Genomic DNA, 57,671 nt, shown 5'->3' with positions numbered 1-57,671 from the left:
CTATCAAATAAAACTCAAGCACTTCAGGACTTAATTGCCCCAGCTGTGCAAGCATGTAATGTGGATCTTTGGGGGATTGATTTTCAGCCTCAAGGTAAACGTTCTCTATTACGTATTTACATCGACCGCGAAGATGCTGAAACCACTGAGCCTGTCTTAAATGAAGACGGTGAAGTGGAGCAGGGTCGTGGTATTGGTGTGCAAGACTGTGTACGTGTAACTCAGCAAGTGGGTGCAATGCTTGATGTGCATGACCCAATTTCGGGTGAATATGCACTTGAAGTGTCTTCACCTGGCTGGGATCGTCAATTTTTCAAATTGGAACAAATGACAGCGTATATTGGTCAACAAGTTGCGCTTCGTCTGATTAGTGCAGTGGAAAATCGTCGTAAATTCCAAGCAAAACTTGTATCTGTCGATCTTGAAAATGAAATGATTCAAGTGGAAGTAGAAAAAGAGCAAGTATTGGAAATCGACAGTCACAACATCGATAAAGCAAATTTGATCTACCAAGATTAATTCAATAAAAAAGAATCTGAACGAATAGGTGACTTATGGCTCGTGAAATTCTTACCGTAGTAGAAACGGTTAGTAACGAAAAAGGTGTAAGTCGTGATGCAATTTTTGAAGCACTTGAACAAGCTTTAGTTGCAGCGACTAAGAAGAAATTCTACGAGGGTACTCACTCGGAAGAAGCTCGTCTACGTGTAGAAATCGATCGTAAAACTGGTGATTACAGTACTTTCCGTCAATGGGAAGTGGTTGCCGATGAAGATCACGAAATGCCAGCATGCCAAGATGCGATCTCTGATGTAGATCCTGCAAAATGGGCAATTGGTGATATTCGTGAACTTGAAGTTGAGTCAATTGACTTCGGTCGTATTGCTGCACAAATTGCAAAACAAGTAATCGTTCAAAAAATTCGTGAAGCAGAACGTGCGTTAATTGCTGATGCTTACGAATCTAAAGTGGGCGAATTAATTTACGGTGAAGTGAAAAAGCAAACTAAAGACGGTTTCATTATCGACTTAGGTGACAATGCTGAAGCTTATCTTGCGCGTGAAGAAATGATCGCAAAAGAAATTTTACGCCCTAAACAACGTGTAAATGCGATTTTGTTTAACGTAAACCGTGAAGGCCGTGGCGCTCAGCTATTACTTTCTCGTTCTAAACCAGAAATGCTAATTGCATTGATGAAGAAAGAAATTCCTGAAATTGCTGAAGAAATCATTGAGATTAAGGCTGCTGCACGCCAACCTGGCGTTCGTGCTAAAATCGCTGTGAAAACAAACGATCACCGTATTGATCCTGTAGGTGCATGTATTGGTATGCGTGGTACACGTATCCAAGCTGTTCAATCAGAGTTAAATGGTGAGCGTATTGATGTTGTTGTATGGTCTGATGATCCAGCTCAATATATCGCAAGTGCTTTAGAGCCAGCAGATGTATCAGGCATTGTGATCGATGAAGAAGAGCGTACAGCTGATATTATCTTCGCAACGAGTGATCAGCTTGCTCGTGCGATTGGCTCACAAGGTCAAAACGTACGTTTAGCGTCTGAGTTGACTGGTTATAAGCTCAATATGATGCTTGAAGATGAGTATCACGCACGTCAACAAAACGAAGCACAACAATATTTAGATATGTTTGTGTCTCGTCTTGATATTGCGGAAGACTTGGCGATTGCATTGGTTGAAATGGGCTTCACATCACTTGAAGAAATTGCTTATGTTCCTGCGGAAACATTCGACGAAATCGAGTTAGATGCTGAAACTGTTGAAATGCTTCAAGGTCGTGCGAAAGAAATTGCATTGGCTGATGCACTACAACAACAGGAAAACATCCAAGAGCCAAGCGCTGAGCTTGCTGCGATGGAAGGTGTGACAAAAGAAATCGCATATGCGCTAGCCGCTCGTGGTGTGATAACTGTAGATGATCTTGCAGATCAGGCAACTGACGATATCTCTGATATTGAAGGTTTGGGTGCTGAGAAAGCAGGTCAACTCATTATGAAAGCGCGCGAATCATGGTTTAACTAGGAGGTAATATATGACGGACAAGTCGATAAATGAGTTAGCTCTTAGCGTGGGTCGTCCAGTTGAGAAGCTACTGGAACAGGTTCGTGATGCAGGTTTACCGCAAAGTAAACCTGACGATATTATCTCCACTGAACAACAAAATGCCCTCGTTAACCATTTGAAAAAAGTTCATGGTCAGGATGCGGGCAATGCAGGACAAATCACGTTGAAACGTAAAACTACCAGTACTGCTAAAGTTGCGAGTACATCGGGTAAGGCAAAAACGATTAATGTAGAAGTGCGTAAAAAGCATACATTCGTTAAGCCAGATCCTGAACAGATCAAAGCTGAAGCATTAGCGAAAGCACAAGCTGAACAAACTGCCCGTGCACAAGTTGAGCAAAAACCTGCTGCGAAAGCTGAAGAAGTGAAACAACCTGTATCTAAAGCTAAACAAGCTTTAGAAGCAATGCGTGCTGCTGCGAAGCAAGAACACGCGAAACAGGAAACGCCTAAAGCTGCAGTTGTTGTTAAACGTAAGTCAAACAACAAACCAATTACCAAGCCTGTTGAAACTTTAGAGCAGAAAAAAGCACGTGAAGCGCAAGCTGCTCAGTTAAAAGCTGTAGAAGAAGCTGCACGTCGTAAATCTGCTGAAGAAGCACAGCAACGTACGCTTGAGCAAATGCGTCAAATGGCATCTAAGTATTCTTCTGAAGATTCAACTGCAACCATTCGTGTTGTAGATGATTCTCCGCTTGCTGCAGGCCTTGTAGGTCAGGCATATGAAGATTCATTTGCGAAAGAAGACCGTGAAATTAAACGTGGTACAAACACTAACAATTCACGCTCACCGAAAAAAGGCAGTCGTCGTGGTGAAGAGCAATCTTTCCGTGATAACTCACATAAACGTGGTTTGAAAACAAGTCAAGCGAACAAGCATGGCTTTGAAAAACCAGTTAAAAAACAAGTTTATGATGTTGAAATTGGTGAAACAATTGTTGTTGCTGACTTAGCTGCGAAAATGGCGGTTAAAGTTCGTGAAGTTATCAAATCACTGATGAAAATGGGTGAATTGGTTACTCAGAACCAAGCGATTGACCAAGAAATTGCTGCATTAATCGTAGAAGAAATGGGTCATAACCCAGTTCTTGTATCTGATACACAAGCAGAAGATAACTTACTTGAAGCTGCTGAAGAAGCGCGTGGTGCTCAATCTACACGTGCGCCAGTGGTTACAATCATGGGTCACGTTGACCATGGTAAGACATCGCTTCTTGACCGTATTCGTCGTGCTAAAGTGGCACAAGGCGAAGCAGGTGGTATTACACAGCATATCGGTGCTTACCACGTTACAACGGACAAAGGTATCATTACTTTCCTAGATACTCCGGGACACGCAGCATTTACTGCAATGCGTTCACGTGGTGCGAAAGCAACTGATATCGTTGTTCTAGTTGTTGCAGCGGATGATGGTGTAATGCCACAGACTGCTGAAGCAATTGATCATGCGCGTGCAGCGGGTACACCTATCATTGTTGCTATCAACAAGATGGATAAAGAATCTGCTGATCCAGATCGCGTATTGAACGAATTGACTGCTAAGCAAATCGTACCTGAAGAATGGGGTGGTGACGTTCCTGTAGCGAAAGTTTCTGCTCACTCTGGTCAAGGTATTGATGAACTTCTTGATTTGATTTCAATCCAAGCTGAAATGCTTGAGTTGAAAGCATCTGAAGAAGGTGCAGCACAAGGTGTTGTTATTGAAGCACGTGTTGATAACAGTCGTGGTGCGGTTACATCAATCCTTGTACAAAACGGTACATTGAAAGTGGGTGATTTAGTCCTTGCTGGTGCATCTTATGGTCGCGTTCGTGCGATGACAGATGAAAACGGTCAACGTATTAAATCTGCAGGTCCTTCGATTCCAGTAGAAATCTTAGGTCTTCCAGAAGCACCTATGGCTGGTGACGAAGTTCTTGTTGTAAGCGACGAGAAAAAAGCACGTGAAGTTGCCGATGCGCGTATGGATCGTGAACGTCAAAAACGTCTTGAGCGTCAATCTGCAATGCGTCTTGAAAATATCATGGCGTCTATGGGCAAGAAAGATGTGCCTATTGTGAACGTGGTTCTGAAGACTGACGTACGCGGTACATTAGAAGCACTACACGTGGCACTTGCTGAACTTGCGACTGACGAAGTTAAAGTACGTATTATTGGTTCAGGCGTAGGTGCAATCACTGAGTCTGATGTAACACTTGCTGAATCTTCTGAAGCAGTTCTGCTTGGTTTTAACGTTCGTGCGGACAACGCTGCGCGTCAAAAAGCAGATGCAGATAGCATTGACATTCGTTACTACTCAATCATCTATCAATTGATTGATGACGTGAAAGCCGCGATGAGTGGTAAATTAGCACCAGAACATCGTGAAACGATTCTGGGTGTTGCTGAAGTACGTGAAGTGTTCCACTCAAGTAAATTCGGCGCTGCTGCTGGTTGTATGGTACTTGAAGGTACATTACACCGTAATAAACCGATTCGCGTATTACGTGATGACGTGGTTGTATTCCAAGGTGAGCTTGAATCTCTTCGTCGCTATAAAGAAGTGGTTGAAGAAGTTCGTGCCGGTATGGAATGTGGTCTTGCGGTGAAAGGTTATAAAGACATCAAAGCACAAGATAAGATCGAAGTGTACGATGTTCAATTAATTAAACGGAGTCTTTAATGGCGGGTAGTCAACGTCTGAAGCGTATGGCGGATACAGTACAACGTGAGTTGTCAGAACTGATCCGTCAGGAGCTGAAAGATCCACGCTTAGGTGGTCTTGTGACCATCTCTGCTGTGAAGGTGAGCCCAGACTTAGGATATGCCGAAGTTTATGTAACCGTGATGGGTCGTGAATTAGGTGATGAACAAAGTGAAACGGCAAACAAAGAAACTTTAGATGTTTTGAATAAAGCATCTGGTTTCTTACGCCATGAACTTGGTCATCGCATTAAGACACGTATTACGCCGCGTTTGCGTTTCCATTACGACAAAACAAATGCTTATGGCAACTACATGTTTGGTCTAATTGCTGAAGCTGTGAAGGATCTACCTCCAGCTGAAGACGCAAAAAAAGATGATGAATAATTCAGATTTCTGAATGTTAAAAAAGCCACCTTCGGGTGGCTTTTTTGTTGCTGTATTCGTTTTAAAATGTATAAGCTAGGACATTGATGTTGAAGATCATCATTTAAAATAGGTGACTGAATTATTCAATTTATCAAGAAACTTAGAGCGCATGTAAAAGAATAAGCTGTTCAAATCTTCATCACGAAGATTAATGAATTTATTTATCAAAAAAAATATGATCTGGTCTTATGCTAGATCATCAGGTTTTGAGTTGGCTTTTTGATGGAAAGCGCGTCGTCGTGTACGTTGCCATGGTAAAGGACGATTTAAGGCTTCAGGTGCATCACCACTTAAAGAACGTAAACGTAAATGCAACGCTGCTTGTGCTATAAGATTTGCAGATACTGGTGCAGTGATAAATGCAAAAAGAGTAATCAACAGTTCAGCAAAGCCGAAACGTCCTTGAAACGCAGCATAAATAATTGCAGCAATTAAGAAGCTACCTAGTCCAAGCGTACTCGACTTAGTGGGTGCATGTAGACGCATGAATAAGTCGGGCAAACGAACCATACCAATACCGCCGACTAACATAAAGAACGCACCAATAATCAAAAAGATAGATACGATAATTTCCATAATCAATTGCATATTCGCGTGCTCCTAGTCGATGACATGGCCAGTGGTAAAGTAACGAGCCAACGCAGCAGTTGAAACGAAACCAAGCATAGCTACAAGTAATGCACCTTCAAACATAGATGTGCTGGCCCAGTAAATACCGAGGATGACAATTAAACAGGTTGCATTTAAAAAGAGAGTATCCAATGCCAAAAGACGGTCGACGATAGAGGGACCCATCACCAGTCGAATTAAGCACAGCAACATAGAGATCGTTATTGCAACCATACAGATGCCGAGAGCATAAGGTAAAAAGGTCATGCGGATTCTCCGGTGTCGACACCAAAAATTTGGATCAAAGGTTGCTCATAACGGGCTTTAATGGTTTGAATTTCAGCATCAGGATCATCGGTACTCAAAGCGTGGACAAGGATGTCACCACGGTCTTGGTCAATCCCCGCAGAAACAGTGCCAGGTGTAGTGGTAATAATCATCGCTAGTAAAGAGTTGACTTCTTCGTGTTGGGTATCTAAAGGAACGCGAAACCATTTTGGATGAAGTTTATTTGTCGGCCCAAGCACCAATTTCGCTACATGAATATTGCTGACAATAATATCCCACAACACCACAAAAAATAATTTGCTGGCAGCCAACCAATTAATATTTGGTGTGTGATCAATGAAAGGGCGCACTAAACGTGGAATAACCACAGCTAAGAGTAAAGCCATACATATTGTAGCGGCATCTAAGCTATGCGCTAACATGACCCAGCTCGCACCAACCATCACTGAAACCAAGGGATGGGGGAACCATCGATTCAGCACAGAAATTTTAGCCATATTAAGGTGCCTCCATTGGTTTTAGTTGAGTATCGTCAGGTTGTTGTTCTTCCGCATCTTGTTCCAAAATCTGACGTTGTTTGTACTCAGAAAGATGTTCACCTTTTAATGTTTCTGGTGAGATTAACACAGGGATTAAGTGCGCATTTGGATCCGCTGATTCACCGCCATACTTGGTTTCAGGTAAATTTTCAGGATCATAAGGTTGAACACTAATGACTTCGCCTTGTTCATCTTTTTTCAATAACAAATCTTCATACAATGCATTGTTTTGAATTTGCTGTGCGGTCTTTTGGGTGTAGTCATAAATCGGTGTAGCAAAGACCATATAGGCAATCAGACCAGCTAAGAGTAAATAAATGGTCTTATCATTACGTAACGGTGCTCGATTTGGTAAAGCTTGGTAGCGTTGATATTCCTCAGTATTTTCATCTTCTTCGGGGCGGGTTGCGCGCCAAAATAAAACGAAACCAACACGTGTGAAAGCCATAATGCTTAATAGGCTTACCAATAAAATACACAGAATAATGATGATTTGGTACGGTGAATTTGCTGTTGCTTGCAAGATAAATACTTTGCCTAGGAAGCCACTAAATGGCGGTAGGCCCGCCATCATCAGAGCAATAATGAAATAGCACATTGCAACAGCATTATGTTGTTTCATTCGTGGTGCAATTTTAAAGTGATCTTTAAATTCACCGCGTTGCGAGGTAATCCAGCCGGATAAAATATAAAATGCCGCAGCAATCACGGTACTGTGAATTAAATAATATAGACCGGCAGCCCATGCATCCGTATTGAATAGTGATACCGCCACTAAAATAGTACCGACTGAAGACAAAATCATAAAGCCGACAAAGCGACGTAAACGATCTGTACCGATGGCGCCATAAGCACCATACAGTGATGTAATTAAACCAATTGGTAATAACCATCGCTGTAAAATTTCACGACTTAAAGCATCATCGAACACAGTACCGTTAACACGAATAATGGCGTAAATGCCGACTTTGGTCATGATGGTAAACAGTGCGGCTACAGGGGTTGTAGCAACAGCATAAGTTTTTGGTAACCACAGACCGACAGGAAGCATGGCTGCTTTAATACCGAATACGATAAATAGCAGCAGTGCGCCTGCTACGGCCAATCGATGTTGATCTGATTCAAGCAGCGGCATTAATCGTGCAACATCGGCCATATTCAAACTGCCAACACTGCCATAAATCATGCCGAGGCCAATCAAGAACAGGGCAGAAGCAAATAAGTTAATGGTGACGTAATGAATGCCTAACTGAAAGCGTGCTTTGCCTTGTCCATGCAGCAAAAGGACATAGGAAGCCATCAGTAAAATTTCAAAAAATACAAACAGGTTAAATAAATCGCCTGTTAAGAATGCACCGCAGAGACCCATCAAAAGAAAATGGCACATGGCATGGAAATAACGTCCACGTTCATCCCATTCTTTGCTGGCAAACCACATCACTGGTACAGCCAGTGTGTAGGTTAGTACCAACATAAATGCCGATAATCGATCTAGTACCAGCACGATGCCAAATGGTGCAGCCCATTCACTCAGGTTATAAACCAAGACTTGATCAGACTCAGCAATGACGAGGTAACTAATAGCCGTGATCAGACCGAGTAATCCAGAAACATAGCTAATACCACGACGCCAAGGTTGACGCCAATCGTGTGCCAAAGAGCCGGAACCTGGATTGCCCAATAACACCAAAATAAATGCAGTGAATGCAGGAATTAGAATACTAAAAATGGGGCTATGTGTAGTCCAAAATTGGATGAGATTAGTCATTAAGGCTCATCCTCCCGTGGGTCGATCTGCGGTATTTCTTCTTTTGAATCAACGTGGTCTGTTCCAGTTTCATAACGACTGCGTAACGCAAGCTGTACAATAAAGGCGGTAGTGGCAAAACCAATTACGATTGCGGTTAATACCAATGCTTGTGGTAAAGGGTCGGTTGCTTTGGTTGTTTCGGTCAAAACGGCTGGCGCATTCACGGTGATTCGTCCCATCACAAATAAGAACAAATTTACAGCATAGCCAATCATGGCAAGTCCGAGCACCACGGGAAATGTACGCGCACGAAGAATAAGATATACGCCTGTTGCAGTTAAAAGCCCAATGGCAGAGGCAAGTAAAAATTCTAAACTAATCATTTTATTCGCCTCTTGGTACTGGACCAGACATGCTCGAGTGACGCGAGTCGCCTAGTACTGAAATCATTAACATGGTTGCACCGACCACTGTAATGTAAACACCTGTATCGAATAGTGCGGCAGATGCTAAATGCATTTCACCCAAAATAGGTGGTGAGACGTAGATATGAGCACTGGTCAGGAATGGACGTCCCCATAACCATGCAGCGATCCCTGTCAGTCCTGCAACCGTTAGGCCAATACCAATCCAAACTTCATATAAGCGACCTGACTTGGCACCAATCAGCTGCTCGGCACGGTCTTGACCGAGTGCTATATATTGAATGACCAATGCCAATGAGGTGATTAAGCCAGCAATAAAACCCCCGCCGGGTAAGTTATGGCCGCGTAGGAAAATATATAAACTTACCACCAAAGCCAGAGGCAAAATCCATGATGAGGTGATACGAAACATCAGTGGCGAAGGATTAAATCGGAAAGTTAAACCTTGAGTAATCGTTGTGCCATGGGCACGCATCCCATCCATCATGCACAATGTTCCAATTGCAGCGATGCCAAGTACGGTAATTTCTCCGAAGGTATCGAAGCCACGGAAATCGACCAAAATAACGTTAACTACGTTGGTACCACCACCCAGTGGAATCGATTGTTGCATGAAGAACCACGAAATTGAATTGTGGTCACGGGTCATAATTAACCATGAAATCCATGCAATCCCTAAACCAGCAATGATTGCAATGATGGCATCTCGCCAACGACGAGAGACACTCGACTCATACGGGGTGAGTTGTGGTAATAAAGACAAACTCATCAACAACAACACAGTGGTGACCACATCAACGGTAATTTGTGTCAAAGCCAAATCAGGCGCAGAGAAACAAATAAAGACCATGGTTACGACAAGGCCAACCGCACCACTAATCAGTACGGCTTTAATGCGTTCATGGTGGAACCACAACATCATCCAGCATGCAGAGAAGAGTAATAACCAGAGTATGATTGCTATAGCTGAGGCATGGGTTTGTTCACGTGTTCCTGTGCCGATGCCTTGCATCCAAAATGGCACTGTGACTAATGCGACAGTAAAAATCACGATCCACAATAAATAGCTTTGTAATTTGCCATTTTCCGTAAAGCGACGGAATTTACGTGAGGTCAGCAATAAGTGCTTAAGGAACAGCTCGAATAAGACTTTGCCTTGGAGCTTTCCAAGCGTAGGGTCTAAATCAATTTTGCGTAATTTGCCATTTTTTGCGAGTGAGAAATAGAAGATCAATCCACCAATAAGGGCAATTGCGCTCATCAATAAAGGAGTATTAAAGCCATGCCAAATCGCTAAATGTGTACCTTCAAAGGCAGCATTTTGAATGCTTGAACGGGTACTACTATTGACGATATTTTCAAGTAATAGGGCAGGGGCTAAACCAACTAAAATGCATAGTATTGCGAGCAGCGTTGCAGGTGCACGCATGCCAAAAGGTGGCTCATGAGCATCTTTATTTGGAACTTCTTTACCTAGTGGACCATCGAAAAATACGCCATGGACAAGGCGTACCGAATATGCCACAGCAAAAATACCGGCAAATGTCGCAACGATGGCAGAAATGACCATTACTGGGCCAGAAAGATTGGCCAAAAGTTCGGTAAAGAACATTTCTTTAGAAAGAAAGCCGTTGGTGAGCGGGACACCTGCCATTGATGCAGCGGTAATCATGGTTAAGGTTGCTGTAAACGGGAGCAGTTGCCATAAGCCTGAAAGCTTACGTAAATCGCGTGTGCCTGACTCATGGTCAATGATCCCTGCAATCATAAACAAGGCAGCTTTAAACGTTGCATGGTTAATGATGTGGAATATCGCGGCAGCAACGCCTAGCGGTGATCCAATACCGAGCAAGCAAACAATTAAACCTAAATGACTAATCGTTGAATAAGCGAGTAAGCCTTTTAAATCTTCTTTAAAAATAGCAAAGAAGGCCGCCATACACAGCGTAAATAAACCAATAAAGGTGACGATGTTGTGGTAAAGCGCTGCACCTGCAAAAATAGGGAGCAATCGCGCTAATAAAAAGATACCGGCTTTGACCATCGTTGCAGAGTGTAAATAGGCAGATACTGGCGTTGGTGCAGCCATGGCATTCGGTAGCCAAAAATGAAATGGGAACTGCGCACTTTTGGTAAATGCACCCATTAAAATCAGCAATAAGGTCGGTACAAATAAAGCATGTTGTTGGATTTCAGCGCCCATCGTTAAGATTTGGTCGATTTGATAAGTGCCTGTGATTTGTGCCAAAAGCACAAAGCCACCCAACATACATAAGCCGCCCATGCCTGTGATAGTTAATGCCATGCGCGAGCCGCGCTGTGCGGCTTCGTAGTTGCTCCAATACCCCACCAATAGGAAGGATGAAATACTGGTCAGTTCCCAGAAAATAAGTAATAAAATTAAATTATTAGACAATGAAATGCCGAGCATGGCTGCCATAAACAGCATGAGCAAAACATAAAGTTTACTGAGTGAATTTTTGGGGCTTAAATAATAGTAGGCATAAATAAAAATAAGCGTGCCGATGCCAGTAATCAACAGTGAAAATAGTAAACCTAAAGCATCGAGTCGAAAGCTAAAATCAATCCCAGCTTGGCTTAACCATGGCCAAGTTTGAATGATCGTTTGCCCATTAAATACGTCTTTGGCTTGGGTCAGAAGTAAAATAAGACTGCTGAGGCTAACGCCAATCGCCCCGAAAGCGACTACCCCGCGAGAGAATTGCTTCAACCACGAGACAAGTGTTGTGCCCAGTATTAACGGTAACAATATAATAATCGGTAGCACACTCGTATCCATTGTCATGATTAGGTTGTGAAACCTAGGTGAATCTCATCTTTCAAGGATTACAGGACAGCAAGGAGCAGTCCAAAAATTCAATCTTGAAAGCCATGTGTGTCAAAAAAATTAAAATCAAGCTGTGTTGCGCAGCTTGTGAAACGATAGCAAATTCCGATGTTACTATGAAATTTGCAAATAAAACCGATCATATTACATGCGTAAAACAACATCAATCTTTTTATGATGCACATGACGATTATACGCCTACGAAAAATGTCTGGGGCTTAGCCTTGGACATATTGTTTATTTAGGCGGCAATTAGTTTAACTGTTTTGTTGGGGTTGAAATAATGTCATTGTGTTATTGATCAGAGCGTTTGGGGAGTGGTTTGGTCCCCAGCTTGCGTTAATAATCGAATGAGTTCTTGTTGCTGAGATTCAGATAATTGAGTTTGAATTTGTTGCAGTATATTTTGCAGATTTTCAGTTGAATGTTGCGGTTCTTTTAATTCGACACTCGCAGCTTTGTCATCATTTTCTTTGGCTTCAATGTGATCCACTTGGTCGAGCTTTAATTGTTGATAAATTTGCTCATAGGTTTCCTGCATTTTCTCAGGTTCAATGCGATTGACTTTTTTGTTGACCAAATGCAGACATTGAAAGCGAGAAGCTTGTTCTAGTAATTCAGGTCGATTACCAGTGGCAATGATTTGTAAGCGCGGGAAAGCCTCATTCAATCGTGTCAGAATACTTTGCGCCATATTTTGGTCGAGCTGATGATCAATCGCATCAATCAATAAAATACCATCACCTTCTTGGCATGGATAAAGACTGTTTGGATTAAGTAGACACATACGGCGGACGATATCGCCAACTAATGCGACTAGGTTACGAATGCTATTTGAAAGTTGTTGGAACAACATTTCTTTACCTTGATAAGTCACCATCATCTGCAATTTGGGATGATATTGCAGATAAATGTTACTGATTTCGGGCAATACCATTTGCAGGGCTTGTTTCAGTGAACGTAAAGCAGGGGCGTGCAAGTCAGCTTGCGCTTGCATGAGCTTTTGGCTAAAGAAACCAGTGGTTTCATTGCTTTGTTCTTGTACGGCACTTTTATGATTGAGAAGGTCTTGAATGAGTTGTGCACTTTGTGCATTTTCAATATCAGAAATTTCACGAAACCACTCAAAAAAGCGAATAAAGGTGGTAAACGGAATAGCAGATATTTCATAAGCATGTGCAGCTTGAAAAATGGCTGGGTTATTTTTATTGAGAATATTGACGTCATTTACAAATCGCTCAGCAGGATAGTAGGCAATTAATGGTAGTCCAAGCAATGGGTCTGCCTTTAATGCTTTTTGATATAAACTCACCATACTTTCGAGTTGCTGTGTTTCGACTTTACTGATGCCAACCGCTTGGCTATTTAAGGTTTTATACAATTGCCAAGAACAGGCTTGTGGGTCGATTTCTTGTTGATCACTTGAGGGTTGAAAAGAGCCAATTTCTTCGGGAAAGTGAACCTGAATATCGAGTTTAGATTGTAAGCGCGCCAACATTATATCTTGATCGAGCATGACTACGCCTGTGGTACGTAAGTCTTTATAGCGCGCAGCAAACCATGTGAGCGCTTGATAGCTAAAACGTAATAGAGAGGTTTTCCCTGAGCCTTGATCACCCAAAATTAAAGTAATCGGGAGATCGTGATAATTAAAATTAAGTTTTATGTCAGTAAAATGTAGGGTGTGCTTAAGTTGGATTGAATCTATTTTCATAATGCACCTTTTACTGACTTATTGTTTATTCACCTTTTTATACATCATATCAGCTGACTGCTTGAGCTAAGGACTTGGGCATTTGTCGTTTTAAATGCTGCACTAAATCATAAATATGATGGATATTTAAGCTTACTTTAGCACGTGTGCAGGCAACGTAAAGTAATCGTAACTCTTCGTCACTAATTTTATAGTCTTTTTCATTTAGCTTAAATTGGTAGTCATCTTCAATATGCACACGATCCCATTCCAAACCTTTGGCTTTATGTGCAGTCGAAATGATGTAATCAGCTTGATCAATTGGGGTAATTTTCGCTAATGCTTTTTTGAGCGGATCTGTACCGTGATCGTCGACCAATTTCACCAAGGGCTTAATGTCACTACCATCATTGGTTTCGCAGTATTCATGTACATCATGCCATGAGTTAAACCATGCCAATTCAGGTACATCGACCACACGCTTGCCTTGTTTTAGCATCGCGGCTGCATCAACAAAACGATTTAATCGTGCATGATCGGCTTGTAGACTTACTTTCTCGCCTTTGACTAATCCTGCTAAGAGTAATTCCATGGCACGTGCATTGGTGCGACATAAAATAGCATCCCGCATTTTGGTGTGGGGCTTGTTGACCACTTTGGAATTGACATGTGGATTGCCAAGTAAGGGCACTGTCTCATTGAGTGCGCCTAGCAAGGCATTGGCGTTAAAAGCAATTTCTTCACCAAAACGAAATGATGTCGTTAAACGAGACTCGGGTAAGGGTAATTGCTGCATCGCGTTGACAGCGCCACGCCATGCATAAATTTGTTGGTGTGCGTCACCGACATAAATAACTTGGGTATTACGTTGTTTAAGTAAAATTCCCAGCATTAATGGATCAGCGTCTTGTGCTTCATCAAACAAGACATAATCGGCGGGAATATTCGGTTCAGACAAAGCCCATAATTTTAGGTAAATATCATGACCAATCCCTGCGGCATGATTTGGATCGATGGATTCGAGCCAACGTCGTTCTACAGCTGGATATAAATGTTTTTGTAATTCAGTAATATCATCTGGATGTAACCAACTCGGCGCTTGTAAATGGCGTGGAGCTGGGTACTGTGAACTGGTGGAGCAGAAATAACTCACAGCATTAGCCACCAAACTAGCAAGGCGTGACGGCATCAACACATATTTTTCATAGCGTCCACCCATCATGCGACGTAAGGTAATTGGGCTAAGACGATATTCTTTGGCAATAAAACTTGGGCTTAAACGGGGTAAGCGTAGTTTATCCGTCACTCCACGTGGAACACTGCGATAGGCCAAAGAGTGGAATGTACGACAGTCAACATGGTTGTGAAAACGGTTTTGTGCCTCAGTCGCAATGGCTTTATTGAATGCTAAGTACATACCACGCCGCTGCGGCATGGCATCACTGATCATTTGCAGTGTGGTGGTTTTACCTGTGCCAGCATAGGCAATCACTTTAAAAGATTTGCCCAAGCGTGCGTTATCTATGGCAGTTGCTTGCTCATAGGTGGCGGCCGGTTTCTTAATATCTGACACAGGCAAGACTTAGTGACTACGGTTGGCTTTTTCAACCAAACCTGATAAGCCTTGACGGCGTGCCAATTCATTTAACACCAATTGAGGGTCGAGGTCGAAGTAACCTAACATCACAATGGTATGGAACCATAAATCAGCCACTTCATAGATCAAATCATTTTTATGATCTTCGTTGGCTTCATTTTTAAAGTCTTTGGCAGAAATAATGGTTTCAACACTTTCTTCGCCGACTTTTTCTAAAATCTTGTTTAGGCCTTTATGGTACAACTTCGCCACATAAGATGAATCTGGATCCGCTTTTTTACGCTCCGCCATCATCTGACCTAGGTATGACAGAACATCTACTTGCTCTGAAGTCGCATTTGAGGCATTCATAGCAAGCGTATGTGGATTTGTTGATTTTTCACCATAAATTTGGCTTGGGTCTTTAATTTGTGCATCCACAATTTCCCAACCATTTGGTGTCAATTTGCGGTAAAAGCAAGATTCACGACCGGTATGACAGGCGATACCACCATACTGCTCAATTTGTAGAATGATCACATCCGCATCACAGTCTAAGCGGATTTCATGTACAGTTTGAAAATGACCAGACTCTTCGCCTTTGTGCCATAACTTATTGCGTGAACGTGAGAAATACACCGCTTGGTTTTTCTCAGCAGTTAGCGCTAAAGCTTCACGGTTCATCCATGCCACCATCAACACTCGACCTGTTTGATGATGCTGTGCAATAGCAGGCACTAAGCCTTGTTCGTTAAATTTTACTTCATCGAGCCATTGCACGTTGTTCATGAGAATTTCACCAAATAATATTCAAAAATTAAAAAGCTACAATGTCAGTAGCAACCCCATAGTGTAAGCCATCGTGTCTTTGATGGGGAGTTAAATCTTAATCAAATTTTAAATCGACAAGTAGCTCGTTGGTCTGAATGATGGGTCTACGCGCAATATCAGCATAATTCATTTGTCCAAATGCACCTGTTTTTAGTCCTGAAATGGTGATGGCCATTTCCTTACGGAAAAAGGGCAGTTGATACATTGCGCGAAAAGAAAGATCACGTAAGGGGCCCGTCCAAGCATGATTCGACTGATAAAATGGCGTTAGTAAGCGACTAAAAAATTGATAAAAACGAACCGATGATAGGCGCAGTTCATGATAATGCTGCCAAAGCGCTTCGTGGTTAAATAGCTGATTATTCTGACTTGCTTTTAGTACGGCCTGGCTGATCGCCCATGCATCTAGTAAAGCCATATTGGCGCCTTGTCCAAGTTGAGGGCTCATGGCATGTGCTGCGTCACCCATCAGACCAATTCGACCCTCGCCAAGTTTACTTAAAACCACATCACGATAGTTGGCCGAGAGCCAAGCTGGCTTATGATCTGCGTGTGGAATGTGATGTTCTAACCATTCGGCTACTTTAGGCCAATGTTTTGAAACATCATGTAGCCATTGTTGTTGCTGCTTCGGTGTTTTTAGAAAGCTTTCAAGTTGATTACTCGGTAAACTCCAAAAAATACTCGAGAGTCGCTGTTCAGGCTGACTCGGAACAGCTCCTGTGGGCATCACACCCATCATGATGTTCGAGCGATGATAGAACTGATGTAGAATTTTAGGGTTAAGTACTTCACATTCCGGCACAATAATCCACTTGGCACCCCATGGATAAGGCTTATTTAACTTAACCCATGTCTGTGGCCGAAGTTGGCTACGTGCGCCATTGGCGATCAGTACCAAATCACAACGGTGGGTGAATGAATAGCCCTGAGTTGTTCCAATTAAACTGACGCTATCATCTCGTTGCTCTAACTCAGCAATCTCGTGCTGCATGTGCCATTCGATATGATTGGTATATTCACGGGCTTTGGACTCGAGTACATGACATAAAGTGGCACGGTGAATCCCTAAACCATAGAAACGTGGATCTGCTTGTTTATAATGGCTATTAATCAGCAAATCACCGCCAGAAATTTGGCCTTCTAAACCGCTGACCATCGTACCCAGTGTAAGAGCATGTTCTAACACACCCAGATGTTCAAAAACGGCGAGTCCAGCGGGTTGTAACAGTAATCCTGCACCAACAGGCTCAAGTTCACTGACTTTTTCATACAGATGGATGTGATGACCTTGTGCTGCTAGGAGTGATGCTGCAGCTAAACCTGCTGTACCTGCACCAATAATAGCAATATTTAGATTTTTCATTCTTTTGATCGAGTTAAGCCATTATTTTAAGCTATAGCTTCAATCTAGCAAAAAAGCACACTCAAGACGAATAAAAAAAAGTCCCAAATGGGACTTTTAAATTATTTGGTGGGTTAGCTGATTACCAATGCTCACCCGGGAATAAGCGAGCATATGCTTTTTGTACCCAATTCAACTTTTGTTGTTGTCCAACAGAGGCAGAAGAGCTTGGGAATAGGTTATAACCAATCGACATGAGTTTGTTGTTGATGTCCGGCGCGATAGAGTAGGTAATGGATGCCAAACGACCCAAATTAGTTGCCACTTTTTTCGGGCGTTTCACAATCGCATATGCAATTAAATCAGCAGCTTGCTCTGGCGAAAGTGTTGGTACGTATTTATAAATTTTTGTTGGTGCAATCATTGGTGTACGAACCAAAGGCATATAGACCGAAGTAATTGCAATGTTGTGAGAATGAACTTCTGCACTTAAACAACGACTAAACGCGTCTAACGCGGCCTTCGAAGCTACATAAGCAGAGAAGCGCGTTGCATTCGCCAACACACCAATTGAACTGATATTGATAATGTGGCCTTCACGACGAATCATCATTTTAGGCAATAAGTTCATCACTAAACGGACGGCACCAAAATAATTTAACTGCATGGTACGTTCAAAGTCGTGGAAGCGATCCGTAGATTCGTGCACAGCACGACGAATTGAACGGCCTGCATTATTAATCAGAATATCAATGTGATCGACTGACGCTAAAATCTGTTGTGCAACGGCATCAATCGAATCCATATCATTTAAGTCACATGGAAAGACATCAGCCTTACCACCACTGGCTTCAATTTCTTGTTTAACGGCATCGAGCGTTTCTTTGGTACGAGCAACCAATAGAACATGAGCACCTGCATTGGCAAGGCGATGAGCTGTGGTTAAACCAATACCACTAGATGCACCTGTGATCAAAATGGTTTTGCCGTTTACACGGTCAACAAAGCGGTTTTCGAGTCTTGAATTCACAATAAGGTTCCCTGTTCAATCCATATTTTTGTAGTCATTTATCGGCCTGTTGGCGTCAAGCGGAAGGCTATTCTTAATGAGCTGTATGATAACGATTTAAATAAAAAAAGCTAGAATATAAGTTGTTGATAATTCAGTGTAATTTAGAGTTTTTACTCTAAAACAAAATAGCGCGTTAAGCGATTTTTAGCATATAAATCCGTGAAAGAGAAGCCCTTTCTAGCAAAGCATAGATACAAATATTTTAGTCAAAATAATAAATCTAAATTTGTAAATGGCATACGGATGACCGTGCTGTTTATTTGAGCAGTTTTTAAAATGAAATTTTCAGCAATTTAATATTCGAAGAGTGAGAGAAATAGATTCTTAATTCATACAAAAAAGGCCTCTATACAGAGGCCTTGTTGATTTTTCTAATTTAAACGGTAGCTAATGCTTGCTCCAAATCGGCGATTAAATCATCCGCATGTTCAATGCCAATTGAGAGGCGCACCATGTCTATGCTCACACCAGCAGCTTTTAACTCTTGTTCGTTGAGTTGACGATGTGTTGTGGTTGCAGGATGGCAAGCCAAGCTTTTTGCATCGCCAATATTGACCAAACGTGTAAAGAGTTGCAGCGCATCAATGAAGCGTGTGCCCCCTGCAAGACCATCTTGTACGCCAAAAGAGAGAATAGCTGAAGGTTTACCTTTAACATATTTTTGCGCCAAAGCGTGCTGCGGATGATCTTTTAAACCTGCGTAATTGACCCATTTCACTTTTGGATGCGCTTGCAAATACTCTGCAATTTTTTGCGCATTTTCAGTATGGCGTTCCATACGTAAACTTAAAGTTTCCAAGCCTTGAAGAATCAAAAATACATTATGTGGGCTAATGGCTGCACCGGTATTACGTAGTGGCACTACGCGTGCACGGGCAATGTAAGCGGCTTCGCCTAATGCCTCGACATAGTTGACACCGTGATAACTTGGATCAGGTGTATTCAATGCTTTAAAGCGCTCAGGGTATTTACCCCATGGAAATTTACCGCTATCGACAATAATGCCACCAATGGAATTACCATGACCCCCAATGTATTTGGTCAATGAATGCACCACAATATCGGCACCAAATTCAAAAGACTTTTGCAGGACTGGAGTTGCAACCGTATTGTCAACAATGACAGGCACACCATATTCATGCGCAATTTTTGCAATGGCTTCTAAATCAATAATATTGCCAAGTGGATTGCCAATAGATTCAACAAAAACCAATTTGGTCTTTTCATCAATGAGGCTACGAAGGGCTTCAGGATTTTGATAATCGAAAAATCGAACTTCAATGCCTTGTTTTGGTAGGGTATGCGCAAATAAGTTATACGTTCCGCCATAAAGCGTCGAAACGGAAGCAATATTGTCACCTGCTTCGGCAATGGTTTGGATGGCATAGGTGATTGCTGCCATACCTGAAGCCAAAGCCAATGCACCAATACCACCTTCGAGTGCTGCAACACGTTGTTCTAGCACTGCAGTGGTGGGGTTCATAATACGGGTGTAGATATTACCCTGAACTTTTAAATCAAATAAATCTGCCCCATGTTGAGTATTATCAAACGAATATGATGTTGTTTGATAGATCGGAACCGCAACAGCTTTGGTGGTTGCTTCCGGGGTATACCCTGCGTGAATCGCTAAAGTTTCATCTTTATATGTCATGTTTACTTCATCTTTGTGAGTTGATTTTTAATCAGTCTATCATTTATTTATATAAGTAAAAGTGCATAAGTTGTCAAATATTTAGCAAATTTATTCATATATATGAATAAATTTCAGCTAAAGATGAGTGAAATTGAATTAAAAATATCGTGATTATTTTTTATGCAGAATTAAACTTGTAACAATGCATTGAAGCCGCGTGTGAAACCTTATTTTTTCGCGACTTTATGCGTATAATAGCCGATTATTTTTTCGCTCATTTGAGCAGGGGCAACTTTATGTTGTTCCGTATATGGTTTGACTATTGAGGAGTCCTACGTGGCCCAATATATTTACACGATGAACCGTGTGTCGAAAATGGTTCCGCCGAAACGCGAAATCCTAAAAGACATCTCTTTATCATTTTTCCCAGGCGCAAAAATTGGTGTGCTTGGTCTAAACGGTGCAGGTAAATCTACCTTGCTTCGTATTATGGCGGGCGTAGATAAAGATTTCTCAGGTGAAGCACGTGCGCAACCAGGTATCAAAATTGGTTACCTTGAGCAAGAACCACCTTTGGACGAAACCAAAGACGTACGTGGTAACGTGGAAGATGGTTTGCGTGAACCACTTGATGCTCTTGCACGTTTAGATGAAGTTTTCGCTGAATATGCAGCTGAAGATGCTGACTTTGATGCACTTGCAAAAGAGCAAGAGAAGTTAGAAGCAATTATCCATTCTTGGGATGCACACAACATTGTGAACCAAATGGACCAAGCTGCTGCTGCGTTAAACCTTCCAGCATGGGATGCAGACGTATCTAAGTTGTCAGGTGGTGAGCGCCGCCGTGTAGCACTTTGCCGCTTGTTATTGTCTAAACCGGACATGTTGCTTCTAGATGAACCTACGAACCATTTGGATGCTTCTTCAGTATCATGGTTGGAACGTTTCTTGAAAGACTTCCCAGGTACAATCGTTGCCATTACGCATGACCGTTATTTCTTGGATAACGTTGCTGAATGGATTCTTGAGCTTGACCGCGGCATGGGTATTCCATACCAAGGTAACTACTCTTCTTGGTTAGAGCAGAAAAATGCGCGTTTAGAGCAAGAACAGAAGCAAGAAGAATCTTTTGCTAAAGCATTGAAAAAAGAACTTGAATGGGTTCGTTCAAATGCTAAAGGTCAGCAAAAGAAAAACAAAGCGCGTATGGAACGCTTCGAAGAGCTTAACTCTCGTGAATTCCAACAGCGTAACGAAACCTCAGAAATCTACATTCCACCTGGTCCACGTCTAGGCAACAAGGTTGTAGAAGTTGAAGGCATCAGCAAATCGTTTGGTGATCGTACGCTTTATAAAGACTTATCATTTGTTGTTCCACCATGTGCGATTGTGGGTATTGTGGGTGAGAACGGTGCGGGTAAAACCACACTATTCCGTATGATGACAGGTGAGCAACAACCTGATACTGGTACTGTGGTACTGGGTGAGTCGGTTAAAGTGGCTTACGTGGGTCAGATTCGTGACACATTAGATGATAACAAAACGGTTTGGGAAGAAGTTTCTGGCGGTTTAGATATCTTGAAGATTGGTGACTACGAAATTGCATCGCGTGCTTATATCGGTCGCTTTAACTTTAAAGGTCAAGATCAGCAAAAACGCGTAGGTCAATTGTCAGGTGGTGAACGTAACCGTTTACAACTTGCGAAAATCCTACAAATGGGCGCAAACGTAATCTTACTCGATGAACCATCAAACGACTTGGACATCGAAACTTTACGTGCACTTGAGGATGCAATTCTTGTATTCCCAGGTACAGTCATGGTGATTTCGCATGACCGTTGGTTCCTAGACCGTATTGCAACACATATTTTGTCATTTGAAGGTGAAACACCAGAATTCTTCACGGGTAACTACCATGAATTTGAAGAATTCCGTCGTAAACGTGATGGTGATGACCTTGTTGCGAAGCGTCAAAAATACCGCAAAATTGGTAACTAAGTTCCAGTTTTAAAATAAAAAACCAGCCTGCGGGCTGGTTTTTTATTGCTTAGGGTGCAATGACTATACAACAATGTCTTCATAGGCATGATGTAAGACGTAATCTGCATGTTCATGGCCTTGTGCAGCAGCTTTACTGAGCCAAAGTTCTGCAAGTTCATAATTGCGGTCCAAGCCGAGTTCTCCACGTAAATAACCGAGACCTAAGCGATATTGGGCATCTTTATGACCTTTTAATGCGGCACTTAAAAAATTCCACATGGCATTGCGATAGTCAGTAGGGGATTGGTCTGCTGAATCCATAGTATGGTGACTGAGAAAGTCTTGATGGTGTTGAGCCGCAAGAATTTCGAAATAAGTTCCTTGGGCATAATTACCCTCGGCTTCTGGAACCGAAAGATGCATTCCTTGCAACTTTGGATTCATCTGTTGTGATAACAGTGCATAGACTTTTTTCAGAGCTTGTATCATCATTGTTAAACTCCTTGCTTAAAAATATAACCACTTGATTAATAAAAAATTAATTGCAGTTATTCGTGCGCTGTGTTGATTGATTTAATTGTTTTATGCAGAACACTAAGATGAAATTAGCATGCTTGTCATGATATGTGAATAGTTCTTGAAAAATATCTATAAGTGATTTCAGTCATCTAGATTGCGAAAAATGATTTTTAATAAATTGAAAGTAGATGCTGAAAAAAGCAGTTTTAAAGTTTGAAGGTGAAACGTAGTACTGAAGGTTGAATAATGTAATTTTATTACGTTTACTGCACCTGTTAAGCTCAAGACTGAAGAACATATAATTTATAAAGGTCAGAAAATAATGAGTGAGCATCATGGGCATGACCACAGCCATGCCGTTGTGACGGAAGGTAATGTAAAAAAACTCAGTTTTGCTTTGGCACTGACGACAACTTTTTTAATTGTTGAAGTCGTGGCAGGTTTTATCACTCAAAGTCTAGCGTTGCTTTCAGATGCGGCACATATGTTCACAGATGCTGCTGCACTGGCCATTGCATTGGTTGCGATAAAAATAGGAAAACTTCCTGCTGATAATAAACGTACCTTTGGCTATCAGCGCTTTGAAATTTTGGCGGCCTTATTTAACGCCCTGATGTTATTTGTTGTGGCTATCTATATTTTATACGAAGCCTATCAGCGCTTTTCGACACCACCTGAAATTCAAAGTATGGGGATGATGATTGTTGCTGTAATTGGTCTCATCATTAATTTAATTTCGATGCGTATTCTATTTTCCAGTTCACAAGAAAGTTTGAATGTGAAAGGGGCTTATTTAGAAGTGCTCAGTGATGCTTTGGGCTCAGTAGGTGTCATTATTGGTGCCGCAGTGATTTATTTCACTGGGTGGATGTGGGTCGATACGGTCATTGCGGTGTTAATTGGATTTTGGGTATTGCCACGGACTTGGATTTTATTAAAACAAAGCATCAATATTTTATTGGAAGGTGTACCAGAAGAAATCGATATTGAAAAATTACGTAATGATCTCCTGGCATTGAAAGGGGTGGAAAATATTCACCAGTTAAAAGTTTGGGCAATCACATCGAAAAATGTACATTTAACTGTGCATCTATATGCGCCAGAAGCAGATCGAAATGCTTTGTATTTTGAGGCAATTGATATGCTACAACATCAGCATGGGATCACGGAGATGACCTTGCAGATCGAGGAAGATGAATGTGTGGTACGCCATCACACCCATAACTCTGATCATGCCCATGAACATCATCATGGCGAGCGTGAATCGCATCCACATGATCAATCACATCAGCATTGAGCTGATGTGATTTTTGATTAAGTTAGAAAATTAGATTTCCCACTCATGATTGCATTCTCGGCATTTCCATTTCTTTTGCGATTGCATGAAACCTTGCATAGAAATTTTGAAATCTGGCAAATCGCGGTAGAACATAAAACCAGCAATTACACAAACAATAAAGACAACCACAGTAGCGCTTTGTAATGTCGTTCCAGCGCCATCACCAAAGATCCACATTGCGATGCTGATTAATACCAACAGTAATAAAATAAATACTGCTGGAATCAACATGATTAAACTTTTTGGAACAACAGGGCGTGCGACAGGTGCACCTGCTTGTGCCTGAGGCATAATTTTAGGGCTTTGGCATTTTGGGCAACGGTATTGCATTACAACTCCATAATTTTAATCTATGACTTATTCTAATCTGAATAACGCAGAAAGCAAAAATACCAAGGAAAGTTCTGACTATAAATTTTAGGCAATAAAAAACCCAAGTCATAATGCTTGGGTTTTTTATTAAGACCATTTCAAAGAAATAATCTTGAATATGGCGTCCCTACGGGGATTCGAACCCCGGTTACCGCCGTGAAAGGGCGATGTCCTAGGCCTCTAGACGATAGGGACAAGTGAGGCAACTTCGATTTGGTTAACACCATCTCTCTGTATGGGCGCTATATTAGGGGGATAACGCCCACGCGTCAACTAAAAATTCAATTAAGCTTCATCAACTGCATCATTTTTCGGCAGTTTTAAGCTTTCATTAAGTTTTTCCCACGCTTTTGTTTCTTTTTTACTCGGACCACCCACAATTTCAAGTGCATGACGTAAACGTGCGAAGGTCAAATCAGGGCCAATGGTGACCATAGACTGCATTACAGGTGTAGATGAAGTAGAGCCTGCAATCGCAATAAAGAACGTTGGCATAAAGTCACGGAGTTTAATGCCCATTTGGTTCGCTAAATCCATTAGTGTTTGGCTTACCGTGTCATTATTCCACGTGAATAAACTTTCAAGGCGCCAAATGGCAAATTGTAGGCTTTGACGTACTTGTTCTTCAGACAATTTTTTGCTTTCAAATTGTTCCTTAGACAGTGTTGGGAATTGGTTGAAATAGAAACCAGCCCAATTTACTGCTTCAGACAATAAGTTAATACGTGGTTGAATCGCGGCAGCAATATCTTCCAGTGTTTGACGGTCTGATTTCCAAGCCAACAGTGTATTCAAAAGTTCAGTAGGGGTAAGCCCTTTAATCCATTGACCATTCAACCAGTTGAGTTTTTCAACATCAAAGATTGGGCCACCCAAAGACACACGTTGAATATCAAAATGTTCAATCATTTCAGCCAAAGTGAATTTTTCACTTTCATCTGGCATAGACCAGCCCATACGACCCAAGTAGTTCAAAAGAGCTTCTGGTAGTACACCAATATCTTTGTAATAGTTGATTGAGGTTGGGTTTTTACGTTTAGACAGTTTTGATTTGTCTGGGTTACGTAATAATGGCATGTGGCAAAGCACAGGCATTTCCCAACCAAAGTATTTATAAAGCAACTGATGTTTAGGCGCAGATGGAATCCATTCTTCACCACGGATCACGTGGGTAATTTCCATTAAATGGTCATCAACAACGTTTGCTAAGTGGTAAGTTGGTAGGCCGTCAGTTTTCAATAGAATTTGCATGTCAACTTGTGCCCATGGAATTTCTACTTCGCCACGTAATAAGTCATTGAATTTGCAAATACCTTCTTCAGGGACTTTCATACGAATAACATGAGGCTCGCCTGCAGCTAAACGGCGTTCAACTTCTTCAGCAGTATGTTTTAAACCACGGCCATCATAGCGAGGTGATTCGCCGCGTTCTTGTTGTTCAGCACGCATTTGATCAAGTTCTGCTGCCGTTGCGAAGCAGTAGAAAGCATGGCCTTTTTCAACAAGTTCCAATGCATATTGTTTATAAATGTCCATACGCTCCGATTGACGGTACGGCGCATGTGGCCCGCTGATATCAGGACCTTCAGACCAATTAAGACCTAGCCAGCGCAATGAATCTAAAATCATTTTTTCAGATTCAGGGGTAGAGCGTAATTGGTCAGTATCTTCAATACGAAGAATAAATTCACCGCCATGCTGTTTTGCAAAACATAAGTTAAACAATGCAATGTAGGCAGTCCCAACGTGCGGGAAACCAGTAGGAGAAGGTGCGATACGAGTACGAACAGTCATAATCAGCTATTAATCAGAATGTAAATTAGGGACTATTATAACGAAAAAGCCTGATCACTTAATGCTTAATTCAACATTCAATGATCAGGCTTATCTCGATGCTCGGAGGGGAGAGCACCAATGGTTATAAATTTATGCTGAACTCAACAATCTAGAGATAAAATCTGTAGATTAAGAGTTGCTGCCAGAGAAAATGGCTTGGACAAAACGTGAAAAACTTTGGTTTTGTGATGCAAAAAAGCTTTGTGATGGTGGTGCTTTAATCGAAGTTAGCACTTTTAAATTATCGTCTGTACGACCTTTTGCTTCCGATTTTTGCTGATTAATGGCCTTCTCAATCAAAGAAGTGCGTTCAGCAGGCATAGTTACTTTATTTGAAGAACTATGTGTAACCGCACAAAAACCTGTTTGCGCTGTCAATGCGATGCCCAATCCAAGGCACACTGCATAAGAAAATTTCATGTCCAAATCTCCCCTTATTTGGTGATGGAACTTTATATTTTGCAATATCGTTTTAATATTTAGACTACGATTTAACCATCTTTGGTAATTAAAAAGTAGAACTACGTCACAATTTTTACAAAAAAACTAAAAAAGTCGGTTTTAGAGTTACCTAAATAGACTGTTTTCTACAGATTTTCGGTAGTTGTAACAGACAACTGTGAAGATAGCATGGAGGGAATTTTGATAATGGCTGAGATTTAGCAATTTTTCTGCATTTGATGGCTGTTTTTTGGATATCTAAAAAATAGAAATACTACTGAAATAATAATATAGATTGCTGATTGTTAATATTATTTTAGATTTATATAGTGCGTTTAATCGTCAGTATAAGTTGAATCAAATGAAAAAAATAATTGCTTCTGGGGTTTTGGTTTTATTGAGTAGTGTGGCTGCGCAGGTATATGCCGCAAAAGATTTTTTAAATGTATCTTACGATCCGACCCGTGAGTTTTATCAAGAATATAATCAGGCATTTGGTCAGTATTGGAAACAGCGTACAGGTCAAGAAATTAACTTTAAACAGTCGCATGGTGGTTCAGGTAAGCAAGCCCGTGCAGTCGCTACAGGACTACAAGCCGATGTTGTGACCTTGGCATTGGCCAACGATATTGATGAAATTGTGGCTACCGGTCAGATCAATAAGAATTGGCAAAAACAATTTCCGAATAATTCTGCACCTTATACCTCGACCATTGTATTTTTAGTACGTAAAGGCAATCCAAAGAAAATTAAGGATTGGAATGATTTAACCAAGCCGGGCGTTGAAATTATTACACCGAATCCGAAGACGGGTGGGGCACCACGTTGGATTTATTTATCTGCTTGGGGGTATGCGTTAAAACAACCGGGTGGTAATGACGCGAAAGCGAAAGATTTAGTCAAAAAACTATATAGCAATGTCAAAGTGTTAGATTCAGGTGCGCGTGGCTCACTGACTACTTTCGCAGAACGCGGTATTGGTGATGTGCTATTGTCTTGGGAAAATGAAGCATTATTAGCAACACAAGGTTTAGGTAAAGATAAGTTTGATATTGTTTACCCATCGATTTCGATTTTGGCAGAACCCTCTGTGGCAGTGGTTGATAAAACCGTTGATAAAAATGGCAATCGAAACTTAGCTAAAGGCTATCTCAACTATTTATACTCACCAAAAGGACAGGAGTTAGCTGGTAAATATTACTTCCGTCCACGTGATGCAAAAGCGACTGCGAAATATGCGGCACAATTTCCAAAACTACAAACTTTTACGATTGATAAAGTATTTGGGGGATGGGCAAAAGCACAGAAGACACATTTCGTAAATGGTGCGATTTTTGATCAAATTTATAGTGAGAAAAATTAAGTCGATGTATGGATTGATCTTTTTATTTAGCTAAATTTTTTTGAAACGGATAATTTGTTATCCGTTTTTTGCATATGCAATCCATAAAAACCTATATATGCATAATAAGTAAAGTGTTTTTGATATTTTAGTAATAAAAACAATATTTTAAAAAATAAGATCTACAAATACTAAGCTCTTTGAAGATACATATCTGAATTGCGATTTATGATTTTATTTCATATATTTAGCACCATTGAAGATAACTTTATGCTGGCTGGTATGAAAACTCAATTTAAAGCCTTGATTAGTGCTGCCTTATTGGCAACAGGTGTGGCATTTACTACAACAACAGCACAAGCTGCTGACCGTGAATTCTTAAACGTATCTTATGATGCAACACGTGAATTTTACGACGAATTTAACAAATCATTTGGTGCTTATTGGAAAGAGCGCACTGGAAATACAGTTGCATTCAAACAATCACATGGTGGTTCAGGTAAGCAAGCACGTTCGGTTGTTGATGGCTTAAAAGGCGATGTAGTGACTTTAGCTTTGGCGAACGACATTGAAGAAATCGTCAAGTCAGGTCAAATTCAACCAGGTTGGCAAAAAGAGTTTCCACATAATTCTGCACCATATACATCAACCATCGTGTTCATGGTACGCAAAGGCAATCCGAAAAAAATTAAAGATTGGTCTGACTTGACCAAACCGGGTGTACAAATTATTACGCCTAACCCGAAAACTGGTGGCTTACCACGTTGGGTTTATCTATCTGCTTGGGGTTATGCTCTAAAACAACCAGGTGGCAGCGAAGCGAAAGCGAAAGATTTTGTCGGCAAAATGTACCATAACGTCAAAGTGATGGATTCTGCTGCACGTGCATCAATGACAACTTTTGCTGAGCGCGGAATTGGTGACGTGTTATTAACATGGGAAAATGAAGCATTAGTGACGCAAAAAACATTGGGTAAAAATAAGTTTGATATTGTTTATCCATCAATGTCTATTTTGACTGAACCTTCGGTTGCGATTGTTGATAAAACTGTGGCGAAAAATGGCAATAAATGGTTAGCGCAAGGTTATATCAACTACTTGTATTCACCATTGGGTCAAGATATGGCAGCACGTCATTTCTATCGTCCACGTAATGCAGAAGTATTAGCCAAATATAAAGCACAGTTCCCAACTTTAAAAACATTCACCATTGATGAAGTTTTTGGTGGTTGGTCTAAAGCACAGCAAACCCACTTTGTGAATGGCGCAATCTTTGATCAAATCTATAACAATAAGCGTTAAGATTTAATTCAGATTTTTCTATTTGCTTTAAAAAAACCTCCTTTGGGAGGTTTTTTTATTAAATGGCATAAAATAAAAACGGTTTTCTCTATGGAAAGTAATATTTCTGTACAAAAAGACGTTTGGAGCTTTGCTAAAACAAGGTAATAATGTGCAGTTACATTTTTAGCTGTGTTGAACGAACCCTTATGTCGCATATTTCTGTATTACTTCATGAAACTGTTGATGCCTTACTAGCAGATCGCAATACAGGAATTTTCGTAGATGGGACTTTTGGACGTGGCGGACACACTCGTTTATTGCTGTCTAAATTAGATGAAAATGCACGTGTTTATGGTTTTGATAAAGACCCTCAAGCATTGGCTGTCGCTGCCGAATTAGAGCAAGAAGATCCGCGTTTTAAAATTATTCATGCCAGCTTTGCGGATTTAAAACAAGAATTACAAGATCGTGGTATTGAGTCTGTAGATGGCATCATGGCGGACTTAGGGGTATCTTCACCTCAGCTTGATCAAGCTGAACGTGGTTTTAGCTTTATGAAAGATGGTCCTTTGGACATGCGTATGGATAACTCGCAAGGCCCAACAGCGGCACAGTGGTTGGTAGATATTGAAGAAGAAGACCTGGCGAATATTATTTTTAAATATGGTGAAGAGCGTTATAGCCGCCGTATTGCCAAAGCGATTAAAGCAGCGGGTTATATTGAAACCACTGGTCAATTGGCAGAGATTGTAAAAGTTGCGCACCCGAAATGGGAAAAAAATAAGCATGCTGCAACACGTACTTTCCAAGCAATCCGTATTGCTATTAATAAAGAACTCGACGATATTGATATTTTCTTGCCTCAAGCAGTGGAAATGCTTAAACCTGAAGGAACACTTGCAGTGATTAGCTTCCATTCATTAGAGGATCGTTTAATTAAACAATTTATTCAAAAAGAATCGACATTGGCAGAAGATACAGGCTGGGGCTTACCACAGAAACGTGAAGATACCCGCCGTTTGAAAAAAGTATCTCGTATTAAAGCTAGTGATGAAGAAGTAAAAGCCAACCCACGTTCGCGTAGTGCTTGGCTTCGAGTGGCAGAGCGTTTAGCTTAAAAGGCAAAGAATGAAAACCGAAGCGATAGAAAAAATAGCGAATAAGCTGCAAACAAAAAAAGTCGTTGTTTATGGCATTTTGATGGTGTTGGTTTTTATCAGTGCCATTATGGTGGTATTCCAAGTGTTTGAGTATCGTCAAGATTATCGTAAGCTTAGTACATTTATGCGTGAACGAGACGACTTAAATGCAGAGTGGGGGCGCTTACTTATCGAACAACAAACTTTCGGTGCAACTGCGCAAATTGGAACACGTGCGGTGACTCAACTACGTATGTATTCACCACCAGTCGCTCAAACGGTTGTTATTTCATTGCCACAAACTCCAGAACAGAAAAAATAGGCTAGCTGTCACATGGTTGAGAAAAGAAACAAACAAGCTCCACGTAAAAAACAGCAGTCTGTAACAGGTAAAACAGCGATTGCTGTGGAAATGTGGCGTTACCACCTCATGTGGGCGGTTGTTTTACTGTGCTTTATTGCACTCGTAGGACGGGCTTTTTATGTGCAAATTATTAATAAAGACTTTTTGCAAAATAAAGCCAATGCCAAAATTTTAAGAACTGAAACGCTCAAAGCCATGCGTGGTGTTATTTACGATCGTCATGGTGTGCCTTTGGCGATTAGTACACCGATCATGAAAATCGTGATTGATCCACGTGATTATTTTGATAATAAAAAACTGTTTGAAGAAACCACAGCCGAACTTGCCAAAGATCCAACCAACCGCAAACTTAAGCGTCAATTGCCAGATAAAAATTTAAATTTGGATGAGTTAGCGGATGCTGTGGGGATGGATCGTGCAGAACTTAAACGTAAAATGAATGAGCGTCCACGTTCACGCTATTTAGTCTTACAAAAAGAAGTTCCTCCGCAACAAGCTGAATTGATCATGAAACGTGATTTTCAGGGAGTCTATACCGAGAAAAACTACAAGCGCTATTACCCGCAACCTCAGCCCAATTCACAAATTATTGGTTTGACCAATAGTGAGGGGATGGGGATTGAAGGTTTGGAAATGCAGCTTAATCAACGTCTTTCTGGTGTAGATGGGGCGCAACAAATTGTGCGTGATAAAAAAGGCAATCGTGTTAAAGACCCTGAAATTGTCAAAGAAGTCGAATCTGGGGAAAATATCACACTAAGTATCGACTCGCGCCTGCAATACATTATGTATCGTGAGTTAACTGCGGCAGGTGTGGCAAACAATGCACGTTCAGCAACCGCAATTGCAGTTGATGTGAAAACAGGTGAAATCTTGGCGATGACCTCATGGCCATCGTATAACCCGAACGACAAGAAAAGTTTAGGTAATAAAGATGCAATGCGTAACCGTGGCGCAGTAGATTCATTTGAGCCGGGTTCGACCATGAAGCCAATGACCGTTGCGATGGCTTTGGAAAGCGGTAAATATCAGCCGAATACCGTAGTCAATACCTCGCCAGGTTCGATGCGTGTCGGTAATCATACCATTCGCGATACGCATAACTATGGTGCCTTGACACTAGGTGGCATTATTCAAAAATCATCCAACGTTGGTGTGGCTAAAATGGCCTTATCACTGCCGTATGAAACCTTACCAACTTTTTATCAGCGTTTAGGTTTTGGTCAGCGTTCAGCAGTTAAATTCCCTGGTGAAAGTGCGGGTTTAATCTTGCCGAAAAGTAAATGGAATGTCTCAGAAGTTGCGACTATGGCTTATGGTTATGGCTTAAACGCAACCGTGCTTCAGCTTGCAGATGCGTATGCGATGATTGCCAATAAAGGCGTTAAAATGCCACTCAGTTTGTACAAGTTGGAAGAAAAGCCGAAAGGCGATCAAATGATTGATCCAAAAATCGCAGACCAAGTTTTATTGATGATGGAAACCGCGACTTTACCGGGCGGTACGGCAACTCGCGCTGCGATTTCGGGTTATCGCGTGGCAGGGAAAACAGGTACAGCACATAAATTACGTGCAGACCGTAAAGGCTATTCAACTTCTGAGTATCGCGCTTTGTTTGCTGGGGTTGCACCTGTGAGTGATCCACGTCTTGCGATGATTGTCGTGGTGGAAAACCCGCAAGGTTCTTATTATGGCGGTACAGTCTCAGCTCCTGTATTTGCGCGCGTGATGCAAGAATCCTTACGTTTAATGAATGTTCCTTTAGATAAACCTTTAGATACTCCCAATATCCAGAAATAGGTGATGAATGAAAATTACGTTTCAAGATCTATACACCGTTGAACAGCCTGCTGAATGGATGAAACAATCCATTCAGGGGTTCAATCTGGATAGTCGTAAAGTCAGCACAGGGCAAATTTTCATTGCCCTGACTTCGTTTTCACAACCTGAAAAAACTGCTCAATTTGCGCAAGCGGCATTAGACCGCGGTGCTATGGCTGTGGTGTCAGAAATGGATTTGGGTGTTAGTCCAAGTATCGTGATTGAAGATGTACGTCATTTGATGGGGCAATGGCAAAAGCAGTATTTGCAAACCACGCAACCTGTACAAGCAGCACGTATTTTGGCTGTAACAGGGACCAATGGTAAAACAACCATTTCACGTTTAATTGCAGAATTGTTAATGCTGCAAGGCAAAAAATGTGCAGTGATGGGCACGACAGGGAATGGTATTTTACCAAATCTTGAAGCATCGTCACACACGACATTAGATGCTTTACATATGCAAAATGCCTTGCATACTTATGCACTTGAAGGCGCTGAATTTGCTGCAATTGAAGCCAGTTCTCATGGTTTAGAACAAGGTCGTTTAAATGGTTGTGCAATTGAGATTGCCGCTTATAGCAATTTAAGCCGTGACCATTTGGATTATCATAAAACCCTTGAAGCCTATGCCGAAGCTAAGTCACGTCTATTCAAATTTGCATCGTTAAAAGTGGCGATTATCAATATTGATGATGAACACGCCAATGTGATGCTTGATGCTTCACGTCAAAATCCCGCTCAACCTAAAATTTTAACTTATTCAACGCGTCAAGCAGCTGATTATCAAGTGAAGGATATTCATTACAGTTTAAGTGGGGCACAATTCAAATTACGCACGGCTGATGGCGAGTTTGAAGTGAATAGCCCATTACTTGGACACTTCAATATTGAAAATATTGTCGCGAGCTTAATTGCAGCTGAACAAGCCGGTTTTGATTTGGCGGCATTGATTGCGACAGCACCCGAATTGAAAGGTGCGCCAGGTCGTATGCAAGTGATTCGTGATGACGCGCGTTTATTTGTAGTGGATTATGCACATACTCCGGATGCTTTGATTCAAGTTTTACAAACATTAAAACGTCATGTATCGCAGCAGCTTTGGGCTGTGTTCGGTTGTGGTGGTGACCGTGACCGCGGTAAGCGTCCTTTGATGACACAGGCGGCATTAAATCATGCTGATGTGGCGTTGATAACATCGGATAATCCACGTACGGAAAATCCTGAACAAATTTTTGCAGATATGAAGGCGGGTGTAAATTTTACTGGAAAAACTGTCCATGAAATTCATGACCGCCGTGAAGCGATTAAATTCGCAGTAAACCAAGCGCAAGCGGGTGATATTGTGGTGATTGCTGGTAAAGGCCATGAAAACTATCAAGAAATTGAGGGTGTTCGTCATTGGTTTGATGATGTAGTTGAAGTGCAATCGGCGATTGATGCGCAGCACCACAACACTGACTCGGCTTATCCAGCGCAATAGGAAAGAGATATGCATACTTCTACCACCAGTACGGTTCCATTAGAACCATGGACAGCGGCGCAATTCGTTGAGGCGACACAAGGTCACTGGTATAACGATAAAGCACCTACGGGGCCGATCAAGCGTATTTTGACGGATTCACGTCATGCAGAGTCTGGCGATGCCTTTTTGGCTTTAAAGGGCGAACGTTTTGATGCGCATGATTTTGTCGCTCAAGTGGCAGCCAATGGTTGTGAAATTGCCATTGTGAGTCATCCTGTCGATGCTGATATTTGTCAGTTGGTGGTGGCAGATACGCGTTTGGCCTTAGGTCATTTAGGCGCATACCGTCGTGAACAAAATTCTCAACTCAAAGTGATCGCATTAACAGGTAGTAGTGGTAAAACCACAACCAAAGAAATGCTTGGTAGTATCCTTTCTCGTCTTGCTCCGACCTTAATTACTCGCGGTAACCTGAATAACGATTTAGGTGTACCAATGATGTTGCTTGAGCTGCGTACAGAACATCAATATGCGGTGATGGAATTGGGCGCGAGTCATAAGGGTGAAATTGATTACACCTCAAATCTGGTGCAGCCGCAGGTCGCAGGGATTCTGAATATTGGTACCGCACACATGGGTGAATTTGGCGGCCGTGATGGTATTTGCCATGCCAAATCTGAAATTTATGCACATATTACTCCGACAGGTACATCTATCGTACCTGCGGATGATGATTTTACCGACTCGATCCGTGAAGCAGTACAAACCGAAAACGTTATGAGTTTCGGTCAGGGTGGTGATGTTTACGCAACAGAAGTAACGCTGCAGGCGCAATCTTCAAGTTTTGTTTTAAACACACCACAAGGCTCACGTTCAGTTCAATTGCCATTTGCCGGTGAGCATAATGTGCAAAATGCTACTGCCGCGACTGCATTTGCATTATCGATTGGTGTGAGTTTAGAGGATATTGTGATTGGTCTAGAACATGCGACTGGTGCAAAAGGTCGTTTAAACTTTATTCCTCACAAAGAACATTTATTCATTGATGATACTTACAACGCCAATCCAACCTCAATGCGTGCTGCTGCAGAAGTACTAGCACAGCAAGCAGGCATCAAAGTGATGGTGATTGGGGATATTGGCGAATTAGGTGCATCAGCTGCACAGCAGCATTACATGTTGGGTCGTGACCTTGTTTCAGTGAAAGACATTAATTTTGTGGTGTCTGTGGGTGAGTTTTCTCCCGCTGTTCAAGAAGGTGCACGCAGTACCCAATATGGTAAAAAATTACAGGCCTTCTTGTCACAAGAACAGGCTTTACCGCTATTAATTAGCCTAGTCAAAACACATCAGCCTCAGTCCATGAGTTTCCTGTTTAAAGGTTCTCGTTATACCCACATGGAAACTTTGATGGCTGAATTGATGGAGAAACTTTAATGCTGTTATGGTTATTTGAGCAGCTTGCGAGTTATCACAGCTCGTTTCAGGTTGTTCGTTATTTAACGCTTCGTTCGCTACTCAGTGTCTTAACGGCATTGGCCATTGGTCTGCTGCTTGGACCGGTGATGATTCGCAAATTACAAGCTCTCAAATATGGTCAAGCAGTCAGTTCATTTGCACCAGAAAACCATGCGAAAAAAATGGGTACGCCGACCATGGGTGGCGTGCTGATCCTGCTTTCCATTGGTATTTCAACTTTACTTTGGGCTGATTTGTCTAACCCATACGTATGGATTGTACTCGGCGTAATGGTAATCTTCGGTGCTGTAGGCTGGGCGGATGACTGGATTAAAATCCGTTATAAAGACAACGCAGGGCTACCCGCGAAGAAGAAATTCTTCTGGACTTCAGTGGCATCTTTAGGTGCAGGTATTGCTTTGTATGTCATTGCAACGCAACAAACGAATCCTGTGCATACTGCCAACATGCTGGATTTGTTGATCCCATTCTTTAAAGATATCAGCATTCCACTTTCAATCATTCCTTTGGGTATTGGCTTTATTGTCTTTACTTATTTAGTAATTAATGGTGCGTCTAATGCGGTCAACTTAACTGATGGTCTTGATGGTTTGGCGATTATGCCAATTGTCTTGGTTGCAGCAGGTTTAGGTGTTTTTGCATACCTTGCAGGTGATGTGCGCTTTGCCAATTACCTTCATATTCCCTATGTGAAATATTCATCTGAATTGGTGGTGATCTGTGCCGCAATGATTGGTGCTGGTTTGGCATTCCTATGGTTTAATGCGCATCCTGCTCAAGTGTTCATGGGTGATGTAGGTGCATTATCATTGGGTGCTATGCTTGGTACGATTGCGGTGATGGTTCGTCAAGAAATCGTGTTTGCAATTATGGGCGGTGTATTTGTAGTAGAAGCGATTTCAGTCTTTCTACAAATTGGTTCGCTACGCATGCGTAATAAACGCGTGTTCTTAATGGCACCTTTACACCATCACTATGAGAAAAAAGGCTGGCGCGAGACGCAAGTGGTGATCCGTTTCTGGATTATCACAATTATGCTGGTAGTTTTAGGTCTAATGACTTTAAAATTACGTTAAGCAAATAAATAAACGAAACCGGCATTTGCTCCCACAGATGCCGGTTTTTTTATTTCAAAATGAATTGGAGTTAAAAATGAACCTGCTGATGTGTCCAGTATGCCATGAAGCATTAAAACTCACAGAACGAACATGGCGCTGTGAAAACAATCATAGCTACGATGTGGCAAAGCAAGGTTATGTAAATTTGCATGTGGTGCAGCATAAGCACAGTAAAAATCCGGGGGATACGCCGGAGTCCGTTCAGGCGCGCCGCGCATTCTTAAGCGCAGGTCATTACGCACCATTGCAGCAAGCCGTGGTGAATATTATCTGTGATTTACGTATTGAAAATTTATTAGATATTGGCTGCGGTGAGGGGTATTACACCAATGCGATGCAGGCTGAAGTCTTACAATGTGTGGGTGTTGATATTGCTAAAAATGCAGTACAAGTTGCTGCTAAATTGAATAAAGACGTGACTTGGGTGGTGGGTACCGGAGCAACGTTACCGGTGCTCGATCACTCGATTGATTTGTGCACCAGTCTGTTTAGCCCCATTCCAAAAGATGAAATATTACGTGTGTTAAAGCCCGAAGGGTATTTGATAGTGGTAACCCCTGCACCAGAACACTTATATGCGATGCGTGAAGCGTTATTTGAAGAAGTGAAGCCTCATGAACCAAACAAATTTGTGGAGCAACTTGCAGCAGCATTTGATTTGATTCATGAACAAGTTGTAAAAGCTGAGATGGCTTTGCCACAGCAAGATCTGAAAAATTTGATTGCTATGACACCTTATGCGTATAAAGTCAAAGCTGAACGCCGCGAAGCATTGGAGCAAAAAGACCAATTTGCTTTAACTGCACAGTATCAAATTTATCTATTTAAAAAGAAGTAAAAATAGTTATAAAAAAAGCCCTCAAACGAGGGCTTTTTTTATTTATTGCACTTGATCAATCAGGTGATCAAGTGCATCTGTTTTATGTTCATTATTTTGCGGTTTCGTCGGTTGCATTTGTGGTGGAGCAGAATGCGCGGGATTTAAATTGGTTTCCGCAGTGCCAGGTAAATCCTCAAAATCATTTTTAGTTGCCGGTGCTTTAGGTGCAACAGGCGCTGGGCGATATAGAGGTTGTGCAAGAGGCGGTGAAGATGCGCCATCACGCTCAGGTTGAGCTTGATCTACTTTAGCTGCATTACGATTGATCGGATTTTTGGCATGTGTATCAAGGTGTACCCAAGCTTCAGGTGTACCTTTTAACGATTTTGCCATGAAGTCAGACCAAATAGGGAGCGCCGCAACACCGCCATATTCACGGCGTCCAAGTGTTGATGGCTGATCGAAGCCCACCCATGCAACGGTCACTAATTTCCCGTTAAAGCCAGCGAACCATGCATCTTTGGCATCGTTGGTTGTACCTGTTTTACCACCTAAGTCACCACGGCCAATTTTCAATGCTGCACGACCAGTACCGTGTTGGATTACATCACGGAGAATGTTGGCCATATCAAATGCTGAACTTGATTTTAAAATGCGTTGTGCTTGACGATAGTTAGCCGCATCAGGGTCAACAGTTTCAGGTTTAGCCTTTTCAAGATTGGTTACTTCAATGACTTCATCATCTGGTGTTGTTGGTTCAGCAGACTCAACCTCATCCTTTTGATTGATACATTTGATGCAGGCATATTCAGGATTAGCTTGATAAATGACTTTGCCATAAGCATCTTCAATACGGCTGATGAAATGCGGTTGAACTCGGTAACCACCGTTGGCAAAAGTGGCATAGCCTGTTGCCATTTGGATGGGTAAAACTTGCGGTGTACCGAGTGCAATGGTGTAGTTGCGCGGGATTTGATTTTCTTGTAAACCAAAATCCATAAACAATTGGCGAGTACGTTCAATACCTACTGTTTGGAGTAATCGTACTGAAACCGTATTACGAGATAAATATAGCGCACGGCGCAGTGGAATCATTCCTAAATAGCGACCATCCGAGTTTTTCGGTGTCCATTTACCAATGGTGATTGGGCTGTCATTGACCATTGAGTAAGGGGTCATACCGCGTTCAAGTGCTAAAGCATAAACAAAAGGTTTGATGGTTGAACCGGGTTGGCGCCAGCCTTGTAAAGCTCGGTTAAATTTTGATTGATAAAAATTATAACCGCCAACAATCGCTTCAATACCACCGTTATTGGGGTTAATCGCAATTAATTGACCTTGAACTTTTGGAATCTGTACCAGTGACCATGAGCTTTTATTCGCATTGGGGCGTAAACGAATAATATCATTAACTTTTACAATTTGTGAGGCATTGCTCGGGCCATTACCTACGCTATTTGCACTGCGATAGGGGCGAGCCCAAGACATACCCGACCATGGAACGGTGATTGTACTGCCATCTTGCATTAAAGCATCAAAGCTACTTTTATTTACTTTTGTGACTTGTGCAGGGTAGGTATTGGCATAGGCCATAAAGTTTTTCAGTGGTTCATCATGTGCTTCAGCACCACGCCAACCATGGCGGCGATCATAATCTTCTAAACCATCTTGTACCGCTTGTTCTGCATAGGCCTGGCGTTGACTATTTATCGTGGTATAAACCTTATAGCCAGAATCAGTTGCTTGTTCACCAAACTTTTTTACTAATTCTGAGCGAACCATTTCCCCGACATAGGGGTATTTATTACTGACACCACGATCAGGCATGTCTAAGTTAATAGGTTCAGCAATAGCTTTTTGATATTCCGCTTGGTTGATATACCCCAATTGCAACATACGACCTAAAATCCAGTTACGGCGCTCAAGTGCACGTTTTGGATTGGCTACAGGGTTGTATTTCGATGGTGCTTTAGGCAGCCCAGAAATCATCGCCATTTGCGCTAAACTGAGGTCTTTTAAGCTTTTGTTATAGTAAATTTTTGCTGCTGCTGCGATACCGTAGGCATTTTTACCGAGAAAAATTTTGTTGACATATAACGTTAAAATTTCTTCTTTACTGAGGTTTTGTTCTATTTTTCTTGCGAGGAAAACTTCGGTGAGTTTGCGTTTTAGTGTTCGGTCTGAGGTTAAGTAATAATTTTTGGCGACTTGCATGGTGATGGTTGAACCACCAGTTTGCACATCAGAGCCAGTAATACTTTCGCTCACTGCACGCCCCAGACCTTTAAAGCTAATACCACTATGCTCAAAGAAAGAAGAATCTTCGGCAGCTAAAAAGCCTTGAATAAAATGAGTGGGGATTTGATCGTACTCAACCGGCACAGAAAGTTTACCACCATACTCTGCAATCAGCTCATTATCAGCACTATAAACTTGTAGTGGCTTTAATAATGGTGCCTTTTTTAAAGTGGACATTTCAGGCAAAGACGGGGCAATATAGAGATACATGCCATAGAAACCCATTGGAATTGCGACCAAAATAATAATTACGGCCAAAAAAAATGGATGAACAAGGCCTGAACAAGATAGCTTTTTCATAACAAGTAAGTTTTAATAAGAGCTAATGGCAAACTAATTGGTGGTCAGTATATCCTTTCGATATACGGATTGTTAGATGAGTTATTGTATCTGTAGAAAATTATAGACCAATACTAATTAGTGGGTTACTTTTTTTGGGGATAAAAAAATAATAGGAATTATATTGTGCTCAGGTTATATCGTAAGCCAAATAAGGGGTTAATAGGAGTAGATATTAGTTCGACTTCTGTTAAAGTTTTGGAACTTTCTGTTAAAAGTGGACGGTATTGGGTTGAAAGCTATGCTTTGGTCCCTCTACCTGAAGGTAGTGTAGTTGAAAAAAACATCTTAAATCCGGAAGCTGTCGGTGACTGTTTAGAGCGCGCAATTAATTTAGCCAATACTCAGACTTCGAATGCGGCTTTGGCTGTGCCGACATCTATGGTGATTACAAAAGTCATCGAAATGGATGCCGACATGAACGATGATGAACGTGAAATTCAGATTCGTGATGATGCTGAACAATATATTCCTTTCCCACTGGATGAAGCGAGTCTCGATTTTGAGGTCTTGCCTGATCGTTTATAGAATCCAAATCGTGTCAATGTGTTGCTCGTTGCAACACGTATTGAAAACATTGAAGCGCGTGCTGAAGTATTACAGCTGGCAGGACTGACACCAAAAATTGGTGATGTAGAAAGTTTTGCCTTAGAAAATGCATTCAAAGTGTTCTCAGATACATTGCCAATGGGTGTAAATACGGTCGGTATTTTAGATATCGGTCACAGTATGACGACATTGTCAGTGATGCAAAATAATAAGGTCATTTATACCCGCGAACAGGTGTTTGGCGGTAAACAATTGACTCAAGAAATTCAAAATCGTTATGCACTTTCATTTGAAGAAGCTGGTCGTGCGAAGAAAACGCGCGCTTTACCAGATGATTATGATGTTGAAGTACTTGAACCCTTTCTAGAAGCCGTAGTGCAACAAGCGGCACGTTCATTACAGTTCTTCTTTTCATCATCTCAGTTTAACGAAATTGATCATATTTTATTGGCAGGGGGGAATGCCAATATTCCGGGGCTTGCGAAGTTACTACAACAAAAGTTGGGTTACCGCGTAACGATTGCCAATCCATTTTTACAAATGGGTTTTTCACCTCAAATTGACATTAAAAAAATTGAAAATGACGCTTCATCACTCATGGTGGCATGCGGTCTAGCATTGAGGAGTTTTGATTAATGGCAAAGATTAACTTGCTCCCTTGGCGTGATGGGCTAAGAGAGAAACGAAAAAAAGAATTTATTGCAATTTGCATTGGGGCGTTTTTAGTTGGGGCATTAGGGGTAGGTTCTACATGGCTTTACTATGATTATAAATTGCAAGATCAAGAACAAGCGAACCAACTGATTGTCAGTACCAATCAAAATCTTGATGTGCAATTAAAGTCGTTAGAAGGCTTACAAGATCAGCGTAATGCCATCATTGAGCGCATGAAATTGATTCAAGGCTTGCAAGGGCAGCGTCCGATTGCCGTTCATTTAATTGATGAATTGGTCCGTGTGACACCAGCAAATATGTATATTACGAAGTTTGATCGCTCTGCTGATAAGTTTACGATTGAAGGGCGTGCAGAAAGTCCAAATACGGTGGCTGAATTACTGCGCAACTTAGAAGCGTCACCTTGGTATCGTAATGCATTTATGAGTTCGTTCTTGGTGGTAGAAGAGAAGAAAGATAAAACGCCAAGTTCAATAGTTCCGCGCGTTGAAGAAAACTATGGAACATTCACAGTGACTGCTGATTTAGATCAAATTGCACAACCTGTTATTGCTGATCCTGCTGCAAATCCTGCCGCTACAACAGCAACTGACCAAGTTGCAACTGGTCAAGCTGTAGCAGCTCCTACGACGGAGGCCGCAAAATGAGTCGTGATGAATTTGAACAATTAAATCAAGATACTGTTGTTGTCCCTAAAAAGAAAATGACTTTTGAAAAGTTCATGCAGCAGTTTAATACCCTTGATCCAAACAATTATGGTAGCTGGCCTTTATCTGTAAAAATCACCTGTTGGATTTTTATTATTATTCTTGTTGGGATTTTGGGTTACTTCTTAGCAATTAAAAACAAGATTGAAGCGATTTCAAATGCTAATGCGCAAGAACAAAACTTGTTAAATGAGTTCCGTGAAAAAGATTCAAAACTACGTAACTTGCAACAGTATCAAATCCAATTACAGGATATGGAAGTGCGTTTTAATCAGCAACTTGAACAATTGCCGAAAGAAACAGAAATCCCTGGTTTGGTTGAAGATATTAACTTAACAGGCGTGAACTCAGGTTTGAAATTTAAGCAAATTAAACTTGAGCCTGAAGTTAAACAAGAGTTCTTTATTGAACAACCAATTAGCATTGATGCAACCGGTGATTATCATGCCTTTGGTTCATTTGTCAGTGGGATTGCAGGCCTTTCTCGTATTGTGACTTTGCATAATTTCACAATTACAGCGACTCCAAATAAAGAGAAAAATTCTGATATTCCAAAAGTTGATTATCAGTTAAGTGCAAAAACTTATCGCTATGTTGGGAATACGGAAACAACTGCTCAAGCAACTGACACTGCAAATAATCAGGAGGCTCCAAAATGAAAATGAATAAATTGGTTCTTTCTGCATTTGTTGGTTTGCTTTTAGCCGGATGTGAATCACGTATAGATGTTGTCAATCAAGAAATGGCAAATATTCGAAATCAAGAGCCATTACCGATTGAGCCTGCACCTGATTTTGTGCCTGTTGAGACCTTTAATTATGCTGCACATTCGTTAAAGAGTCCTTTTTTACCAAGTTCTTTAGCAGCAGAGCTAAAAATTATGGCAGGCAAACGTGTTTATCCAAACTTAAACCGTCAGCCACAGCCTTTAGAAAGTTATGCGCTTGAAACCTTGAATATGAAAGGCAGTATGCGTAATCAATCCGGTCAAACACTGGCATTGATTCAAACACCAGATGGTGAAGTTGAGCGCATTCAACGTGGTAGTTATATGGGGCTCAATCATGGTCGTGTTGTGAATATCACACCAACACAAATTGATTTGATTGAGATTATTCCAGATGGGCGAGAAGGATATGTGGAGCGTCCTAGAAGTCTTATTTTAATTGGACCAGCACCTTAAGCTTAAAGGAATAAAAATGAAGAATAGTGTACAAGATTTTATTTTTGGGGATGGCAATACAATGAATCGTATGTTTCGTCAGTTTTCGATGGGTGCTGTGGCAATGGCGATTATGCAAGTGGCCAATGCACAGGTAAGTGTAACAAATATTGTGCCAATGCAAATTCCTGGGCAAGGCACTGAAATTCGTGTGATGTTTAATGGGTTACCACCGCAGCCTCAGGCGTATCAGTTAGATCAGCCTTCACGTTTGGTCTTGGACTTTGATAAAGCACAACAAAATTTAAAGCAAAGTTCAATTCCTGTAGCAACAAATGAAGCTACTTCAGTTGATGTTACTTCAGACGCTCAGCGTGCGCGTTTAACAGTTAATTTAGCAAATGCCGGTGCCTTTACGACCCGTGTTGAAGGTAATACCTTTATCCTAAAAATTAATTCAGCACAGTTAGCAACCTTGTCTCAACCAGTCGTTCAGCGTCAACAGCAAGGTATTTCAAATATTGGGTTCCAGCGTGGGTCTAATGGTGAAGGTCAAGTTGTTGTGGATTTATTGGGGGGTAACACACCTGTCGATGTACAACAGCAAGGTAGCAAAATTGTGATTCGTACTTTAGGAAATAAAGTACCTGCACACTTAACGCGTCGTTTAAATGTAAATGATTTTGCAACACCAGTGGCTTCAGTAGATGCGCATAATGATGGTAAACGGTATCATCACGATTCAATCAACAGGCAGCTATGAATATATGGCATATCAGTCAGACAATAAATTGACTGTGAGTTTAAAGCGACCTGAAGATAAAAATCCTTTACGCCCTAAAGCAGCAAACCATTACACAGGTAAGAAAATTTCTTTAGATTTCCAAGATATTGAAGTGCGTCGAGTACTACAGTTGTTGGCAGATTTCACTGAAATTAATATGGTGGCTGCGGATACTGTACAAGGTAATATTACACTACGCTTAAAAGATGTGCCTTGGGATCAAGCGTTGGATATCGTGCTTAAGACGAAGAATTTAGATAAACGTCGTAATGGTAATGTGATTTGGATCGCTCCAGTTACTGAGCTGATCAAAGCTGAAGAAGAGGAAGCAAAAGCTTTACGTCAAAGTGTTAAGCTATCTCCACTACAAACTGAATATTTGACCCTAAGTTATGCAAAAGCAGCAGATATTGAAAAACTCATTACGCAGTCAAAAACTGCTGGTAACAGCGGTTCGTCAAATAGTGGTAATTCAGATGAAGATCGAGGAAACTTATTAAGTCCTCGAGGTACCATCTCTGCGGACACTCGAACCAATACATTGATTATCAATGATACAGCATTGAATATTGATCAAATTCGTAAAATGGTCGATTTACTTGATGTATCTGTTAAACAGGTGATGGTTGAAGCTCGTATTGTTAAAGCATCTACTGACTTTACGAAGGAAATGGGTGTCAAGTGGGGCTTGTTATCACAAGGGATTAATCAAAATGATCATTTGTTAGTAGGTGGTAGTGATACAACGCTTTGGGATCTTAAAACTCCTGATGATGATGGTAAATATACTATTCAACGTCCAAGTAATTTAAACGTGGATCTAGGTGTAACGACTGCGGGAGCAAGCCGTATTGCCTTTGGTTTAATCAGTTTGTCAGACTTTATGTTGGATCTGGAATTATCAGCATTGCAAGCAGATGGTTATGGTGAGGTGATTTCTACACCAAAAGTACTGACTGCAGATAAGCAGCAAGCGAAAGTGGCTTCGGGGCAAGAAATTCCTTATCAATCAGTAACTGGTACGGGGTCAAATGCTACGTCTTCTACAGAATTTAAGGAAGCTTTACTTAGTCTCGATGTGACACCAAGTATTACCCCTGACGGTAAAGTACAGATGAAGCTCAATATTAAAAGTGATTCGCCAGCAGGTTATGCACAAAATGGTGAGATCATTTTGAATAAAAATGAAATCAATACTGATGTCCTAGTAAATAATGGTGAAACAGTAGTATTGGGTGGAATTTTTAATCAGGAAACTCAAAGTAAGCAAACAAAAGTACCATTTTTAGGAGACATTCCTTATGTTGGTCGCTTATTCCGTAAAGATTTAAAAAGTGATGCTAAAAATGAGTTGCTGATTTTTGTTACCCCACGAATTGTTAATGACAGTGTTACTAGAAATCATTAATATATTTTCAATTTAACAAAAGAAATAGGTGACTCCTTGCCAAGCAAAGAGTTTGAAACCCTACCAAATATTTATTTGGTAGGGCCAATGGGGGCAGGAAAAACAACCGTAGGGCGACATTTAGCTGAATTGTTGGGTCGAGAATTTCTTGATAGTGATCATGAGATTGAGCGAAAAACAGGAGCTACCATTCCTTGGATATTTGAAAAGGAAGGTGAGTTAGGCTTTAGAAGTCGTGAAACGAATGTTATTGATGAGTTGACGGCTAGATCGCAGTTGGTTTTAGCAACAGGTGGTGGAGCCGTTACTCAGTCCCCAAACCGTGAATTTTTAAAACATCGCGGCATAGTAGTTTATCTTTATACTCCCGTTGAAATTCAGCTTCAACGAACGTATCGCGACAAAAATCGTCCTCTTCTGCAAGTTGAAAATCCAGAGCAAAAGCTCCGTGATTTACTCGCAGCACGCGACCCACTCTATCGTGAAGTGGCACATCATATTATTGAAACCAATCAAGGTGCTGCACGAGATCTCGCACAAAAAATACTTCATCTGATTGTTTCTTCAAATACACCCTAGTCAATAAATGGTTAATGTCATGCAAACCCTACATGTTGAACTTGGCGATCGTCGCTATCCTATTTTTATCGGCAGTGAGTTAGATCCACAAGCACTGCTAGAGCCTTATATTCATGGCAAACAAGTCATAGTGGTTTCGAATACCACAGTTGCACCGTTGTATTTACAGCATTATGTAAACGCAATTGAGGCTTTAGGAAAAAAAGTTGCAACCTGTATTTTGCCTGACGGTGAAAAATATAAAGATATTCAACATCTCAATTTGATTTTTGATGCATTACTTGAAGCGGGCTTTAACCGTGATTGTACGGTGTTAGCTCTAGGTGGCGGTGTAATTGGGGATATGACCGGTTTTGCATCAGCTTGTTTCCAGCGCGGTGTCTATTTTATTCAGGTACCAACCACATTATTGTCGCAAGTTGATTCAAGTGTCGGTGGTAAGACAGGGATTAACCATCCACTGGGTAAAAATATGATTGGTGCCTTTCAGCAGCCGCAAGCGGTGTTGGCGGATATGGCACAATTAAAAACTTTACCACCACGTGAGCTTTCTGCTGGATTATCCGAAGTTATTAAATATGCACTATTAGGCGATGTTGAGTTTTTGACTTGGCTTGAAATGCATATGGAAGCGTTGGTTGCTGGGGATGCTACATTGTTGGCAGAAGCGGTATATCGCTCTTGTGCACATAAAGCGCGGATTGTGGCGAATGATGAAAAAGAACAAGGTGAGCGTGCACTACTAAATCTTGGTCATACTTTTGGTCATGCGATCGAATCATATTTGGGCTATGGTGAATGGCTACATGGTGAAGCCGTTGCGACAGGTATGGTTATGGCTGCTGATTTATCCCATCGCATGGGATGGATTTCGGCCGAAGATTTAGAGCGTACAAAAAAAATCATTTTACGTGCACAATTACCCATTGTTTGCCCTAAAATTCCGCTTGAGGAATTCCTTGCGTATATGTCCCATGATAAGAAAGTGTTAAATGGACAATTACGACTGGTTCTTATGAAATCATTAGGTCAGGCCATTATTACGAAAGAGTTTGATGTGGAACTGATGAAACAAGCAATTTTGGCCAATCAGGCATAAGTAGGTACAACATGGCAGCACGTCAGTTACAGTGGCAAAAAATACATCACTATATTTGGTTGGTGGCTGGTACTGTATGTCTGTTTGCTGCCTTGGTGTTTTGGGCGATTACCGATACTAAAGAATTGGTAGAGGTCGAAAAAGTTGCAGAAACTGAAATTGAATTACAGATTCAGCCTGAAAAAGTTGCTGCAATGTCCCATCTTGGTGCATTAAATGAAGAAGTTCGTCCACTAGATCTGACCACACATGTTGTTGCTACAGCACAACATGAACCTGAATTTCGTGGGACAAAATTTATTAGTGATACTTCAAAACAGTATGCGATAGAATTGTTTCGTGTTTCTAATGAAGATATTTTAAAAAGCTTTCTACGCAAACAAGTTGAACGACATAAATTTGTATATTTACGCCTTTCAGGTGAAGACCATCCTGAGCAATACGTCATTCTTCTTGGCCCATATTCATCACAAAATGATGCGAAAAGTAATTTAGCTGAACTAAATATTGCCTTACCAGCATCTGTAAAGCCTGCTGTTGTTGAGTTGAAGCAGTATCAACCTTATGTCAATGATTTGGGTTCGGATGAAACATCGTCAAATCAAAAGCTATATGCTGTTAAGTTAAAGCCAGCAGCATTACCTAAGATTGATGAAGCGCAATTGGCTGCTCGTAAAGCTTTGGCCGCAGTATCAAATGCGATCTCGCCTCAAGCTAATGCGACCACAAGTACGACCGTAACGCGACGTGATGCTTCAGGTAATGTTGTGGATGTACAAAAATCTCAGAGTTCAGTAGAGACACCACGAGCAAAACCAGCACCTACCGAACAAGAAGTAACAGATCCGTTTAATTAAATCCTGATCCATTCAAATTTGAGTTCTAAAATGGCGCAATGGAATGTGCTAAATGGATGAAATGCACGATTAGGGTGCAATAAAATCTATAAATATAGCTAAAAATAATCTATACATATTAAAAATGCTTGTGAATAGGTGGCTTATAAAAAAATGCATCAAGTTGGCATATTAATTGCTTAATTGGTGCGTAAATTGAACTTTTCTCCCTATTTTGGCGCGAAAATGATTCGATAAAAGTGCGAAGTCATTAATCCAGTCCGAATTCCTGATCTGAACTGCAAAAGCTGAAAATTTGACTTTTATCCATGCATTAAAGATGAAATCAGTTTATCTTAAGGGTGTGAATAAGAAATAATTTTGCTCAACAGAACAATTCATGTGAGAAAGTTAAGACGAATCGCAACAAGAAATTAAGTTTGTTCAGTGCTCGAAAGAGCTGTAAAGAAAAGAAGGGTACGCTATGCACATGCCATCGCCTAATACTGTAGCTCCCGCTCAAGGTTTATACCAACCGGATGAGTTTAAAGATAACTGTGGTTTCGGTTTAATCGCCCATATGCAGGGTGATGCAAGCCATGATCTCGTCAAAACCGCAATGCATAGTTTAAGTTGTATGACCCACCGTGGTGGTATTGCCGCAGATGGCAAAACTGGTGACGGTTGTGGTTTGCTACTGGCTATGCCTAAAGAATTCTTCCGTGAAGAAGCAAAAAAGCTAAGTGACATTACACTGAGTGAAATTTTTGCTGTGGGTACGGTTTTCTTAAACCTTGATCCTGCAATTGCTGCACATGCAAAGCAAGTCTTAACCAAAGAAATTGAAGAAGAAGGCTGTGTTGTATTGGCTTGGCGTGTGGTGCCAACCAATAATGACGCATTGGGTTCGATTGCAATGCAATCTTTACCTGCCTTTGAGCAAATTATTGTGAACTGCCCGATGGGCGTAACCGAAGTTGAGTTCAACCGTAAATTGGTTATGGCACGTCGTCGTGCAGAACAAAAACTGGTAGGTGATTCATCATTTTATGTAACGACTTTATGCTCAACTGTGATTAGCTATAAAGGTTTAATGATGCCAGCAGCAATTGCTGATTTCTATACCGATCTAGCTGATGAGCGTTTAAAGTCACACATTGTTGTATTTCATCAACGTTTCTCGACCAACACTTTACCACGTTGGCCTTTGGCACAGCCGTTCCGTTACTTAGCACATAATGGTGAGATCAATACAATTACTGCCAACCGTAACTGGGCAATGGCGCGTACACCTAAATTTGAAACACCATTTCTACCAGGCTTAACTGAACTCAATCCAATCGTTAACCGTACAGGTTCAGACTCTTCAAGCCTTGATAATATGCTTGAAGTGCTTGTAGGTGGTGGTATGGACTTGTTCCGTGCGCTACGTATGTTGGTTCCACCAGCGTGGCAAAACGTTGAAACTTTAGATGCTGACTTACGTGCATTCTATGAATTCAACTCGAAACACATGGAAGCTTGGGATGGACCAGCAGGTTTGGTAATTCAAGACGGTCGTCATGCCATCTGTATGCTTGACCGTAATGGTTTACGTCCAGCACGTTGGGTAATTACTAAAAATGGCTACATTACTTTGGCATCTGAAATTGGTGTTTGGGGTTATGAGCCGGAAGATGTTGTGTCTAAAGGTCGTGTTGGTCCTGGTCAAATCTTAGTGATTGATACCTTTACCGGTAAAATGCTAGATACCAATGATATTAGTAACCACTTGAAACGTATGCGTCCATATCGTGAATGGTTACGTGAAAATTCAGTACGTGTTCAAGGTAGTCCTGAGCTTGAAGAATATTTATGTGATCAAGGCTTAAAAGGTGATGACCTAAAAGCTTCACAAAAAATGTTCATGGTGACATTTGAAGAACGTGATCAATTGTTACGTCCAATTGCTGAAAGTGGTCAAGAAGCCGTGGGTTCAATGGGTGATGATACGCCGATGGCGGTATTATCGCGTCAAGTGCGCCATGTATCAGACTTCTTCCGTCAACAGTTTGCGCAGGTAACTAACCCACCAATCGATCCGCTACGTGAATCGATTGTAATGTCTTTAGAGACTTGTTTGGGCCGTGAACAAAACGTGTTTGAACAAGGTCCAGAGCATGCAGATCGTTTGATCATTTCAAGCCCTGTACTTTCAAATTCGAAAATGCATCAAATCCGTACCCTTGGTCGTAAAGGATATGAAATTGCAGATATTGATTTGAACTATGCAGAAAATGAAGGCTTAGAAGCTGCGATTACACGTATCTGTGAAGAGTCTGCTCAAGCGATTCGTGACGGCAAAACTTTATTGGTATTGTCTGATAAGAAAATTCGTCAAGGTTTCTTACCTGCGAATGCCTTGATGGCAACAGGTGCGGTACATCACTATTTAATCAATGCGGGTCTTCGTACAGATGCCAACATTATTGTTGAAACGGGTTTAGCACGTGATGCGCATCAATTTGCAGTAATTCTTGGTTTTGGCGCGACTGCGATCTATCCATACCTTGCGTATGATGTGATCAATGACTTGATCGCAAAAGGCGAGCTATTAGGCGACCCGATCCATGCTCAAGCGAACTTCCGTAAAGGGATTGAGAAAGGTCTGTTAAAAGTACTTTCTAAAATGGGTATTTCAACCGTTGCTTCCTACCGTGGCGGTCAGCTATTCGAAGCTGTTGGCCTATCGGATGAAGTGGTTGCGAAATGCTTCACAGGTGTGCCAAGCCGTATTAAAGGCGCAACTTTTGCTGACCTTGAAAATGACTTGAAAAAATTGGCCGATTTGGCGTGGAAATCACGTAAACCAATTGATCAAGGCGGTATGCTGAAATTCGTTTTCGGTAAGGAATACCATGCATTTAACCCAGACGTAATTAATGCACTGCATAAATCAGTACGCTCTGGTAATTATGCAGACTTCAAAGAATATGCAGAGCTTGTCAATAATCGTCCAATCGCAACGATTCGTGACTTATTTAAGCTTAAAACTGACAATTCAATTGCGCTAGATCAAGTTGAATCGGTTGAAGAAATTCTGCCACGTTTTGACTCGGCTGGTATGTCTTTGGGTGCTCTTTCACCTGAAGCACATGAGGCAATTGCGATTGCAATGAACACAATTGGTGGTCGTTCGAACTCTGGTGAGGGCGGTGAAGACCCAGCGCGTTACGGTACGATTCGTAACTCGAAAATCAAACAAATTGCATCAGGCCGTTTTGGTGTTACTCCTGCATATCTTACATCTGCAGAAGTACTTCAAATTAAAGTGGCTCAAGGTGCAAAACCAGGTGAAGGTGGTCAGTTGCCGGGCGGTAAAGTGAATGGCTTGATTGCACGTTTACGTTACTCAGTGCCAGGTGTGACTTTAATTTCTCCACCTCCGCATCACGACATCTACTCAATTGAAGATTTATCACAGTTAATCTTCGATTTAAAACAGGTTAACCCACAGGCGATGGTGTCAGTTAAGCTGGTTTCTGAGCCCGGTGTTGGTACGATTGCGGCAGGTGTGGCAAAAGCATATGCAGACTTCATTACCATTTCTGGTTATGACGGTGGTACAGCGGCTTCTCCACTTTCTTCAATTCACCATGCAGGTTCGCCATGGGAGTTAGGGTTAAGCGAGGCACATCAAGCACTTCGTGTGAATGATCTACGTGGCAAAGTGCGTGTACAAACTGATGGTGGCTTAAAAACAGGTCTAGATGTTGTAAAAGCAGCAATCTTGGGTGCGGAAAGCTTCGGTTTCGGTTCTACACCAATGATTGCATTGGGTTGTAAATACCTGCGTATTTGCCACTTGAACAACTGTGCGACCGGTGTTGCTACACAGCAAGATCACTTGCGTCAGGAACACTATATTGGTGAGCCTGAAATGCTGATCAACTTCTTCCACTTCATTGCGGAAGAAACACGTGAATGGCTGGCAGCGCTTGGTGTAGCAAGCCTGAAAGACTTGATTGGCCGTACAGATTTGTTGGAAATGCTTCCGGGTGAAACTGAAAAACATGCGCATCTTGACCTGAGTGCATTACTAGAATCTCACCCAGCAGCCAATGGCAAAGCACAGTACTGCGAAGTACAAGGCAATGCACCATTCGACAAAGGTTTATTGGCTGAGAAAATGGTAGCTGAAATGCTACCAGCAATTGAAGCAGGGACAGGTGGTGAATATAGCTTCACAATTGGTAACTGTGACCGTTCAATTGGTGCGCGAATCTCAGGTGAAATTGCAAAACGCTATGGCAACCTGAGCATGGAAGCACATCCAGTTAAGGTGAATCTGAATGGTACAGCTGGTCAGTCTTTAGGTGTATGGAACGCAGGTGGTCTGCATATTAGCCTTGAAGGTGATGCGAATGACTACGTCGGTAAAGGCATGGCAGGTGGTCGTATCTCGATCTTCCCACCAAAAGGTTCACCATTCCAAACGCAAAATACTGCAATTATTGGTAATACCTGTTTATATGGTGCAACGGGCGGTAAATTGTTTGCTGCAGGTACTGCAGGTGAGCGCTTCGCAGTTCGTAACTCAGGTGCCTTCGCTGTAATTGAAGGTGCAGGCGACCACTGCTGTGAATACATGACAGGCGGTATTGTGACTGTATTGGGCAAAGTGGGTCATAACTTTGGTGCAGGTATGACTGGTGGTTTTGCTTATGTACTCGACTTAGATAATGACTTCGTTGACCACTACAACCACGAACTCATTGAATTGAACCGTATCTCAACTGAATCGATGGAAGAACATAAAGAGTTCTTGTGCCGTATTTTAGATGAGCATATTAAAGAAACCGGTAGTGCTTGGGCGTATAAGATCCGCCATGAGTTTGATTTCTACGGCCGCAAATTCTGGCTTGTGAAACCAAAAGCTGCTAATTTGCAGACTTTGTTGAAAACAACTCAAGCTGATCCACAATAATTCCACTACTGCAGATTTGATAGGCAGGTGTAGCGGATAAATAAACCGACTACACCTACCCACGGAGAGAGACATGGCAGAGCGCCTAAATAATGACTTTCAGTTCCTGGATGTAGCACGCCAAGATCCAGAGAAAAAAGATCTAGTTGTCCGCAAAGCAGAATTTGTGGAAATTTATAAACCGTTTACAGCTGAAGTTGCAAAAAACCAAACTCACCGCTGCCTTGGCTGTGGTAACCCATATTGCGAATGGAAATGTCCAGTACATAACTACATTCCAAACTGGTTGAAACTGATTGCAGAAGGTCGTATTTTCCAAGCGGCGGAACTGTGTCACCAAACCAATACACTGCCTGAAGTATGTGGTCGCGTATGCCCGCAAGACCGTTTATGTGAAGGTGCTTGTACCTTAAATGATGGTTTTGGTGCAGTGACCATTGGTAATGCAGAGAAATATATCAACGATACAGCCTTTGCTTTAGGCTGGCGTCCAGATATGTCACACGTGAAATGGACTGATAAAAAAGTTGCCATTATTGGTGCAGGTCCTGCTGGTCTTGGCTGTGCTGACATTTTGGTTCGTAACGGTGTAAAACCCGTTGTATTTGATAAACGTCCTGAAATTGGTGGTTTGCTGACTTTCGGTATTCCAGAATTCAAGATGGAAAAAGACGTAATGAAGCGTCGCCGTGAGATTTTCTCAGGCATGGGCGTTGAGTTCCGTTTAAATACTGAAATTGGTACAGATGTTACCATCGATCAATTGCTTGCAGACTATGATGCTGTTTTCATGGGTATGGGAACCTATACTTATATGAAAGGTGGTTTCGCAGGTGAAGATCTTGATGGCGTGGTTGATGCGCTTGATTTCTTAATTGCCAATGTCAACCGTACTCAAGGTTGGGAAAAAGATCCATCTGAATACATCAGCATGGAAGGCAAAAAAGTGATTGTTCTCGGTGGTGGTGATACCGCGATGGACTGTAACCGTACCTCGATCCGTCAAGGTGCCGAATCGGTTGTCTGTGCCTACCGTCGTGACGAAGAAAACATGCCGGGTTCACGTCGTGAAGTGAAAAATGCGCGTGAAGAAGGCGTGGATTTCCAATTTAATCGTCAGCCGATTGAAATTGTAGGTGAAAATGGCAAAGTGACGGGTGTTAAAGTTGTGACCACTCAGTTGGGTGAGCCAGATAGCCGCGGTCGTCGAAGCCCTGAACCAGTTCCGGGTTCAGAAGAAATTTTACCAGCAGATGCAGTATTGCTTGCCTTCGGTTTCCGTACCAGCCCTGCAGATTGGTTTACTACATCAAACATTAGTATGGATGGTTCAGGTCGCGTCATTGCTGCTGAACAGCAAGAATTTAAGTTCCAAACATCGAATCCGAAAATTTTTGCCGGCGGTGATATGGTCCGTGGATCTGACCTTGTGGTAACCGCAATCTGGGAAGGTCGCCAAGCTGCAGAAGGTATTCTTGACTACTTAGATGTTTAAGTCATGACATGCCAGTGATTGCATTGGATTTATTCAAAAAACTCGCTTCGGCGGGTTTTTTATTTTTTGGAATTTACCTCAAATGACAAGTAAATGGATTTTGCAGATAAATACGCTTAAAAGTTGTCAGACAGCGCTTTAGAATGGTGAATTATGCAAGTGTGCTAGCACATTTTGCCATGTGTGAAAGAGCTTAGGAATTACATACTGCCAGCATGATCACATTTAATGGATATTATCATGACTCAAGTGACGGCACAAAAATCATATCTTAATCGTCCGAAAGCCATTGGTATTACAGTACGTCGCCCACAATTTAATCCAAAGGCGATCAAGCGACATTATTTTGCCAATTCACCGGTCATGTCGCATTTACTGACAGCATTATCATCGACCTTTCCCATCGGTGAACAATTTTTTGTACACAGTGTTCGAAACGTTCGCGATAAAGTGACTGATGAAAAACTGCTAGCGGAAATTGCTGCATTTATTGGACAGGAGGCGATGCACTCAAAAGCACATGCAGAATTTAATGATGCTTGGCGAAGCGATGATTATAATTTGGATCGCTTTCAAGCATGGTTAGCTCGAAAAGATAGGTATGTAAAAAATCTACATCCCAAAATACAACTCGCTATTACCTGTGCTTTTGAACATTTTACTGCGCTGTTGGGGGGGTATATTTTAAGACATCCTGAAGTGCTCAGTGCTTTGGATGATGACGCGATTAAACTATGGGTGTGGCATGCAATTGAAGAAATTGAACACCGTGCAGTAGCCTTTGATGTCTATCAACATGTCTATGGTGATGACAAAATCCGTCGCATGATTATGCGCAGTGTTACCACAGGTTTTGCCAGCTTAACCTTTTATTCTGCCACGAGATTGTTTTTGCAAGATAAGAAAAAAAGCTTACCTAAAGTAGGAGGGAATGTATTCGGTATATATTTATTGGGCAAAATGTTTGTTCAGTTGGTGCCAGAATACTTATCTTATTACAAAGCAGGATTTCATCCCGCTGAGATTGATTACAGTAAAATTGTAGGTTATTGGAAAACTAGACTTGCTGAAGACTACCAATTTGAAGGTTTTCAAGATCATCAAACACAAATTTTATATAGTTAAGATTGCAGCCCTCGAAAGAGGGCTTTTCTTTGAATAAAGAGAATAGATGAAAAAAATGGATCACAAAGAAAATACATAAAAAAGGTAAAAATTCAGGTTAGAATGAATTTATTTAAACAATTACAAATAAATACTTGAGGTTAAGGGATATGAATTTAATGAAAAAAAGCATGCTCACTGTAGCCCTTGTGAGCACACTAACATTAAGCGGTTGTGGCTATAACACTTTACAAGTCAAAGATGAGGCCGTTACAGCAGCATGGTCTGAAGTACAAAACCAATATCAACGTCGTGCAGATTTGGTGCCTAATTTAGTGAATGTCGTCAAAGGCTATGCAAAACATGAAGAGCAAGTGCTAACGGAAGTAACGCAGGCACGTGCCAATGTAGCGGGTCTAAAAGTGGATAAAGAAGTTTTGGAAGATCCAGCACTGTTCCAAAAATACCAAGAAGCACAGGCACAAATGACTAGCGCACTTTCACGTTTAATTGCAGTCTCCGAAAATTATCCAGACTTAAAAGCCAATGAGCAATTCCGTGATTTACAGGTACAGCTTGAAGGCACTGAAAACAGGATCGCTGTCGCACGTAATCGCTACATTACTACGGTACAAGACTTTAACGGCTATGCACGCCAGTTCCCGCAAGTGATGACAGCTAAAGTCATTGGTATGGATACCAAGCCTAACTTTAGCGCAGAGCAAAGTGCACAAACTGCACCGAAAGTTGATTTTAATTAATTGGCATCACTGGATTGTGAGGTGGGCTGATGGTGGATTTTGAGCTAAAACATACAGGTTTGTTGTGGCTGCAGCGCATGGTTTTAGCATGCTTATTGTGTGTGGTGGGTTTCACACATGCAGAAACTGCCACCGCTACAGATGTAGATGCTGAAACAGTTGTTGTTGGTAAAATATTAAAAGATCAGCAGTCAGCTACGCAAAAAGAAACAACAGCACAGCCTGTAATCAAAATTCAGCAACCACAAATTGCTAATGATATGGCAGATGGCGAGTCGATTCGTGGACTGCCAACACTGAATGAGCCTGTAGTAGATCAGGCAAATTTACTTTCTGTGGCAGAGAAGCAGGCGATTAGTCAGAAAATTCTGCAATTGCATGAACATGGCAAAGCTCAAATTGGCGTGGTCATTGTACCGACAACAGGGCAGGAAGATATTTTTGACTATGCCATGCGTATTGCTGAGAAGTGGCAATTGGGCTCTGCCAAGCGCGATAACGGTATTTTAATGGCGATTGCAGTGAATGATCGTCGTATACAGATTCTGACTGGATATGGCTTTGAAGGCATTATGCCGGACATTATTGTTAGTCGAATCATTCGTAATCAAATTACACCGTACTTTAAGCAAGCTCAATATGCCCAAGGCATTGATGCTGGCTTAATGGAAATAACTCAAATTTTAAATCAAGACCCTGAAGTTGCAGCTCAAGCAGCCCAAGAGCTGAAAGAACGTCAGGAACAAGCCTTACACGAGCAACAAGCCAAAGAAAAAACCTTTACCACGGCTCTGATTATTTTAGTGGTGGGTATTTTTGCATCCTTTATTGTGGGTAAGCGCTTAAGTGCCTCAACTGCTGCAGTAGCAGGCACGGTCGCGGGACTGGTCAATGGCGCTGGTTTGTTGACTAGTTTACTCATGGGTGGTGCAATTTTCTTTTTACTGATCACTGCGATTGCACAAACGATTTTTCAAATGTTTCTTGCCGGTGGTGGAGGCGGAGGTGGTCGCAGCGGCGGTGGTGGTTTTGGTGGTAGTGGCTATAGCGGAGGCGGTGGTGGTTTCGGCGGTGGGGGAGCATCAGGTTCATGGTAACGAAAACAGAAACAACAGAAATTGTCACCTGTCCAAAAACACAGGAAATACAGCAACCAAGTTTTAAACGCTGGTTGAAGCACTTCTTTTTTATGCCTGCAGCAAACCGGTTTTTTAATAAGCAAGATCAGCAGGCCATTGCGCAAGCGGTGACGGAAGCTGAGCATGGCCATGTGGGCGAAATACAGGTGGTGATCGAAGGACATATTCCGTCAAACCAAGCGTATTATCAAAACACCCGTGCTCGTGCTGAACAGCTCTTTGCTGAGTTGGGTGTCTGGGATACTGAGTTTAATAGCGGAGTATTATTGTATTTGAATATCTGCGAACGTCAGGTAGAAATTGTTTTTGACCGTGGGCTGCGTCAAGCAACTAACGATAAAATTTGGCAAGGTATTTGCCAAAATATCATTGCTAAAATGCAAACTAAAGACTACCGCAATGCAATGACAAGTGGAGTTTCTGAGATTGGTCGAGTCTTAAATCTTTTTTATGCTGATAAAACACAAGAACGTGTTAACGAATTAGCCAATTCGCCAATAGTACTACGTTAATAAACAGGCGCAGATTCAAATCCCAAGTGCAACACATTTGTAGTTAGTTGAAAAAGTTAGGTGTATTCATAGAATCATTAGACTTTTTCAACTCGCAATTGGAAAGCACACAATGAAGAAATACACCCAACTTTC

General features: G+C 41.5%; 44 protein-coding genes, 1 tRNA gene and 2 pseudogenes (1 of these 47 running past the window's edge). 29 read left to right on the top strand and 18 right to left on the bottom strand.

What is annotated here, in order from left to right; translation table 11 throughout:
• The 4 genes in view from rimP to FTT84_RS01560 are tightly spaced (at most 35 nt apart) and all read left to right on the top strand, a layout consistent with a single transcriptional unit that may run on beyond the window.
• Positions 1-519 carry the 3' portion of a ribosome maturation factor RimP gene (rimP, locus tag FTT84_RS01575; protein WP_180056211.1) on the top strand. The gene continues 6 nt to the left of window position 1, outside the view, so the window shows 519 of its 525 coding nt (coding positions 7-525); the start codon falls outside the window, past its left edge; its stop codon occupies positions 517-519.
• Between the two features lie 35 nt (positions 520-554).
• Complete coding sequence (gene nusA / locus FTT84_RS01570; RefSeq protein WP_180056212.1) at positions 555-2,039, top strand: transcription termination factor NusA; 1,485 nt, start codon at positions 555-557, stop codon at positions 2,037-2,039.
• Positions 2,040-2,049: 10 nt separating this feature from the next.
• Positions 2,050-4,743, top strand: coding sequence for a translation initiation factor IF-2 (gene infB, locus FTT84_RS01565; protein ID WP_067763061.1), 2,694 nt, complete (start codon positions 2,050-2,052; stop codon positions 4,741-4,743).
• Positions 4,743-5,150: a ribosome-binding factor A gene (locus tag FTT84_RS01560; protein ID WP_067763059.1), complete on the top strand. Its 408-nt coding sequence runs from the start codon at positions 4,743-4,745 to the stop codon at positions 5,148-5,150. The genes infB and FTT84_RS01560 overlap by 1 nt, the downstream gene beginning before the upstream one ends.
• A 228-nt stretch (positions 5,151-5,378) precedes the next feature.
• Here the strand turns inward: FTT84_RS01560 and FTT84_RS01555 are convergent, their stop codons facing one another.
• From FTT84_RS01555 to FTT84_RS01500, 12 genes are all read right to left on the bottom strand, one after another.
• Positions 5,379-5,780 (bottom strand): Na+/H+ antiporter subunit G, encoded by a 402-nt coding sequence (locus tag FTT84_RS01555; RefSeq protein WP_067763057.1) that lies wholly within the window; start codon positions 5,778-5,780, stop codon positions 5,379-5,381.
• A 12-nt stretch (positions 5,781-5,792) separates the two neighbouring features.
• Positions 5,793-6,068, bottom strand: a complete 276-nt coding sequence (locus FTT84_RS01550) for a monovalent cation/H+ antiporter subunit F (protein WP_067763056.1) — start codon at positions 6,066-6,068, stop codon at positions 5,793-5,795.
• The gene (locus tag FTT84_RS01545; RefSeq protein ID WP_180056213.1) at positions 6,065-6,586 is read right to left on the bottom strand and encodes a Na+/H+ antiporter subunit E; all 522 of its coding nucleotides are present in this window, start codon (positions 6,584-6,586) and stop codon (positions 6,065-6,067) included. The genes FTT84_RS01550 and FTT84_RS01545 overlap by 4 nt, the downstream gene beginning before the upstream one ends.
• A 1-nt stretch (position 6,587) precedes the next feature.
• Positions 6,588-8,396 (bottom strand): monovalent cation/H+ antiporter subunit D, encoded by a 1,809-nt coding sequence (locus FTT84_RS01540; RefSeq protein WP_180056214.1) that lies wholly within the window; start codon positions 8,394-8,396, stop codon positions 6,588-6,590.
• Entirely contained in the window at positions 8,396-8,761 is a 366-nt protein-coding gene (locus FTT84_RS01535; protein WP_067763051.1) for a Na+/H+ antiporter subunit C, read from the bottom strand. Before FTT84_RS01535 ends, FTT84_RS01540 begins: the two co-directional genes overlap by 1 nt.
• 1 nt (position 8,762) lies before the next feature.
• The gene (locus tag FTT84_RS01530; RefSeq protein WP_180079723.1) at positions 8,763-11,603 is read right to left on the bottom strand and encodes a monovalent cation/H+ antiporter subunit A; all 2,841 of its coding nucleotides are present in this window, start codon (positions 11,601-11,603) and stop codon (positions 8,763-8,765) included.
• Positions 11,604-11,952: 349 nt separating this feature from the next.
• Positions 11,953-13,365: an AAA family ATPase gene (locus FTT84_RS01525; protein WP_180079713.1), complete on the bottom strand. Its 1,413-nt coding sequence runs from the start codon at positions 13,363-13,365 to the stop codon at positions 11,953-11,955.
• Between the two features lie 49 nt (positions 13,366-13,414).
• On the bottom strand, positions 13,415-14,917 hold the full coding sequence (locus FTT84_RS01520; RefSeq protein ID WP_180056216.1) for a UvrD-helicase domain-containing protein: 1,503 nt from the start codon (positions 14,915-14,917) through the stop codon (positions 13,415-13,417).
• A 9-nt stretch (positions 14,918-14,926) separates the two neighbouring features.
• Positions 14,927-15,709, bottom strand: a complete 783-nt coding sequence (gene hisIE, locus FTT84_RS01515; protein WP_180079712.1) for a bifunctional phosphoribosyl-AMP cyclohydrolase/phosphoribosyl-ATP diphosphatase HisIE — start codon at positions 15,707-15,709, stop codon at positions 14,927-14,929.
• A gap of 97 nt (positions 15,710-15,806) precedes the next feature.
• Entirely contained in the window at positions 15,807-17,117 is a 1,311-nt protein-coding gene (locus FTT84_RS01510) for an NAD(P)/FAD-dependent oxidoreductase (protein WP_180079710.1), read from the bottom strand.
• 121 nt (positions 17,118-17,238) lie between these two features.
• Positions 17,239-18,126 carry an SDR family NAD(P)-dependent oxidoreductase gene (locus tag FTT84_RS01505; protein ID WP_067763039.1) on the bottom strand — a complete coding sequence of 296 codons (888 nt, stop codon included), beginning with the start codon at positions 18,124-18,126 and terminating at the stop codon, positions 17,239-17,241.
• A gap of 418 nt (positions 18,127-18,544) precedes the next feature.
• On the bottom strand, positions 18,545-19,822 hold the full coding sequence (locus tag FTT84_RS01500) for an O-acetylhomoserine aminocarboxypropyltransferase/cysteine synthase family protein (protein WP_180079707.1): 1,278 nt from the start codon (positions 19,820-19,822) through the stop codon (positions 18,545-18,547).
• A 318-nt stretch (positions 19,823-20,140) separates the two neighbouring features.
• On the opposite strand from FTT84_RS01500, the gene ettA reads away from it, so the two are divergent.
• Positions 20,141-21,802, top strand: coding sequence for an energy-dependent translational throttle protein EttA (ettA, locus tag FTT84_RS01495; RefSeq protein WP_067763035.1), 1,662 nt, complete (start codon positions 20,141-20,143; stop codon positions 21,800-21,802).
• Positions 21,803-21,865: 63 nt separating this feature from the next.
• Here ettA and FTT84_RS01490 read toward each other — a convergent pair whose 3' ends face one another.
• On the bottom strand, positions 21,866-22,276 hold the full coding sequence (locus FTT84_RS01490) for an SEL1-like repeat protein (RefSeq protein ID WP_180079705.1): 411 nt from the start codon (positions 22,274-22,276) through the stop codon (positions 21,866-21,868).
• Positions 22,277-22,625: 349 nt separating this feature from the next.
• On the opposite strand from FTT84_RS01490, the gene FTT84_RS01485 reads away from it, so the two are divergent.
• Positions 22,626-23,600 (top strand): cation diffusion facilitator family transporter, encoded by a 975-nt coding sequence (locus FTT84_RS01485; protein ID WP_180079703.1) that lies wholly within the window; start codon positions 22,626-22,628, stop codon positions 23,598-23,600.
• Between the two features lie 30 nt (positions 23,601-23,630).
• Here FTT84_RS01485 and FTT84_RS01480 read toward each other — a convergent pair whose 3' ends face one another.
• The 4 genes from FTT84_RS01480 to FTT84_RS01465 form a co-directional block, all read right to left on the bottom strand.
• On the bottom strand, positions 23,631-23,972 hold the full coding sequence (locus tag FTT84_RS01480; protein ID WP_067763027.1) for a hypothetical protein: 342 nt from the start codon (positions 23,970-23,972) through the stop codon (positions 23,631-23,633).
• A 161-nt stretch (positions 23,973-24,133) separates the two neighbouring features.
• A tRNA-Glu gene (locus FTT84_RS01475) sits at positions 24,134-24,209 on the bottom strand.
• A gap of 90 nt (positions 24,210-24,299) precedes the next feature.
• Positions 24,300-25,808: a glutamate--tRNA ligase gene (gltX, locus tag FTT84_RS01470; RefSeq protein WP_180079701.1), complete on the bottom strand. Its 1,509-nt coding sequence runs from the start codon at positions 25,806-25,808 to the stop codon at positions 24,300-24,302.
• Positions 25,809-25,979: 171 nt separating this feature from the next.
• Positions 25,980-26,270 carry a hypothetical protein gene (locus FTT84_RS01465; RefSeq protein ID WP_180056223.1) on the bottom strand — a complete coding sequence of 97 codons (291 nt, stop codon included), beginning with the start codon at positions 26,268-26,270 and terminating at the stop codon, positions 25,980-25,982.
• 382 nt (positions 26,271-26,652) lie between these two features.
• Between FTT84_RS01465 and FTT84_RS01460 the strand changes: the two genes are divergently transcribed.
• The 9 genes from FTT84_RS01460 to FTT84_RS01420 all read left to right on the top strand — a co-directional run bounded on the left by FTT84_RS01460 (position 26,653) and on the right by FTT84_RS01420 (position 37,141).
• Positions 26,653-27,654, top strand: a complete 1,002-nt coding sequence (locus FTT84_RS01460) for a sulfate ABC transporter substrate-binding protein (RefSeq protein ID WP_180056224.1) — start codon at positions 26,653-26,655, stop codon at positions 27,652-27,654.
• Positions 27,655-27,915: 261 nt separating this feature from the next.
• The gene (locus FTT84_RS01455) at positions 27,916-28,935 is read left to right on the top strand and encodes a sulfate ABC transporter substrate-binding protein (RefSeq protein ID WP_180079721.1); all 1,020 of its coding nucleotides are present in this window, start codon (positions 27,916-27,918) and stop codon (positions 28,933-28,935) included.
• Between the two features lie 188 nt (positions 28,936-29,123).
• Entirely contained in the window at positions 29,124-30,035 is a 912-nt protein-coding gene (rsmH, locus tag FTT84_RS01450; RefSeq protein ID WP_180079699.1) for a 16S rRNA (cytosine(1402)-N(4))-methyltransferase RsmH, read from the top strand.
• Between the two features lie 10 nt (positions 30,036-30,045).
• Positions 30,046-30,378: a cell division protein FtsL gene (gene ftsL, locus FTT84_RS01445; protein WP_067763016.1), complete on the top strand. Its 333-nt coding sequence runs from the start codon at positions 30,046-30,048 to the stop codon at positions 30,376-30,378.
• Between the two features lie 12 nt (positions 30,379-30,390).
• Positions 30,391-32,220, top strand: coding sequence for a penicillin-binding protein PBP3 (gene ftsI / locus FTT84_RS01440; protein ID WP_067763014.1), 1,830 nt, complete (start codon positions 30,391-30,393; stop codon positions 32,218-32,220).
• A gap of 7 nt (positions 32,221-32,227) precedes the next feature.
• Positions 32,228-33,724, top strand: a complete 1,497-nt coding sequence (locus FTT84_RS01435; RefSeq protein ID WP_180079697.1) for a UDP-N-acetylmuramoyl-L-alanyl-D-glutamate--2,6-diaminopimelate ligase — start codon at positions 32,228-32,230, stop codon at positions 33,722-33,724.
• Positions 33,725-33,733: 9 nt separating this feature from the next.
• Positions 33,734-35,143 carry a UDP-N-acetylmuramoyl-tripeptide--D-alanyl-D-alanine ligase gene (gene murF / locus FTT84_RS01430; protein WP_180079695.1) on the top strand — a complete coding sequence of 470 codons (1,410 nt, stop codon included), beginning with the start codon at positions 33,734-33,736 and terminating at the stop codon, positions 35,141-35,143.
• Positions 35,143-36,261, top strand: a complete 1,119-nt coding sequence (mraY, locus tag FTT84_RS01425) for a phospho-N-acetylmuramoyl-pentapeptide-transferase (RefSeq protein WP_180079693.1) — start codon at positions 35,143-35,145, stop codon at positions 36,259-36,261. Before murF ends, mraY begins: the two co-directional genes overlap by 1 nt.
• 76 nt (positions 36,262-36,337) lie before the next feature.
• The gene (locus FTT84_RS01420) at positions 36,338-37,141 is read left to right on the top strand and encodes a putative RNA methyltransferase (protein WP_180079691.1); all 804 of its coding nucleotides are present in this window, start codon (positions 36,338-36,340) and stop codon (positions 37,139-37,141) included.
• Between the two features lie 42 nt (positions 37,142-37,183).
• On the opposite strand, the gene ponA is transcribed toward FTT84_RS01420, so the two are convergent.
• Entirely contained in the window at positions 37,184-39,721 is a 2,538-nt protein-coding gene (ponA, locus tag FTT84_RS01415) for a penicillin-binding protein PBP1a (protein ID WP_180079689.1), read from the bottom strand.
• Positions 39,722-39,886: 165 nt separating this feature from the next.
• Between ponA and FTT84_RS01410 the strand changes: the two are divergent.
• The 14 genes and pseudogenes from FTT84_RS01410 (at position 39,887) to FTT84_RS01345 (ending at position 57,536) form a co-directional block, all read left to right on the top strand.
• A pseudogene (locus FTT84_RS01410) lies at positions 39,887-40,945 on the top strand (pilus assembly protein PilM).
• Positions 40,945-41,631, top strand: a complete 687-nt coding sequence (locus tag FTT84_RS01405; RefSeq protein WP_180056230.1) for a PilN domain-containing protein — start codon at positions 40,945-40,947, stop codon at positions 41,629-41,631. Before FTT84_RS01410 ends, FTT84_RS01405 begins: the two are co-directional and overlap by 1 nt.
• A complete protein-coding gene (locus FTT84_RS01400) occupies positions 41,628-42,350 on the top strand; it encodes a type 4a pilus biogenesis protein PilO (RefSeq protein WP_180056231.1) in 723 nt (240 codons plus the stop codon). The genes FTT84_RS01405 and FTT84_RS01400 overlap by 4 nt, the downstream gene beginning before the upstream one ends.
• On the top strand, positions 42,347-42,874 hold the full coding sequence (locus FTT84_RS01395) for a pilus assembly protein PilP (protein WP_180056232.1): 528 nt from the start codon (positions 42,347-42,349) through the stop codon (positions 42,872-42,874). The genes FTT84_RS01400 and FTT84_RS01395 overlap by 4 nt, the downstream gene beginning before the upstream one ends.
• A gap of 61 nt (positions 42,875-42,935) precedes the next feature.
• Positions 42,936-45,045, top strand: a pseudogene (pilQ, locus tag FTT84_RS01390) (type IV pilus secretin PilQ).
• A gap of 36 nt (positions 45,046-45,081) precedes the next feature.
• Complete coding sequence (gene aroK / locus FTT84_RS01385; RefSeq protein ID WP_067763002.1) at positions 45,082-45,624, top strand: shikimate kinase AroK; 543 nt, start codon at positions 45,082-45,084, stop codon at positions 45,622-45,624.
• Between the two features lie 19 nt (positions 45,625-45,643).
• The gene (gene aroB / locus FTT84_RS01380) at positions 45,644-46,723 is read left to right on the top strand and encodes a 3-dehydroquinate synthase (protein WP_180056233.1); all 1,080 of its coding nucleotides are present in this window, start codon (positions 45,644-45,646) and stop codon (positions 46,721-46,723) included.
• Positions 46,724-46,734: 11 nt separating this feature from the next.
• Positions 46,735-47,580, top strand: coding sequence for a hypothetical protein (locus tag FTT84_RS01375; protein ID WP_180079687.1), 846 nt, complete (start codon positions 46,735-46,737; stop codon positions 47,578-47,580).
• A 469-nt stretch (positions 47,581-48,049) separates the two neighbouring features.
• On the top strand, positions 48,050-52,525 hold the full coding sequence (gene gltB / locus FTT84_RS01370) for a glutamate synthase large subunit (RefSeq protein ID WP_180056235.1): 4,476 nt from the start codon (positions 48,050-48,052) through the stop codon (positions 52,523-52,525).
• 73 nt (positions 52,526-52,598) lie between these two features.
• Positions 52,599-54,020 (top strand): FAD-dependent oxidoreductase, encoded by a 1,422-nt coding sequence (locus FTT84_RS01365; protein ID WP_180056236.1) that lies wholly within the window; start codon positions 52,599-52,601, stop codon positions 54,018-54,020.
• 240 nt (positions 54,021-54,260) lie between these two features.
• Entirely contained in the window at positions 54,261-55,145 is an 885-nt protein-coding gene (locus FTT84_RS01360) for a metal-dependent hydrolase (RefSeq protein ID WP_180056237.1), read from the top strand.
• 149 nt (positions 55,146-55,294) lie between these two features.
• On the top strand, positions 55,295-55,885 hold the full coding sequence (locus FTT84_RS01355; RefSeq protein ID WP_067762997.1) for a LemA family protein: 591 nt from the start codon (positions 55,295-55,297) through the stop codon (positions 55,883-55,885).
• 29 nt (positions 55,886-55,914) lie between these two features.
• A complete protein-coding gene (locus tag FTT84_RS01350; RefSeq protein ID WP_180056238.1) occupies positions 55,915-56,982 on the top strand; it encodes a TPM domain-containing protein in 1,068 nt (355 codons plus the stop codon).
• A complete protein-coding gene (locus FTT84_RS01345; protein ID WP_180056239.1) occupies positions 56,976-57,536 on the top strand; it encodes a TPM domain-containing protein in 561 nt (186 codons plus the stop codon). Before FTT84_RS01350 ends, FTT84_RS01345 begins: the two co-directional genes overlap by 7 nt.
• Positions 57,537-57,671: the final 135 nt, after the last annotated feature.

Origin of the sequence: Acinetobacter sp. YH01019, assembly GCF_013420285.1 — a bacterium.
In the GTDB taxonomy this organism is placed as follows: Bacteria; Pseudomonadota; Gammaproteobacteria; order Pseudomonadales; family Moraxellaceae; genus Acinetobacter; species Acinetobacter gandensis.
This window is presented reverse-complemented; position numbering and strand designations above follow the sequence as displayed.

What these genes read in the sequence shown, in the direction of transcription:
- nusA (WP_180056212.1), top strand. Translation starts at nt 555, where the DNA reads ATGGCTCGTGAAATTCTTACCGTAGTAGAAACGGTTAGTAACGAAAAA.
- infB (WP_067763061.1), top strand. Translation starts at nt 2,050, where the DNA reads ATGACGGACAAGTCGATAAATGAGTTAGCTCTTAGCGTGGGTCGTCCA.
- FTT84_RS01560 (WP_067763059.1), top strand. Translation starts at nt 4,743, where the DNA reads ATGGCGGGTAGTCAACGTCTGAAGCGTATGGCGGATACAGTACAACGT.
- FTT84_RS01555 (WP_067763057.1), bottom strand. Translation starts at nt 5,780, where the DNA reads ATGCAATTGATTATGGAAATTATCGTATCTATCTTTTTGATTATTGGT.
- FTT84_RS01550 (WP_067763056.1), bottom strand. Translation starts at nt 6,068, where the DNA reads ATGACCTTTTTACCTTATGCTCTCGGCATCTGTATGGTTGCAATAACG.
- FTT84_RS01545 (WP_180056213.1), bottom strand. Translation starts at nt 6,586, where the DNA reads ATGGCTAAAATTTCTGTGCTGAATCGATGGTTCCCCCATCCCTTGGTT.
- FTT84_RS01540 (WP_180056214.1), bottom strand. Translation starts at nt 8,396, where the DNA reads ATGACTAATCTCATCCAATTTTGGACTACACATAGCCCCATTTTTAGT.
- FTT84_RS01535 (WP_067763051.1), bottom strand. Translation starts at nt 8,761, where the DNA reads ATGATTAGTTTAGAATTTTTACTTGCCTCTGCCATTGGGCTTTTAACT.
- FTT84_RS01530 (WP_180079723.1), bottom strand. Translation starts at nt 11,603, where the DNA reads ATGGATACGAGTGTGCTACCGATTATTATATTGTTACCGTTAATACTG.
- FTT84_RS01525 (WP_180079713.1), bottom strand. Translation starts at nt 13,365, where the DNA reads ATGAAAATAGATTCAATCCAACTTAAGCACACCCTACATTTTACTGAC.
- hisIE (WP_180079712.1), bottom strand. Translation starts at nt 15,709, where the DNA reads ATGAACAACGTGCAATGGCTCGATGAAGTAAAATTTAACGAACAAGGC.
- FTT84_RS01510 (WP_180079710.1), bottom strand. Translation starts at nt 17,117, where the DNA reads ATGAAAAATCTAAATATTGCTATTATTGGTGCAGGTACAGCAGGTTTA.
- FTT84_RS01500 (WP_180079707.1), bottom strand. Translation starts at nt 19,822, where the DNA reads ATGACATATAAAGATGAAACTTTAGCGATTCACGCAGGGTATACCCCG.
- FTT84_RS01490 (WP_180079705.1), bottom strand. Translation starts at nt 22,276, where the DNA reads ATGATGATACAAGCTCTGAAAAAAGTCTATGCACTGTTATCACAACAG.
- FTT84_RS01485 (WP_180079703.1), top strand. Translation starts at nt 22,626, where the DNA reads ATGAGTGAGCATCATGGGCATGACCACAGCCATGCCGTTGTGACGGAA.
- FTT84_RS01480 (WP_067763027.1), bottom strand. Translation starts at nt 23,972, where the DNA reads ATGCAATACCGTTGCCCAAAATGCCAAAGCCCTAAAATTATGCCTCAG.
- gltX (WP_180079701.1), bottom strand. Translation starts at nt 25,808, where the DNA reads ATGACTGTTCGTACTCGTATCGCACCTTCTCCTACTGGTTTCCCGCAC.
- FTT84_RS01465 (WP_180056223.1), bottom strand. Translation starts at nt 26,270, where the DNA reads ATGAAATTTTCTTATGCAGTGTGCCTTGGATTGGGCATCGCATTGACA.
- FTT84_RS01460 (WP_180056224.1), top strand. Translation starts at nt 26,653, where the DNA reads ATGAAAAAAATAATTGCTTCTGGGGTTTTGGTTTTATTGAGTAGTGTG.
- FTT84_RS01455 (WP_180079721.1), top strand. Translation starts at nt 27,916, where the DNA reads ATGAAAACTCAATTTAAAGCCTTGATTAGTGCTGCCTTATTGGCAACA.
- rsmH (WP_180079699.1), top strand. Translation starts at nt 29,124, where the DNA reads ATGTCGCATATTTCTGTATTACTTCATGAAACTGTTGATGCCTTACTA.
- ftsL (WP_067763016.1), top strand. Translation starts at nt 30,046, where the DNA reads ATGAAAACCGAAGCGATAGAAAAAATAGCGAATAAGCTGCAAACAAAA.
- ftsI (WP_067763014.1), top strand. Translation starts at nt 30,391, where the DNA reads ATGGTTGAGAAAAGAAACAAACAAGCTCCACGTAAAAAACAGCAGTCT.
- FTT84_RS01435 (WP_180079697.1), top strand. Translation starts at nt 32,228, where the DNA reads ATGAAAATTACGTTTCAAGATCTATACACCGTTGAACAGCCTGCTGAA.
- murF (WP_180079695.1), top strand. Translation starts at nt 33,734, where the DNA reads ATGCATACTTCTACCACCAGTACGGTTCCATTAGAACCATGGACAGCG.
- mraY (WP_180079693.1), top strand. Translation starts at nt 35,143, where the DNA reads ATGCTGTTATGGTTATTTGAGCAGCTTGCGAGTTATCACAGCTCGTTT.
- FTT84_RS01420 (WP_180079691.1), top strand. Translation starts at nt 36,338, where the DNA reads ATGAACCTGCTGATGTGTCCAGTATGCCATGAAGCATTAAAACTCACA.
- ponA (WP_180079689.1), bottom strand. Translation starts at nt 39,721, where the DNA reads ATGAAAAAGCTATCTTGTTCAGGCCTTGTTCATCCATTTTTTTTGGCC.
- FTT84_RS01405 (WP_180056230.1), top strand. Translation starts at nt 40,945, where the DNA reads ATGGCAAAGATTAACTTGCTCCCTTGGCGTGATGGGCTAAGAGAGAAA.
- FTT84_RS01400 (WP_180056231.1), top strand. Translation starts at nt 41,628, where the DNA reads ATGAGTCGTGATGAATTTGAACAATTAAATCAAGATACTGTTGTTGTC.
- FTT84_RS01395 (WP_180056232.1), top strand. Translation starts at nt 42,347, where the DNA reads ATGAAAATGAATAAATTGGTTCTTTCTGCATTTGTTGGTTTGCTTTTA.
- aroB (WP_180056233.1), top strand. Translation starts at nt 45,644, where the DNA reads ATGCAAACCCTACATGTTGAACTTGGCGATCGTCGCTATCCTATTTTT.
- FTT84_RS01375 (WP_180079687.1), top strand. Translation starts at nt 46,735, where the DNA reads ATGGCAGCACGTCAGTTACAGTGGCAAAAAATACATCACTATATTTGG.
- gltB (WP_180056235.1), top strand. Translation starts at nt 48,050, where the DNA reads ATGCCATCGCCTAATACTGTAGCTCCCGCTCAAGGTTTATACCAACCG.
- FTT84_RS01365 (WP_180056236.1), top strand. Translation starts at nt 52,599, where the DNA reads ATGGCAGAGCGCCTAAATAATGACTTTCAGTTCCTGGATGTAGCACGC.
- FTT84_RS01360 (WP_180056237.1), top strand. Translation starts at nt 54,261, where the DNA reads ATGACTCAAGTGACGGCACAAAAATCATATCTTAATCGTCCGAAAGCC.
- FTT84_RS01355 (WP_067762997.1), top strand. Translation starts at nt 55,295, where the DNA reads ATGAATTTAATGAAAAAAAGCATGCTCACTGTAGCCCTTGTGAGCACA.
- FTT84_RS01350 (WP_180056238.1), top strand. Translation starts at nt 55,915, where the DNA reads ATGGTGGATTTTGAGCTAAAACATACAGGTTTGTTGTGGCTGCAGCGC.
- FTT84_RS01345 (WP_180056239.1), top strand. Translation starts at nt 56,976, where the DNA reads ATGGTAACGAAAACAGAAACAACAGAAATTGTCACCTGTCCAAAAACA.